Genomic DNA, 57671 nt, shown 5'->3' with positions numbered 1-57671 from the left:
CATTGGCCTTCCTTGCGCGAGTAATCAAGATAAAGCATGGACGCCACAGCATCCACGCGCAAGCCATCAATGTGTAATTCTTTAAGCCAGTAATAGGCATTACTGATCAGGAAGTTGCGAACCTCATTGCGGCCGTAGTTGAAAATATACGTGCCCCAGTCCTGATGTTCCCCCAGTCGTGGATCTTCATGCTCAAACAGCGCGGAGCCATCAAAACGTGCCAGCGCCCAGTCGTCCTTGGGAAAATGCCCAGGTACCCAGTCCAGAATTACACCAATGCCAGCCTGATGGCAGCGATCAACGAAGTAACGGAAATCATCGGGGCTGCCAAAACGGTTGGTGACGCCGAAATAACCTGTGGTCTGATAGCCCCAGGACTCATTGAGCGGGTGTTCGGAAACCGGCAAAAGCTCGATATGCGTATAGCCCATGTCCTGAACATAAGGGATTAACTGCTCAGCCAGCTGACGGTAACCGAGAAAGTGGCCATGCTCATCACGACGCCACGACCCCAGATGCACCTCATAACAGTTGAGTGGGGCATGCAGCCAATCCCGCTCCGCGCGTGCTTTCAGCCAGGCTTCGTCCTGCCATTGGTAGCCATCCAGTCTGGTGATCTTGCTGGCGGTGCCTGGAAGCTGTTCAAAGCTGAAGCCATAGGGGTCTGTTTTGATATGGATCTGGCCAGTATTGCGATTGCGGATCTCGAATTTATAGAGCTGATTTTCGGTGAGCTGAGGGATGAAGAGCTCCCATACGCCGCTGGAGCCATGGCAATGCATGGCATGTACGCGGCCGTCCCACTGGTTGAAATCCCCGATAACACTGACGCGCTCCGCTGTAGGCGCCCATACTGCAAAACGCACCCCGGCCACCCCTTGATGCGTGCATAGATGCGCCCCCAGTGTGCGATATGCCAGCTTGAGTTTGCCTTCGCCCAGCAGATACAACTCATCATTGCTTAGCATGAGGCTAAACGAATAGGGGTCCCAGGTTTCATGGGTTTTCCCATGCTGCGATATGCGAAGCTGGCAGGGCATTTCCGGCTGCTGGGTGCCTGACCACTCAAAAAAACCGTCAGAATCGCCACGTGGCATGGGCTGCCATGTCTGCCCTGATTTGAGCCATACCTCGTCGGCAAACGGCAAAAATGCGCGATAACTGTGCTGTCCCTCATGCACATGCCAACCAAGCACGCTATGCGGGTTGTAATGTTTCGCTTCAAGTATTAGCGATAATTCTTCGTTTTTATTGGGCTTTGGCAAAATGGCAATCGAAAAAAAATATCTGGATTAAGGAATTAAATCTACTGGATATCCGTCAATTATCGTGACTATAATGAGTCACAACGGCCTCTACACAGGCTGCGGAGTCCATAACGGCGGCCTTCACGCACTAATTACAACTATAATTCAGGAGTAGTAATAATGCACCAGGATTTGACCTCTACACGCTTCATTAGTGCCCTGACCAAAAATACGGTCGCTTTGATTCTTGCTGGCGGCAAAGGCAGCCGGCTAAAAGACCTGACCAATTGGCGCGCCAAGCCGGCGGTGCCATTCGGCGGCAAGTTCCGTATTATCGATTTCCCACTTTCCAATTGCATGAACTCCGGTGTGCGCCGTATCGGCGTTGTCACCCAGTACAAGTCTCATAGCCTGATGCAGCATATCCAGCGTGGCTGGGGGTTTCTGCGCGGTGAATTCAATGAGTTCGTCGAGCTCCTTCCCGCACAGCAGCGCATTCAGGAAGAGTGGTACAAAGGCACGGCGGATGCGGTTTTTCAGAATCTGGATATCTTGCGCAATACGGGTGCCGAGTATGTGTTGATTCTGGCAGGCGACCATATTTACAAGATGGATTATGGCCAGATGCTGGCTTCGCATGTCAAGAATAAAGCCGACATGACCGTGGCGTGTGTGAATGTTCCCGTGGAAGATGCCAAGGCGTTTGGCGTGATGGGGGTTGATGACGAAGACCGCGTCGTCGACTTCAGTGAGAAGCCAGACAACCCCAAGCCACTGCCAGATAATCCGGACCAGGTGCTGGCCAGCATGGGTATTTATGTTTTCAATGCATCATTTCTTTATGAGCAATTGATTCGTGACGCTGATGCTCCCCATTCGCAGCATGACTTTGGTCGCGACATCATCCCCTACATGATCAAGAAGTATCGTGTTTATGCCCATCGCTTTACGGAAAGTTGCGTCGGCGCCTCCGACGGCAACTACTACTGGCGCGATGTTGGTACGGTTGATGCTTATTGGGAAGCGAATATGGAGCTGACCAAAGTGATTCCCGAGCTCAACCTTTACGACCGTCACTGGCCGATCTGGACCTATCAGGAGCAACTGCCTCCCGCCAAGTTCGTGTTCGACAATGCGGATCGTTGTGGCATGGCAACCGACTCCCTGGTGTCCGGCGGATGCATTATCAGTGGCGCCAAAGTGAGTCGCTCGGTCCTGTTTTCGGATATTCGCGTCAATAGTTACTCGAATATCGAAGACTCGGTCATCCTGCCCAAAGTGGACATAGGCCGGTATGTCACGCTCAAGCGTGTGGTGGTCGACAAGGGCACCCGGATTCCCGATGGCATGGAAATCGGGGTTAACCCGGAGCAGGATCGCAAACGGTTTTATGTGTCAGAAAAAGGTATCACGCTGGTCACCCCCGATATGCTGGGGCAATCCATACATCAAGCAAGATAGGCGTTCCCGGGCTCTGGCCTGGGGACTTTCATTGTTCAGTACAGCAGTTATCTGCTGTCTTGAGAGGCCACATGACGGATAAACGCCCCAAGCTTTACCTTAATCTTTATTGGCACATGCATCAGCCCGACTATCGCGATACGCTGACCGGGCAATATGTGCTGCCCTGGACCTACCTGCATGCCATCAAGGATTACACCGACATGGCATGGCATCTGGAGGCCAACCCGCAGGCCCGGGTGACATTCAATTTCGTCCCAGTCCTGCTGGACCAGCTCGAAGACTATGCAGACCAGTTTGTCTCCGGCGACATTCGCGATCCTTTATTGGCCTTGCTGGCAGAGGAGGCGCTGGACAATATCAGCACCGAGCAGTGCAATCTCATTATAGATAGCTGTTTCAAGAGCCATCACGAAAAAATGCTGGCACCGTTTGCGCATTACCAGCGTCTGCACAATATCTACAAAGCCCTGCAAATCGAGGGCAGTGCCGCCTTTAATTATCTTTCTGCCCAATACAAGGCTGATCTGCTGGTCTGGTATCACCTGGCATGGACCGGGGAGAGCATCCGCCGCAACAATACCTTCGTTCAGCAGCTCATGGAGAAGGGCACGCAATTTACCCTGGAAGAACGCCGCGCCTTGTTTCGCCTGATCGGCGAGCTCATCAGCGGGCTGATTCCGCGCTATAAAGCCTTGCAGGATCAGGGACGCATCGAGCTCTCCACCACCCCGCATTACCATCCGATTGTGCCCTTGTTGCTGGATTTCAAATCCACGCGCGATGCCATGCCTTATGCACCCTTGCCACATTCTTCACGTTATCCAGGAGGGCTGGATCGCGCCTGCGCCCATATCCGTCAGGCGCAAATCTCGCATGCGGAGCGCTTTGGCAAGCCGGCAACCGGCATGTGGCCAGCAGAAGGCGCGGTATCGTATGCCACGCTGACGCTGATGGCGCAGCATGGACTCAAATGGGCAGCCACCGGCGAAGGCGTGTTGACGCACAGTCTTTACAAATCGTTTGAAGGGTTTGGCCTGGCCAAGCAGGATTACCTGTATCAGCCATACCGCATCACCGATGGGCATCACGACATTCTGTGCTTCTTTCGTGATGACGGGCTGTCAGACAAAATCGGCTTCGAATATTCCAAGCTCTACGCCAGCGAGGCGGTGAGCGATTTCATCCGCTCGCTGGAGCAGATTCAGTCCGCCAATACACGCACGCAGTGCCCGGTGGTCAGTGTGATTCTCGATGGCGAAAATGCCTGGGAATACTATCCCTACAATGCCTATTACTTTCTAAGCGAACTTTATGCTGCGCTGGTAGATCATCCCCATATCGAGATGGCAACATTCAGCGATATTCTTGCCCTTCCTGGCAACACCGTCGCCATGGAAACCTTGCCTGAAGTGGCGGCTGGGAGTTGGGTGTATGGCAGCTTTAGCACCTGGATAGGCTCCGCTGAAAAAAACCGAGGCTGGGATCTGCTGTGTGATGCCAAGGAGTGTTATGACCGCGTCATGCAGGATGGCCTGCTTACACCGGAAGAGGTCGCCGCCTGTGAACGGCAGCTGGCTATTTGCGAAGGATCTGACTGGTTCTGGTGGTTTGGTGATTACAACTCGGCCATGAGTGTGGACAGCTTTGATCGCCTTTACCGACGTAACCTGAGCAATCTCTACCATTTGCTCAAGCTGCCCGCGCCGGATGTGCTCAATAGCCCGATCAGTGTTGGCGCTGGGGACCCGGCCGTCGGTGGCACCATGCGGCGCGGGCAGGAGACCTAAGTCGATGACTCATACAATATTAACGATTGAAGCGACAGGAGCGTAATTTGGCCAAGACCGTTGCACTTTTGCTGGGAGTCCATGCGCACCAACCCGTGGGCAATTTCGAGAGCGTGCTCGACGATGCGCATGTGCGCTGCTATGGGCCTTTCTTGCGCGTCATGCATGAATATCCTGCATTCAAGTTTGCCATCCATATCAGCGGCTGGCTGCTGGAATACATGCTGAACAAATATCCCGAAGACATGGCGCTGCTGAAAGAAATGGTGGCGCGCGATCAGGCGGAGCTGGTCGGCGCGGGCTTTACCGAACCAGTACTGGCTTCCATTCCGGCCCGTGATCGCATCGGGCAGATTGGTATGCTATCCACCTGTCTCAAGAAAAAACTGGGGCAGACACCGCAGGGTGCCTGGCTGACCGAGCGCGTATGGGAGGCTACCGTGGTGCCGGCCTTGTCGGATTCCGGTATCCGCTACGTCATGGTCGATGACTATCATTTCATGTGCACCGGCCGGGGCGGTGATGCGCTCAAAGGCTATTACACCACTGAAGAAGATGGTCGCCAGATTGATCTTTTCCCCATTTCCGAATCGCTGCGCTACCGCCTGCCTTTTTCACCAGCCGACGAAGTCGTCGGTTACCTGGAAAGCCTGGCTGACAGCAGCAAGCAGGCCGCTGCCATTTATTTTGACGACATTGAAAAGTTTGGTATCTGGCCTGAAACCTATGAATGGGTGTATGAGCGCGGCTGGCTGCGTAACTTTATTGAAGGCGTACTGGCATCTTCGATCATCAAGCCCATGCGCTACATCGATTACCATGCCATGGCAAAAACCCGTGGCGTGGTCTATTTGCCGACGGCGTCGTATATCGAAATGAATGAATGGACCCTACCAGTTCCGGCAGCTCATCATTATGCTGATCTGGTCGGGCAGGAAAAATACAACAATCGTTATGAAATCACCAAACCTTATGTGCGGGGTGGTATCTGGCGTAACTTCTTCATGCGTTATCCGGAATCGAACTGGATGCACAAGCGCATGCTGGCGTTGTCCGAACGCTTCAATCAGCTGCCGGACAACAAGAAAACCAGCGACATGCGCCAGGCGTTATACGAATCGCAGGCAAACGATGCCTACTGGCATGGCTTGTTTGGCGGCTTATACCTGCCACATTTGCGCCGGGCGGTCTATAACGCCATGCTCAAGCTGGAAAGCCTGTTGGACAAGGTGTCCAGCCGGCCTGCCAAAGTCATGGAGGATATTGATCTGGATGGCCATGACGAGGTGTTCTTGCAAAGCGGAGAAGTGCAGGCAGTGATTCGTCAGGACGGGACAGCTTCCATCTGCGAATTTGACAGCTACCGCTTGCACCACAATTTTGGCGATACCTTGACCCGGCAAGAAGAACATTACCACCGCAAAGTACATGCCCAGCCGGAGCATGCGCATAGCGGGGAGGGAATCGCCAACCCGCATGAACGCTTAAGCCTCAAGCACGAGATCACGCAGGCTGACCTTGCCACCGATGCGTATCGCAAAGCGCTGTTTTGTGACTTCGTCATGCACGAGGCTGATAGTTTCAGCCCCCTGATCTACAAGCCTGCCGCAGGCATTAAAAATGCTCTGCACTACAAGTCTGACTACAAGGGACTGACGTTCCAGAAGAAAATCAGCGTGCAGGGTGAGTCTCTGGGAGTCATCTATGAAGTGACCTCCAGTGCCAATGGCGTTTTCAAGGTCGAGATCAATCTTGCCATGCCAAGTTGTGACGGTCCTGCGGGACGTTTTGTCATTGGTGATCATATCCCCGGTGGCTTTGGTCAGCCCTTGCAATGGCCAGAGCTAAGATGCCTGACGCTGGAAGATGCGGTGATGGGCGGCAGCCTGGAGCTTGAGGTCAATATTCCATGCCATCTGAATAGCTATCCTCATTTCAGCGTTTCGCAATCGGAAGCCGGATTTGAAAAGATCATGCAGGCGGTGACGCTCGAGCTGAGCTGGCCATTGAATCAGATGCATGGCCCGCTGACGATCAACCTCAATGTCAAGTAACCATTTGATGCTGTTGAGCATGTTGAACAGGGGATAGGAATTTGTTTCTAGGTGTTGATATCGGAGGCACCAACCTGCGGGTAGGGGTGGTGCAACACAATGCATTGATTCACGAGCAACGTGCACTGGCTGATTTTTCGGGCCTGTGTGCACGGCATAGCCCTGAAGAGGCATGGCGCCAGATTATTGCAACAACGGCAGCGACCTTGCGTGAATGTCTGACGCAGTTTCCGCAAGCCAAGGCAGTCGGCATCGGCTTTCCCGGTTTCATTGACCCGGTGCACGGTACGGTGGCGCAATCGCCCAACCTGCCTGGCTTGCGTAATGTGGATCTGGCGGGCGATCTATCGGCAGCTATTGGCCTGCCAGTCGTGGTGGAAAACGATGCGCTGGCCGCCGCTTATGGTGAATATGTGCTCTGTGATCCCAAGCCACACAGCCTGTTATATGCCGGTCTTGGTACCGGTGTGGGCGGCGGAATGATTTATGCAGGTCGCGCATTTACTGGCGAGCATGGTGTTGCCATGGAGATTGGCCATTTGATTGTGGTGCCGGATGGCCGCTTGTGTGGCTGCGGCAATCGTGGCTGCATGGAGCAATATGCCTCGGCCAGCGGTGTTGCTCTCAGTTATCAGGCCGCCACCGGGCAACGCGTGGAAGTGGATGTGATTGCGCAAGCGGCGAGGGCTGGCGGTCAGGCAGCCATTGATGCTTTTGCCGTGGCCGGCACTGCGCTGGCGCAGGCTTTGGCGCATGTGGTCAAGACCGTGGATGTCGGCCTTATCGTGATTGGTGGAGGCGTGAGCCAATCCTGGGATCTGATGGCATCGGCATTTTTTGCACGGATGGACCGGGATATGATCCCCGTGCTGAAGGACATGCTAAACGTACAGTGCTCCACCAGCGGCGATCGTGCCGGCATCATTGGGGCAGCAGCGCTGGCCGAAATGATCCTCACCGTATCTGCCTGAAAACTGTCAGACAGATACCGTAAATCTGCCACAAAACTGTCATGTACCGCTGTTAAGCTCGCCTCCGAAAAGGGGGCATCATGAGACAGGTTCATGTACAACAATCGCATTTGAATGGCTGGGGCGCCAGAGTGGTGTTACAGCCGGCAGTGGCTATCCGTGCTGCGGCTCAGGATGAAACAGCCATTTCATCCCTGGAATTGCACAAGATACTCAAGCATCGCCAACTGACGGCGGTCTTTCAGCCCATTGCGGATTTGCGTACGGCGAGCATTTTCGGGCACGAAGGGCTTATTCGCGGGCCAGTGGATACCCGGTTGCACATGCCGCTTGCCCTGTTTGATGAGGCGGAACAGCACCATCTCTTGCTTGAGGTGGAGCATCTCAGCCGGCAGGTGGTGCTGGAATCCTTTGCCCAGCAGGGGGCCAACGCCAAGCTTTTCCTCAACGTCAGTCCGGCGTCCCTGCTGCAACCTCACGTTGCGCGCGGCGCCACACTTTCCTACATACACCAGCTCGGGCTTGATCCGCACGATGTCATTATCGAACTGACGGAAAACTCGCCTACCTTTGATTACGATACCTTGCGGCATGCCGCCGAACACTACCGTAGCATGGGTTTCGAAATCGCGATGGATGACTTGGGGGAGGGCTTCTCCAGCCTGCGTTTATGGTCCGAATTGCGTCCCGATTACGTCAAGATAGACAAGCATTTCATTCGCAATATTGACCGTGATCAGGTAAAGCTAGACTTTGTGCGTTCCATCCAGCAGATTGCGCTCAACTCGGGCACCAAGGTGATAGCCGAGGGCATAGAAACCGAAGCCGAACTCATGATCGTGAAAGATCTGAAAATCCCGTATGGGCAGGGCTATCTGATCAATCGACCGCAGGCCTCCTTGCATACGGCTTTAAGCCCGGTAGCGGCCGAGCTGATGCAGCGCAATGCCGTGCATGTTTACCAGAGCGCTGCCGTGCCGGTGCAGGCCCGCTCCAATATCAGCAAGCTGATTCGTTATGTGTCTCCAGTCAGCCCGCAGACCAGCAATGACGATGTGTATCAGATATTTGAAAAGCAGCCCTCGCTGTACTCCCTGCCCGTGGTGGCACAGGGACGCCCGGTGGGGCTGATCAGCCGCTACAACATGATTGATCATCTGGCGCGGCCTTATACACGCGAGCTCTACGGCAAGCGCTACTGCAGCATTTTCATGGACAACCAGCCCCTGATCGTCGACAACAGCCTGAGTCTGCAAGCGCTGAGCGATCTCATCATCAATATGGAGCCACATCACTTATCCAATGGTTTCATTATCACCGAGTCGGGCAATTATCTGGGCATGGGCAGTGGTCATGATTTATTGCGCGAGATTACCCAGATGCAGATCAATGCCGCACGCTATGCCAATCCATTGACCATGCTGCCGGGCAATGTCCCGATCAACGAACATATGGATCGCCTGTTGCAGGCGGGCATTACCTTTCATGCCTGCTATTGTGATCTGGATTCGTTCAAGCCTTTTAATGATGTCTATGGCTTCAGGCGCGGTGATGAGCTGATCCAGTACACAGGCAAGCTCTTGAATGAGCAGATTGCCAATGAGCTGGATTTTGTCGGCCATATCGGTGGCGATGATTTCATCCTGATTTTCCAGAGCGAGGATTGGGAACAGCGCTGCCTGAATGTTTTGCATATCATGGCGCAGGCCATTCCAGCCTTCTATGATGAGGCAGACCGTCAGCGTGGGGGGATTGCCGCCGAAGACCGTCAGGGGAACCCTCTGTTTTATCCTTTCGTGAGCATGTCTGTCGGCAGCGTCAGGGCTGATCCTGTGGGCTTCAGGAGTCATCACGAAGTAGCGGCGGCAATGACCATTGCCAAGAAGCAGGCGAAAAAGATCAGTGGTAACAGCCTTTTTCTTGAGCGCCGTGGCAAATAGCCCATCGCCTGTTGGCGGCTGACGGTTCACAAAAGACCAACGTCCGGGAGATGCTCTTCCCGGGCGTTGGTTTATCCATATCTGTGTCTGCGCGGCTTACACCGTAGAGCAGGCGAGGGAATTAATAACGGGTGGTGGTCGTCACTACTGTACGGGTTGCACGGCAATTGCTACCGGCAATACCACCCAGTGTCGCAGCCACAGCACCGAGCAGAAAGGCCAGAAAGCCCCACAAGGTCAGGTGTGCACCTACGCGGGCAGTTTTGTCCGCGGCTACAGCAGCCTTGTCACCCGCTACTTCAGCAGTGTGGTTGATGGCAGCCTGGGCATCCTTGGCAGACTTTTCCCATGCATCCAGCTTTTGCGCAGCTTCTTCCTTGCTGATGCCGGTTTTTTCGGCAATCAGGTCAACCACGGCTTGACGGTCTTCCGGAGTGGCATTGCTGCCTTGATCAACCAGGGTTTTTACCTTGGCATAAATTTCGGCAGATTCACTTTGATTGGCGGCATCCTGATTGGCAGCGGCCTGACCACTTTGATTGGCAGCGTGCGCCAGCAGACCTTGCAGTTCACGCTCGGCAGTTTCCCAGGAGAAGTTGCTGTTTGCAACTTCTTGCTTGCCTTTGTTGATCAAATCAGGAGTTGCAGCTGCGGCTCCATGCGCTGCGCCGCTTACCGCTGAGCTGGCAAGATGACCAACCCCAGCCAGTGTGCCGCCTATCAGACTGCCTACCAGGTAAACGCCGAGCAGAGTGGCGGTTGCCCAAGTCACGATGCCATGCAATGCGCCATCCATTCTGGCAGGCAGGCCTGCCATTTCGCCCGCTACAATGCCGCCAATAACCAGGGAGAGAAAGAAGGACACTACCCACCATAAGCCAGCGCCCATGCCAAAGGCTTCTGCTGTTGGCGTACCATTGGCTTGCAAGGGATCAAGTGTGCTGAGGCCGATACCTGCGCCCAGCATGCTCAATAGAAACTGGACGGTCAGTGTCACCGCCACACCCGCAAAAATGGCGGACCAGGAAATAGTTTTAAAGGTAGGTGCGTAAGGGTAGGGGCCACTTCGTACCGTTGTGGTTTCATCATAGGTTTGTGTCGTTGCCATGGTATTCCTCCAGCTGAATATTGTTGATCTTGAAAAGCACGATCAGCATGGCATGCTGACACGTACCTCATGCAGTCCACGGATGACCCGGTGTGTGCAGTGGGATCATTCTATGAGCAGGGCCAAATAACGCCTGTCAGCGAGCTACCTAAATTCAGCTAGGGAATATGGAGCTTGGCTATAAGCTGATTCTGACAGGGACGTAGGTGAATATTGAGTCTGGAATGAAAATGCTCAGGCATGAAAAAAGGCCCCGAAGGGCCTTGAGGTGTTTAGTTTGCCTGGAGGGCTTCTGACGGCGGGGTTACCTTGTCTTTGCGATCAGGCATTTGCGCCAGAATCTGGCAGGCCACTGTGCTGAGGTAAGGCAGGGATTGCAGCGCCAGCATGGTGACCCATAACTGGGCATCCGCATTCTCGATGCCGCGCGAGTAAATCATGGCGGCAGCGGCGACCATAAGTGCCAGCAACAGCAGGATTTCTTCACGGATGGGGGTGATCAGGCTGCGTTTGCCTGTGCCCTTGCCTTTGGCGGTGGTCTTGAAAACACCACGTTTCTGCACCAGCCCCGCGATAATCCCGCGGGCAATGGCATGCGATAGACCCAGGCTGGCCAGTGAAGCGCCAAAGATATCCATCCACTTGCATTCTTTCATGGTCTTGCGATACAGCACTGGCCCCAAGGCGCCCTTGACCACCAGGAAGCACAAAATTGGCGTCAGCATGATAGGCACCGGCAGACTGAAGGATTTGGGGAAGGCCAGCATGGCCATGGTCCAGCCGATGGAACTCAGCGTGAATACCAGTTGCAATGCATCGCCCAGCCAGCCAAACCAGCCTGTCAGGAAGTGATAGCGCTGCCCAAAATTCAGGGTGGATGAACCCAGCAGCTTGGGCATGTGACGTTTCAGGATCTGCATGGCGCCAAACGCCCAGCGGAAACGCTGCGATTTCAGGGCATTAAAGTCAGAAGGCGTCAGGCCGCGACCAAAGGTTTCATCGATGTAGCGCAGCTCATATTGCTCTTCAAGCAGGCGCAGGCCGAGTTCGGTATCTTCGCAAATGCACCACTCGGACCAGCCGCCCACATCCACCAATGCCTGATGACGAACCAGTGTCATGGTGCCGTGTTGAATAAGGGCGTTACGTTCGTGGCGATGGTGCATGCCAATGCGGAAGAAGCCTTCGAATTCCCAGTTGCTCATGCGGCGGAAGAAATTGTTTTCCCATTCACGGTGGGCTTGAGGCGCTTGTACCACAGCGACTTTTTCCTCGCTGAAATGCGGCACCAGGGCACCCAGCCAATCGGGGGTGACGACGTAGTCAGCATCCACCACGCCAATAACTTCGGTGCGCGGGTCAGTCTGTTGCAGGGCAAAGTTCAGCGCGCCTGCCTTGAATCCAGGCCATTGCGGCAGATGGAAGAACTTGAAGTTGTCCGGCATGTTCGCCATGTAGGCTTCCACCGGCTTCCACTTGCTTTCATCCTTGGTGTTATTGTCGACGACGATGACTTCGAAATGGGTGTAATCAAGCTTGCCCAGGCTTTCAATGGTGGCAATTACCATCTCTGGAGGCTCGTTGTAGCAGGCGAGATGCACAGAGACGAATTTTTCCTGCTCGGCTGGTAGCGGCTTGGCACGCTTGAAAGCACGTTGCCAGCCACCCTTGAACATCACCTCGCTGAATTCCACACCATAGATCATCAAGACAGCTGAGGTCAGCGCCATACCGATGATGAGGCCGATCAACACAATAAAGTCTCGCAGGCTGTAGTAATAATCGCTCGGCAGGTTGTATGCGATCACCAGGGTGGTGATGCAAGCCTGCAGCAATATCGCCATCGACAGTCGCCCGCCGAGACCCCAATGCCGGAAACGATAGGCAATGAACAGAATGGGCAGGAAACCCAGGAACGTGGCCCAGCTGGCCTTGATTAGCCAGCGGGTGTCGGTGGGGACAGCACCTTGCAGCGAGTATTTCATCTGGCGCTTGCCATCAAACATGCCCCAATACGCACCCGCCCAGCCCTCAACCTTGACCTTCCATGGCTGGTCGATGGCTTCCATCAGATAATAGTCGTAGTTCTGGTAAGCCGTTTTTGCCAGGAATTCACGGACAAATTGCGCCTGATTAACCTTGGATGCGACGGCTGCGCCAATGGCAGGGCCTTCGCTAGGCCAGCCGATTTCGCCAATGACAATCTTTTTGCGCGGGTACTTCTCCATCAACTCTTGATAGCGCTGAAATGCATATTCCACCGCTTTATCTGCGGGCACGCCCTCGTGGTAGGGTAGCAAGTGCACCGTAATGAAATCGACATGACGCACCAGCTCGGGGTTTTTCAACCAGACGTGCCAGGGTTCTGCGGTGGATACCGGAACATTGACATTTTCACGCACCTCATCCAGATAGCCTATCATTTGCTCCACGGTGAGGTCGGCGCGCAGCATGGCTTCGTTACCGATGATCACACGCTCGATCTGCGGGTAGGTGGCAACTTGCGTTTCCAGGGCGGCAATTTCGCGGCGATTGGCCGCATCATCCCCTTGCAGCCAGGCGCCCGCCGTCACTTTCATGCCCAGGCGCGAAGCCAGTGCCGGGATTTCAGCCAGCTCCAGCGAACCATATGTACGGATACGATTGGTATAGTTGTGCAGCATGCGCAGATCGCGCATCAACTCGGCACTGCTGGGGTATTTTTTATCCAGCGGGCTCTGGTCGAGCTGATAGCCGCTGTAGGCAAAGCCGCGTACCAGCGGGGGGGCATCAATCAGCTCCAGCGTGCCATTGGTGGCGGCCCATAATCCGAAATGCGCAGCGGCGATGGCCGCTGCAAACAGCAGCGGGGTGACAAAACGTTTGGCAATAGTCATTAGGCGTTCAGCGTTTTAAGTTTGTGTAAAAGGGTAGTCCGGGGCCAGGTGGCATAGGTCGTCGCCAGCACCAGCAGCAACCAGGCGATGGCCTGACGGTTTTCTGTTTCAAAGGCAATGCAGGCCACCATGGCGGCCAGTGCCAGTAGGTTGAGTGCCTTGTAAGGCCGCCATGTATTGCTGCGGCTGATGTTCAATATGGTCAGGCCAATGGCCAGCTGGATAACCGGCAGCGCATACAGCGGCAGCGGGAAATCACGATAGCGACCATCAATCTCAAACAGCCAGCGCGTGGCAAAAGGATCGGTCAGCCCGAAAATATTCACGATCTGCAACGTCGGCAGGCTCAGCATGCAGCAGGTAAATACACCGATGGCAATCAGCCACATGCAAAGCTTGATCAGCTTGTTTCCACTGTCCGACTGGCGATTGAACTGTGTGGGTATCGCAATCAGCAGCAATATGCCCGCGATGGTGACGCCCCCGAGCAGGCTCCATTCCAGCGTGTTGCGGCAGGCTTCAATCAGGTATTGCCATTGCAACCTGGCACACAGCCCGGCAAGCGCACCCAGCAGGCCGGAACCGATCAGTGCAGGCAGACGACGTTCATCGGCCAGCAAGGTAAACAGAATCAGGGCCACTGCACCCACCGCCAGCCAGATGGCAAGCTCGGCTGGCTGGTCATGACGCTCGCTGACTGGGCCATTGAATGGGAACTTGGGCTCAAGATCGGTGGTGTAAAGCCCCCAGTAGCCTCCTACAGCGCCTTCCAGCTCACGCTTCCATGGTTGATCCATCGCTTCAATCACATTGTATTGCCAGCCATTGTGTTGCGCCGTGCTGACAAACGCCCGGATGTATTCAGCCTGGTTAAGCAGGCTAGGCTTCGAGCCATTGCGCTGACGGCCAACAGAGGGCCAACCGGTTTCGCCGATCAGCAACGGCTTGCTAAAGCTGGCTTGCAGGCGCTGCATCACGCCAGTGGCATGGCTGATGGCTCGCTCAATCGGTTGTGGATCATCTTCCCAGTAAGGCAATACATGCACGGTGACAAAATCCACTGAGCTTTCCAGCTCTTTGTGCTTTAACCAGAACTCCCAGACGTCAGCGTAGGTAATCGGCACATGCGTGGCGGCTTTGACCTGATCAAAGTACGCCTTGAGTTGCTCTGCCGTTTGCTCCTTGCGCAGCAGTACTTCATTGCCAATGACCATGGCGCGGATTGCTTGCGGATACTCATTGGCAAGCTTGATGGCCAGCGCAACCTCGCGATCATTCTCGATCTTGTCGGCCCCTATCCAGGCACCCATCAATACTTTAAGGCCTAAACGCGCCGCGGCTTCAGGAACATAGTCCAGGCCCTGGCTGACCGAATAGATGCGTACGCATTCAGAGCGCTTTGCCAGTAATTCGAGATCGCGGTCGATTTGTTGACGGCTGATCACGGTACCTTTGATGAAAGGCGTCTGGTCTTTGCCGTAATACGGGGCATAGGACACGCATTGCAGTTTGCCACTTTCCGGTAGCGTGGCTTCCGTCAGGTTCACCGGTTTGTTTTGAGACCAGAGCCATGCACCCAGTAGAACAAGCAGGCTTAAATTGAATATACTGTATATCCACAATCGTGGAGTGCTGACATTAGGCATAGGTTCCCGAGCGGTAAGATGTATAGACTCTTGGTAAAAACGGATATTGAAAGCAGATAGACGCCAAGGCGAGCAGATCCTTCCGAATAATAATGCAGGAGGCCGCCGATGACAAAATGAAACCTGTAAATACCTGCTGAATCGCGTGGCTTCGCGTTACAATAGCAAAGAATTGTAAATGACTGGTAGAGAAACAACCCAATGAAAAAAACCATTTTGGCCATCGCATTACTGGGCGTTGCCAGTATTGCGCAAGCAAAAATTCCTTTTTCCGGCAAAAATTATAGTGGAGTGTATGAATGCAAGGGTAATAATGATCAGGTAGGGGATTACACCGTTACCGCTACCTTGCGTCTCAATAACGTCAGCAGTGCTGGTACCTTTGGTGCATACCATTACGAAGTCGAAACTGAAAATTCAGTCACCTACCGCGGCCAGGTGGCCGCTGATGGCAATCGCCTTGCCATCAGCTTCAATTTTTCGGAAAAGAAAAACCTGGATCACAGCACTGGCGTGGCCTTGGTGAAAAAGAATGCCCAAGGTCACTGGACTTTCCGCCGTCTGTATTACGAAGGCGATGACAATGGCGGCGTTTACGGTAGTGAAAATTGCGTGCTGAAAGCACCGCTGGCAACTGCAGTAAAACCCAAGGACAAAAAGAAATAAGGCATGTACCAGCCAATAAAAAAGCCCGGAGATACCGGGCTTTTTTATTGGCTGTGGATGTTGAATCTATGCTGGCGGGTATGTGCTTCCGCGTACCGGCGTAATGGCAAACGCATTGAGCCGCGCCGCAAAATCAGGACTGGCCAGCGCGATAAACTCGGCACCACGGGCGAGGGCAATCGGATCGCTGGCGGGCGCTGCGCTATCCGGCAGGGCCGGATGACACATCAGCACAGGCATGCCATCGGTTTTTTGCGCTTGTTGCAGGCAGATACGCAGTCGCTCGATGTAAGGCATTGCGTTGTCATTAAAATCATATACGCCCAGCAAACGGCTGCTGCAGTGGAGACCTTGCTTGATAGCGTGCCGCTTAAGTGCCTGCGCCCCCAGGCTGCGGATGATATGGCCTTTCAGGCCATCGGCAGGGGGCGGGTTGGAAATTCTTATCCAGGGACCATGCTGGCCGTAGCGCTGTTTGAGGATGTCGAGCAGTGCCTGCCGAATTTGCGGAAGCTGATGCACGTGCTGATGACCGTCAATGTAGTCCGGTCTGGTACCAAGGGCTTCTTCAAATCGGGCAAGTTGCCCCTTGATGTTCTGCCGAATTGCCTCGGCCGACAGGCTATGCAAAAAGCTGCGAAGAATAAGTCTGGACAGAGGCTGGCACACCGGTTCGCCGAACTCGGTAAAGTCCAAGTGCAATCCAATGTCTGCTTTTTGCCGGATATCGCTGGTCAGTGCTTTGGCTGCCTCTGGCCAGCGTGGGCTCATCACCATGCACGAAGTCGCGGTGAGTCTGCCCTGACGAATCAGGCCCAGAATGCCATCATCGACTGCCTGATGGTAAGCATAATCATCGGCACTGATGACCAGGGGATGCATCACGGCTTACTCGCTTGTGCCTGCAGCTTCGCTCTCGGTGGGGGCCGACTGCGCTTTTTGTGGACTTGTCACCTCGGCCACGATGTAGGGCGGACGTCCTTTGACTTCATCGTAAATACGGGCGAGATACTCGCCCAGAATGCCGATGAACAGCAGTTGCACGCCTGAGAAGAACATGATGCTGGCAATGGTCGTCGGCCAGCCAGGGATGGATTCATGCAGGAATAGCTTGTCGACCACGACCGTCATGCCGTAAATGAATGCCAGCAATGCCAATATGCCGCCCACCGCGCTGGCGAGCCGCAAGGGAATGACCGAAAAACTGGTAATGCCTGTCCACGCCAGGCTCATCAGACGCAGGCGAGAAAAGGCACTTTCACCATGCAGGCGAGGCAAGGGGGTGTAAGGAATGCCTATCGACTTGTAACCGACCCAGGCATACATGCCTTTCATGAAACGATTGCGCTCGGGCAGCGCACGCAAGGCATCCACCACTTTGCGATCCATCAGGCGGAAGTCACCTGCATCGCGCGGGATATGAATCTGACCACCAAGACTGATGGCGCGATAAAACAGGCGTGATCCCCAGCGCTTGAAACGGGACTCCACGGCGCGGTCATTGCGTACTGCATAGACCATGTCGTAGCCCTGGCGCCATTGCGCCAGCATGTCGGACACCAGATCCGACGAATGTTGCCCATCTGCGTCCATGCAGACGACGATGTCGCCTGTGGCATATTCGAGCCCCGCGCTGATGGCGTATTCCTTGCCAAAATTCCGCGAAAAGCGGACCAGTGTTGTATTCAGGAAAGACGGCATATTGCGCACGATCTGCGCAGTACGATCGCGGCTGCCATCATCAATCACAACGATATCCCAATTGGGGCTAAGCTGGTTCAGCTGGTTGGCAATGTTTTCCAGGGTCAGGTGGATGGCCGCTTCCTCATTGAAGGCAGGCACAATCACCGTAATATGTGGGTTAGCGCAGGCGCGGTCTAATACCATAATTGTCGACTCATGAGTCCGGGTTAATGGGGGGCAGGGCGCGGGAAACGGTACTTGGGATGCAGGTTACGCCTGTCCTTCACCACTGCGAGAACGGCGCCCATGCGTTCCACCGTGCCAATAATCTTGCCTTGCAATACTTTATCGCAGTTCATATTGGTGCTGGAAATAAAAAAGTCCGCACTGACCCAGTCACTCGTGATCTGGAAGCGATGATCCAGATACGCATCGCCCTGTATGGATTCTGCGCAAACGGCCACCTTATAAGGTGCATGATTGAGACCATCGCCAGCCTGCTTGTCCACGGACTGCAGCTCGGGGAGCTTGTCTTCCAGTATCTCTGCGGCTTCACGCAGGCTGCTTGACCAATAATCCCCCTCCCAATGACTTTCGGCATAGGGCATCGAACCTGCCAAGCGGTTGTAGTAGATATATTCATAGGGGTGCAGCTGCACCATGGTGACGGTGGTAGCCACCGTGAGAGCGGTAACCACCCCGGCAGCCAGCCATCTCAGTTTGCTAAAGTTCGCCAGCGCATCCCAGCTCATGCTGAGGCCCAGCCCGGAGAGTATGGCGAGTGGTGGAATCAGGAAAGTGAAGTGTCGTACACCGTTATAAAGCGCTGGCTTGTCCAGCAAAATGAACATCAGTGGGAACAGCGCCGCAACGCACACCAGCAACCACGGCAGGAATTGCTTATGCTGCACCCGCCATTCGCGGATATGGCGTGCGCCTATGATGATCATCGCAAGCAGCCCAAGCAGGAAGACTTCAGGCAGACGCACCAACAAGTAAGAGGGCAGATACTCCCGTGGTACTTCGCCGATCTTCATTACTTCGCCATCCATCACGGTCAGCATGTTGAAGGCAAAGTGCGAGAAGGCCTCAGCCGCCTGCAGTGGATGTTCTGGCGACATGACGCCCCAGGGCCAAAACAGTGCCATCAGGGCAAAGGCGGTGATTCCTGCCGGCAAAAGGCGCCAGGCCGAGGTGAGCCAGTATTGCCATTTTTGCTGGAAGCCCGGGGCAGCGAGCCAGCCACCAATAAAGACCGCCAGCAGCAAATAAAACACTGAGAATACCCCGCCGATGCGTAAACCCAGGGCGCACCCCACGGCAATGCCGAGCTTGATGCACAAGCCCAGGCTGGGCTTTGGCAGCTGGCGCGATAAGCGCATGGAGTAATACAGTGCCCACACCATGCAGGTGGCAAACGGAACATCCTTGGTATGGGTAAACATGGCGCCTGTCCAGGCGCCCGTAATGGCAAGAAGCACCGCCACAATAAACCCGCTGCGCTCATTGCCGAGCAGGCGAGCAGCTTTATAGGAAGCAATGATGCCAGACAGGCCGAATGCGGCCGAAAGCAGATGGCGCAGATCCCAGATCCATATCGGAACGAATTTCTCCAGCACGGCTGCCACCAGATCAAAGAAGCCGCCATAGAGGTAGAGATTGCGATAGTGGAATGCGTCCTGATCGGCAAATCCGGAGGTGTAGAAATCCAGCAGCAAGCGCCCATAAATATGCTGCACCTCTTCATCATTACTGATGCCGTATTGTTCAAAGGTCAGCAGAATGAAAAGCCCAAGGGCTATCAGAAGAATAATCGTCAGGCGACGGAAAACCGATGGATTAAACAATTGAGTTTATGGCACTAGTTGAGGTGCGGCATTATAGCGCTGCCGCCGATAAATGTTCATGCTGTTTTAACGCCCAGCGCACATGCTCGTTGACCAGCGGGGAAGGGTGATCCAGCCGTTTCTTCAAGGCACGGACCACCTCCGGGCTGGACGGCGCATTGCCCAGGCCCACGGCAATATTGCGTAGCCATTGTTCGTGGCCAATACGGTAAATGGCACTGCCTGCCATGCGATCCTTGAACGTGGCCTCATCCCAGCCGAACAGCTCCATCAGGCTGGCATTGTCCAGGCCGTGGCGCACGTGAAAATCCTCCTGCGCGGTCAGCTGGCCAAACTTGTTCCATGGGCAAGCCAGTTGGCAGTCATCACAGCCATAGACACGATTGCCTATTAACGGCCGCAGGGCTTCCGGAATGCTGTCCTTGAGTTCAATGGTCAGATACGAAATGCAGCGGCGGGCATCCACTTCATAAGGTGCGACTATCGCCTGGGTCGGGCAGATATCCATGCAGGCGTGGCAAGTGCCGCAATGGTTTTGCCCGGGCGTATCCACCGGCAAGGGCAGGTTGGTATAAATCTCCCCCAGAAAAAACCAGGAACCAGCATCGCGCGATAGCAGCAGGGTGTGCTTGCCGCGCCAGCCCAGCCCGGCTTTTTGTGCCAACTCAACTTCGAGTACCGGCGCGCTATCGGTAAACACGCGGTAATCAAAACTGTCGCCGGTCAGCGGGGCAATGTGGGCAGCAATGCGATCGCACAGCTGTTGCAACCGACTGCGCAATACCTTGTGATAATCCCGACCCAGGGCATAACGCGAAATAAAGGCGCTTTCTCCATCGGCCATGACCTCCCAGCTGTCGCGCGTGGCTGGCGGCTGATAATTCATGCGGACTGACAAAATACGTAAGGTGCCCGGGACTAATTCCTGCGGGCGGGTACGTTTGCTGCCATGTTTTGCCATATAATCCATGGCACCATGAAATCCTTTTTCCAGCCAGGCCTGATGGGCAGGCTCAGCGGCGCTGAGGTCGGTATCGGTAATGCCAAGCTGGCTGAACCCAAGCTCTTGCGCCCAGCGCTTGATATCCCGCGCCAACGCTGGCAGATCAATGGGCAACACAGGGCTGTCTGAAGTAAATTGCATATGGCACATGATATTACATTTGACCTGGCCGATGAGGCTGCCACCCTGCATTTCGGGGCGCAACTGGCAAAGGCCGTCACCCCAGGCTTAACCGTTTACCTGCATGGTGACCTAGGGGCCGGCAAAACCACGCTGGTGCGTGGCCTGCTACATGCCCTGGGCCATATCGGCAAAGTCAAAAGCCCAACGTATACCCTGGTTGAACCTTATGTGCTGGATGCGCTAGCCGTATACCATTTTGACCTGTATCGTTTTGTTGATCCTGAGGAATGGGATGCGGCAGGCTTTCGCGATTACTTTAATCCGGCCACGATTTGCCTGGTGGAGTGGCCGGAAAAAGCTGGTGAGCTCATTCCACAGCCCGATCTTGATATTCATCTCAAACCCAACGCTGGCGGCCGCAAGATCACCGTCAGCGCCAATAGTCAAACAGGGGAAGCTGTCGTTGAATCTCTTGCGCACGCTTAAACTGGCATGTTCATTCCTGCTGGTATTTTTCAGTATCCAGGCGGTAGCCGCGACTACCGTGACGGCAACCCGCGTCTGGCCCGCCCCCGATTACACCCGCATCACCCTGGAGTCGAACAAGCCCATCAGCTATAACCTGTTGCGGCTGAAAGACCCGGAGCGTCTGGTGGTTGATCTTGAAGATGTGGATCTGGGCTCCAATCTCAAAAGCCTGAGCGATCGGGTACTGGCTTCTGATCCTTATATCCGCCAGATACGCGTTGGCAATTTCAAGCCCGGGGTCGTACGCATGGTGATCGACCTGAAAACCGACATCCGCCCAGAACTCGCCACACTGCTGCCTGCCGGTGAATACCAGCATCGCCTGGTGCTGGATATTTATCCTGCGCTTGATCCATTGATGGCCATGCTGGAGCAGCGTGAAACACCAGCCTCCAGTGCTGAGCAGGTAATGAAACCGGATGTTAAGGTGCTGGCGCAACCAGAAACGGCGGCTCCGCTGGATACCAGCAAGGCGCCAGAGATCAATCTGCCCGGCAAGCCTGAGCAGACCATGGCGCAGTCCATGCCCGAGACAGCCAAAGCGCCTGACAGCGGCAAGGCGGCTCCCGTACTCAAGGCCGAACCCAACAAGAGTCGAGAGGGTGGGCGCGTGATTACCATCGCCATTGATGCAGGGCATGGTGGCGAAGACCCCGGTGCCAAGGGCGCCAATGGTTCATACGAGAAAAACATCACGCTCGCCATTGCCAAAAAGCTCAAGCAGGCAGTGGATGCTGAGCCCAATATGCGTGGCGTGCTGACGCGCGATGGCGATTACTTTATTCCTTTGCATGGCCGCGTCGTCAAGGCGCGCAAGCTGCAAGCAGATCTGTTCGTATCGATTCATGCCGATGCGGCATTGAGCTCTCAAGCCAAGGGCTCATCGGTATTTGCCCTGTCAGAGCATGGCGCCACCAGTGCCATGGCGCGCTTGCTGGCGCAGCGCGAAAACGAGTCTGACCTGATCGGCGGCGTGAGCTTTGATGTGAAAGATCCCTATCTTGCCCGTACCTTGCTCGATCTTTCGCAAACAGCCACCATCAATGACAGTCTCAAGCTCGGTAAATCCGTGCTGGATAACGTAGGGAAAATCAACAACTTGCACAAGCATAGCGTGGAGCAGGCGGGATTCGCCGTGCTGAAATCTCCGGATATTCCCTCTATCCTGGTGGAAACGGCGTTTATTACCAATCCGGAAGAGGAGCGCAAGCTTAATGATGAAAATCATCAGGACAAGCTCGTGGCCTCTATTCTGACCGGCATCAAAAAATACTTCTCCAGCAATCCAGCCCTGGCCAAGCCTAAAATGGCTGAAAAATAAGCACTAAAACAGGCGATTCTGCTTATGAAAATCACTTTCCTCGGCGCCACTGGCACCGTGACCGGCTCAAAATACCTGATCACCTGTGGCAGCAAGCGTGTGCTGATCGATTGCGGTCTGTTTCAGGGCTTAAAGCAATTACGGCTTAAAAACTGGGCCAGGCTGCCGATAGACCCTGCCAGTATTGATGCTGTCGTGCTGACCCATGCGCACATCGACCATACCGGCTATCTGCCCTTGCTGGTGAAAAATGGTTTCAATGGTCGCGTCTATTGCAGCAGTGCCACGCGCGATTTGTGCGAAATCATGCTGCCGGACTCGGCACACCTGCAGGAAGAAGAAGCCCGCTATGCCAATAAGCGTGGCTTTTCCAAACATAACCCCGCCTTGCCTTTGTACACTCAGGAGGATGCCGCCCGTGCGGTGGCCTTGCTGACACCAGTGGAATTTGAAGAAACAGTAGAAGTCGTGCCTGGGGTGACCATCAAGCTGTCACCCGCAGGTCATATTCTGGGTGCAAGCTTGGTGCTGCTTAAGGATAGCGCGACCTCCATTCTGTTTTCGGGCGACCTTGGGCGCTTGCATGATCCGCTGATGCTGCCACCGACGCCGGTGGCTGAGGCAGATTATCTGGTGGTGGAGTCGACCTACGGGGATAGATTGCATGATCAATCCACACCCGATGAGCGTCTGGCCGAGATCATTAACCGTACGGCGCGCCGTCGTGGCGTGCTGCTTGTCCCAGTGTTTGCGGTGGGTCGCGCACAAGAGTTGCTGTATTACATCCACAAACTGAAAAAGCAGGGCCTGATACCGGATATTCCTGTTTATCTGAACAGCCCGATGGCCGTGGATGCCACGGACATCTTCATGCGGCATGCAGGCGAACACAAACTCAATGCCGCAGAGTGCCGCGAGATCATGCGGACCGCACGCATGGTCAACAGCGTGGAAGAGTCGCAGGCGCTGAATGAAATCAACCATCCAGTGATCATCCTGGCCGCAAGCGGCATGGCCTCCGGTGGGCGCGTGGTTCACCATATCAAGGCTTTCGGGCCAGACCCGCGCAACACCATTCTGTTTGCCGGTTATCAGGCCGCTGGTACGCGCGGTGCGGCGATGATCAATGGCGCAAGTAGCGTCAAGATTCATGGCGGCTATGTGCCCATTAATGCCGAGGTGGAATTCATTTCAAGCTTTTCTGCACACGCGGATTACAATGAGATATTGCACTGGCTGGATAATTTTACGGCACAGCCGAAGCGTACCTTCATCACGCACGGCGAACCAATTGCGGCCGATGCCCTCAGACTTCGCATTGAGGAACGGCTTGCATGGAATGTGACTGTGCCTGAATATCTTGAGTCCGTGGATTTGTGATCCATAGCCACGACCCAAGCATGATGTAGTTGTATCGTTTATTTGTAACACCTGACCAAGGATAGGAAATGAGTAAAACAGCGTTATATGTTCGCCTGGAGGCAAAACCGGAAAAGGCGAAAGAGGTAGAAGAGTTCCTGAAAAATGCACTGCCTCTGGTGTTGGCCGAGAGCGAAACCATTACCTGGTATGCACTCAAGTTCACCGATACCGCATTCGGTATATTTGACAGCTTCAGCAGCGAGGATGGCCGCAATAGCCACCTGAAAGGCAAAGTGGCAGATGCCTTGTTTGCTGTCGCCGATGATCTGCTGGCGGAACAGCCGGTCATCATCCCGGTGGATTTGCTGGCATCCAAGATCGGTGCTGAAAGCGAAGTGGCGGGTGCCCAGAGCGTAAACACCAAGAAATACGGCCTGCGCTTTATCGACGGTTTGTAAGCTCCAAGCTTTGTAAGCTGCTTGCCCGAATGCGCTTGGTCGCTGCATGGTGAGCAAACTTCCTTCTGACTTTTAGCCATCCAGGATGGCTAAAATCGCATAGGTAATCATGGCCGGCTGCGGTTAAAATAGGCTTTCCATGATTACCCGGCCCCGTTTGCGCCTATTCATCCATGTCCCTGATTAAACTTCTGCCAGACCAGCTCATCAGCCAGATTGCGGCTGGCGAGGTGGTAGAACGTCCCGCTTCCGCCTTGAAAGAGCTGATGGAAAACAGCCTGGACGCCGGCAGCGCGGATATCGCCGTGACACTGGGGCAGGGCGGTGTGAAATTGCTGCGCGTGACGGATGATGGTAATGGTATTCCCCATGGCGATCTCACCCTCGCGCTGACACGGCATGCCACCAGCAAAATTGCCTCGTTGGATGATCTTGAAAGCGTTGCTAGCCTAGGCTTCCGTGGCGAGGCGCTGGCCAGTATTGCCTCGATTTCGCGCACCTCCATTACCAGTCGCCACGCTGAAGCCAGCCACGCCTGGCGTATTGCCGCCGATGGCGGCCTGCTGGGCGATGCGTCACCCGCGGCATTGGATCGCGGCACCATCGTGGAAGTGCAGGATATTTATTTCAACACGCCAGCGCGGCGTAAATTCCTGAAAACCGAGCAAACCGAATTCGGGCATTGTGAAGAAGCATTCCGCCGCATTGCCCTGTCGCGCCCCGATGTCGGCTTCATGTTGCAGCATAATGGCCGCGCCTTGATGCGACTCGCGCCAGGCGCGGCCAAGCGCAGATTCACCGAAGTGCTGGGGCCGGATTTTTCCGCCGAAGCGTTTGAACTGGATGAGTCTGCCGGTGGCTTGCGTCTCTGGGGCATGGCCGCCAAACCGACGTTTTCACGCAGTGCGCGCGATACGCAATATGTGTATGTCAACGGCCGCTTTGTGCGTGACAAGCTGATCAGCCACGCCATACGTCAGGCCTATCAGGACGTATTGCATCATGATCGCCACCCGGCCTTCGCCTTGTTCCTGGAGCTGGACCCTACGCTGGTGGATGTGAATGTGCATCCCAGCAAAACCGAGGTGCGTTTCCGCGAAGGGCAGGCCGTGCACCGGTTCATTTTCCATGCGCTGCACAAGGCGCTGGCGACCCCTGTTGGCTTGCCAGCCAATGGGCTGGTACCACCGCCTGTTGCCGCACCTGCCATCAGCTATTCTTCCGGCATCCCGGCTGGTCAGCCTTATCCGCGCCAGCAGGGCAGCTTTGATCTGCGCGCCAATGAAGCGCCGGGGTTTTATCAGACCTTGTTCGGGGGACTGCCTCGCGAGGCGGTTGATACGTCATCGCCATTGGTGTCCAGTGGCATCAACCAGCCAGACATGCAGGCTACCTTGGCGCCACCGCAAGCCTCTTCCGGCCTGAGTCCGGAGCAAGCTACGCAGGAGTACCCCCTGGGGTTTGCACTGGCGCAGCTGCATGGGGTTTATGTGCTCGCACAAAACGCCCTGGGCCTGATTGTGGTGGATATGCATGCCGCCCATGAGCGCATCATGTACGAGCGCCTGAAAAACGCGCTGGATGGCGATAGCGTTCCCATGCAACCATTGTTGCTGCCCGTCAGCTTCAATGCTGACCGCTTTGAAGTCGCCACGGTACAAGAGCAGCTGTCGACGCCAGAAGGCCAGCAAACCCTGCATCAGCTCGGGTTCGAAATTGTGCAATTATCACCATCGACCCTCGCGGTACGCGCCATTCCGGCCATGTTGCAGGATGCGGATGCGGTCGCACTGGCCCGCGATGTATTGCGCGACCTGCGCGAATACGGAGGCAGCCGCGTATTGACTGAACGCCGCAACGAGTTGCTGGCGACCATGGCCTGCCATGCCGCCGTGCGTGCCAACCGTATCCTCAGCATCCAGGAAATGAACGCCTTGCTGCGCGACATGGAAGCGACCGAACGTTCCGGCCAGTGCAATCATGGGCGCCCCACCTGGTTTCAGGCGACGATGGCCGACCTCGATAAAATGTTCATGCGTGGCAAGTAGCCAAGCCATGGTTTTTCTCTTGCTGGCTTGCGTGTTCTTCTTCATAAATGACGGCCGTCGCGGCCTATGTGTAGCCTCACCCGGTAAAGATCATCCCTCATGTTGAAAACGCATTACACCTACCCCCGTATTCTCTCCATTGCCGGCTCTGACAGCGGTGGTGGGGCGGGCATACAGGCCGACCTCAAGACCTTCTCCGCGCTGGGTTGCTATGGTATGACGGCGATTACAGCCTTGACCGCGCAAAATACCTGTGGGGTGCGCGCGATTCATGGCGTGCCGCAGGATATCCTGCGCGCGCAAATTGATGCGGTGGTGGAGGATATAGGCGTGGATGCGGTGAAGATCGGCATGCTGCATGCACCTGAAGTCGTCATCACCGTGGCGCAGGCGCTGGATGAGCATGGCTTGTCGCAGATAGTGCTGGATCCGGTCATGGCGGCGGCGAATGGCGCCCGGCTGATCAGCGATGAAGCCGTGCAAACCCTGGTGCGTGAGTTGTTTCCACGCGCCAGCGTGGTGACGCCCAATCTGGACGAGGCCGCCATGCTGCTGGGACGACCATTGCTGACGCAGGATGACATGCTGCAGGCTGCCGCCGATCTTTTGCAGCTGGGTGCACGCGCGGTGCTGGTGAAAGGTGGCCATATGCCGGGGCACGACGTGGTGGATATTTTTCAGGAGGAAGGTGGCGAGCCGCTGGTCATGCGCTCGCCCCGTATCGTCACCTTGAATCTGCACGGCGCCGGTTGCACGTTGTCATCGGCAATTGCCGCCTTTCTGGGCTTGGGCGAGAGCTTGCCGCAAGCGGTGATCGCGGCCAGAGATTACGTGATGCAGGCGATTGCGGCAGGAGCTGCGGTCAAGATGGGGCAAGGTACAGGGCCCATGAATCACGGATTCTCTCCTGTTGAAATGAAAATAAAATTAAATAAATAACAAAAAGTTAAGAATATTTGTTCATGTTGATTGTAATTAATGATCTGCCCCAGATTCCTGGCCACTATGCTCATGCATGCATGGGTAGTTTGGCATGAGTGAGCCGCTGACGCTTCCGCCAGCCATCTTTCTGATGGGGCCTACGGCGAGCGGTAAAACCGGTCTGGCCGTCGCCCTTGCTCAACAACTGCCAGTGGAACTGATCAGTGTGGATTCCGCGTTGGTCTATCAGGATATGGATATTGGCAGTGCCAAGCCGGATGCCGCTACTTTAAAGCTGGCCCCACACCATCTCCTGAATGTCATTTCCCCTTTGCAATCGTATTCCGCGGCGCATTTTCGCCATGATGCCTTGCAATTGATGGCCGACATCACGGCGCGTGGCCGCATACCGCTGCTGGTGGGTGGCACCATGTTGTATTTCAAGGCCTTGCAGGACGGGCTTAATAACCTGCCGCAAGCGGATGCCGATCTGAGGCAACGCCTGGATGAGGAGGCCGCCGTGTTGGGCTGGCCGGCCATGCATGCCCGCTTGGCAACCTTGGATCCGGAAACCGCTGCTCGATTAAAACCCACGGATTCGCAGCGCATACAGCGTGCCCTGGAAGTCTGCGAATTGAGTGGCGGTCCGATGTCCGCCTTGTTTGTCGACGATAACGGCAGCTCGTTTCCCTATCGCTTGCTCAAGCTGGCGCTGGTGCCGTCGGATCGGAGCGTGCTGCATGCGCGTATCGCCGAGCGCTTTGACCTGATGCTGCAACAAGGCCTGATCGCAGAAGTCGAACATCTGCGCCAGAAGTATCCAGCCTTGCATCTCGGGCTGCCATCCATGCGTTGCGTGGGGTATCGGCAGGTGTGGGAATTTCTGGATCAGCAGATCGACCATGCCACCATGCGTGAAAAGGGGATTGTGGCTACCCGGCAACTGGCCAAGCGCCAGCTGACGTGGTTACGTGGCATGCAGGATACGGTCGAGATGGATTGCCTGGCTTCTGATATTGAAGTCAAGGTACTTTCTGCAATAAATCAGTTCCTTGCAGAGGGAACCTGATCCCGAATATACGGAATCAGGTGAGGTGCTTGGGTACTAGCTGAGCGATTGTATGCGCTTGGCTGCGTCCAGGCACTCTTGCAAAGAGGCCACCAGCGCCATGCGGATGAAGCCCTTGCCGGGGTTGATGCCATGCGCCTCGCGCGCCAGGAAGCTGCCAGGCAGCACCGTGATATTAAGGTCACGATACAAGCGAATCGCGAGGTCAGTATCACTGCCGTCCGTCTTTGCCCATAAATAAAACGCGGCGTCTGGCCGCGAAGTTTCCATCGAACCTTGCAGCAACGGGGTGACCTGATCAAACTTTTCGGCGTACAGGCGCCGGTTTTCCTGCACATGTACTTCGTCATTCCAGGCGGCAACGCTGGCGGCCTGCACCGCAGGGCTCATGGCGCAGCCATGGTAGGTGCGATACAGCAGGAATTTCTCCAGGATAGTGGCATCGCCCGCCACAAAGCCTGAACGCATGCCTGGCACGTTGGAGCGCTTGGACAATGAGCTGAAAATCACCAGTCGGCTGAAATCCCGTCCCAGTAGATGGGCGGCCTGCAATGCACCCAGCGGCGCTTCGCCTTCGGTGAAATAGATTTCCGAGTAGCATTCGTCGGCCGCAATGGTAAAGCCATAGCGATCCGAGAGCATGAATGCCAGCTTCCATTGCTCCAGCGACATCACCTTGCCCGTTGGGTTGCCCGGCGAGCACAAATACAAGAGCTGGGTGCGCAGCCACACGCTTTCCGGCACACTTTCCAGATCCATGGCAAAGTCGTTTTCCGGCAGTGTATTAAGGAAATACGGTTCAGCGCCGGCCAAAAAGGCGGCCCCTTCATAAATCTGGTAAAACGGATTAGGGCAGACCACCACCGGCGCTGGCCGGCTGTTATCGATGACCGCCTGGGCAAAGGCAAACAAGGCTTCGCGGCTGCCATTGACTGGCACAATTTCCGTTTCTGGATTCATCAACGGGATGCCATAGCGACGGCTTAACCAGGCCGCAATGGCTTCGCGCAGGGCGGGTATACCCAGAGTTGTGGGATAATTGGCCAGCCCCGCCAGATTATCCACCAAGGCTTGCTGAATCAGCGCAGGCGTCGCGTGCTTGGGCTCGCCGATAGAAAGATTGACGGGGCTATAGTCTGGGTTGGGCTTGATGCCGGCAAACAGGTCGCGCAGTCGCTGAAAAGGGTAGGGCTGTAATTTATTCAGGTTTGGATTCATTCGTATATTTTAACGCAAGTCCGCCGGGCTTGGGCTGCGCCAGCAGCCCGAATGGCGGGTTAACTTCAAGAAAAGACGTTCTGTGGTATCGCAAAAAACAACACAAACCATCGCCAGCGCAGGCCTGCTGTTTGGCGCCCTCTGCTGGGGCGTGGTCTGGTATCCCTACCGGCTGATGCAGGAGGCCGGTGTCTCCGGCGTCGCCTCCAGTTTTTATACTTATACCCTGACGGTGTTTCTGGCGGCGCTCTTGTTCGGACGGCACTGGCGCGGGCTTTTCAAGCAGCCCGCCAGCATATTCTGGTTATGCCTGGTCGCTGGCTGGACTAATCTCAGCTATGTGCTGGCGGTCATTGATGGCGAAGTGATGAGGGTGATGCTGCTGTTTTATCTTTCGCCCTTGTGGACGCTGATTCTGGCGCATTTCTGGTTAAAGGAGCGGGTGGATGCCAAGCGCCTGGCGGTGATAGCGGTCTCGCTGACCGGTGCATTCATCATGCTCTGGCAGCCGGGAGAGTGGCCGCTGCCGAGCAGTCGCGCCGATTGGCTGGGACTGTCTTCGGGCATTGGTTTTGCGCTGACTAATGTCATCACGCGCAAGTCGGCGCATTTGAGCATTGTCGCCAAGTCGATGGCGGTATGGGTGGGGGTGATCGGCATGTGTCTGGTGTTTCTGCCGTTTCAGCCGCTGGCATTCCCGGCACCCGCAACATTCAGTCTCACCAGCTGGCTGATCATGGGCCTGATTTCGCTGTTGCTGATGGCGGCGACCCTGTTTGTGCAATATGGCATCACCCATATACCCGTTACCCGTGCGTCTGTTCTTTTCCTGTTTGAATTGGTCGTGGCGGCGGTGGCTTCGTATTACTGGGCTGGTGAAACCATGCAGTGGAACGAGTGGCTGGGTGGCGGGCTGATTATCCTCGCTGCGGTGGCTGCAGCCCGGGCGGAGGCGACATAGGGCGGCCATCGGGGCCAGGTGGCATGCTGAATCCATCGGGAGCGCCGACCTTGTCATCACTCAGGTCTAGCGCCACCGATATCCGTGCATGATAGCCATCCGCCTTTTCTATCGGCGACAACAGTAGCTGACTCCCATCCTTGCCGTAATGCATGTCGCGTGCATTACGCGTGTCACGTGGCTCGGGCTTTTTGTAAGGGGGATGCATGAAAACAGCATCGCTCAGCCGGTCATCAAAAAACAGTTGCGAAGTAAATTCGTAGATTCCCCCCGTGTTGGTCTGGGTACGTATCTTGAAATGGATATGTACCGCTCGCCCAGGATACCAACCGGGATAGATGGTTTTGAAGGTCACTCTGCCAGCCTGGTCTGACACTTGATACCCACGTAAAAACTTCTTACCCAGCGTATTCATGTCACTCACCCCTGAGTACACGCCTTGTGCGTCGCAATGCCAAATATCGACGGTGGCCCCTGCTAGCGGCCCGCAGCTGTGCTTTGCCAGGTTCAGCAGATCAATGGTCAATATCAGCGGTAAGCCAGGGCTGAAGAGATGCGTGACAGGGTCAAGACGGATATCACGGCGATTCAGCTGGTGATCGACAAAGTAGGGGCCTTCCGTGCGTTCTGGCTTGGCCAGGCATGTCGTATTGCTATTGGCACCAGCCCACATGGCGCGACACATCAATGGGGCGGTCAGCAGCATTGTCAGCAGCTTTCGGCGAAAACCGGAAAATGAATGGGCAGAGGACATGCGTGAAAAAACCAGATGGACAGAGCGCACCACTATAGCGCGCCTTGCCTGTTCTGGCGGTTATCTCACTGGCAAAAAAATGTAAAACTGGTGCGTGAGGTCAAGGCGCTTCAGATTCCTCTGCAAAGCGGATGCGCAAGGACAAATCATTGCGGGAATCGGCATTTGCCAGGGCATTTTCCTCGGTAATCCTGTCGTTGCTGTATAAGCGGAACAGCGACTGATCGAAAGTACACATGCCGATATCGTTGTTGTCGGCCATCACTTCCTTGATTTCTTCGAGCTTGGATTTCTGAATCAGTTCGGCAATGTAAGGGGTGTTGATCAATACTTCGATGGCGGCTGCACGTTTGGTGAGTTTGCCCGGGATCAGACGCTGGGAGACGATAGCGACCAGATTCATGGCGAGCCCCAGCAGCAGACCGGCTTTGCCCTCCGGCGGGAAGAACGAAATAATGCGCTCAATGGCCTGATTGGCATTGTTGGCATGCAAGGTAGCCAGACAAAGATGTCCGGTTTCAGAGTAGGCCATGGCGTGTTTCATGGTTTCCATGTCGCGGATTTCCCCAATCAGTATCACATCCGGGGCCTGTCGCATGGCGTTTTTCAGCCCATTGTCAAACGACAGCGTATCAATACCGATCTCGCGCTGATCCACGATGGATTTTTTGTGCTTGTGGATGAATTCGATGGGGTCTTCCAGCGTCAGGATATGGCCGGTAGCATTCTCATTGCGATGATCAATCATGGAAGCGAGCGTGGTGGATTTGCCGGACCCGGTAGAACCCACGACCAATACCAGCCCGCGTGGCTTCATGATCAGCTCTTTCAGGATAGGCGGCAGCCCGAGCGCTTCAAATGTGGGAATGAGTGCCTTGATGCAGCGGATGACGATGGCGACATCGCCGCGCTGGCGAAAGATATTGACGCGGAAGCGTGCATCCTCGATTTCATCTACGCTATAGGCAAAGTTCATTTCCAGCGTGGCTTCAAATTCCTTGATTTGCTCAGGTGACATGAGCGCATAGGCGACTTCCTTTACCATGCCTGGCGCCATTACTTGCGTGTTCACCGGCAGGGTTTTTCCCTCGATTTCGATATGGATAGGCGTACCGGTGCTGAAGAAAAGGTCAGATCCGTTTTTATCGACCATAAAGCGCAATACCGGCGTGATATCAATGGCTGCCATAGTCCTCCCCTGAGCATGTGATCGGCCTACTTTACCATAAGCCGAAGCCGCCGAAATTCGAGATGACAAAATGCAGTTGCGCGATAATGGTGCGCTATACTTCGGCATGCACGCGATGCTGGCAGAAATGCTGTCATGAATACCCTGAAACGGCGATTAATCAGGTGCCGGGGATGGCACAAGGCTTGCATTAACCAACCGGGAATTGACAACGACCTCATCTATGAAGCTTTATCTCAACACACACTATCTAACCCTGAACACTACCGGTGGCAAAGCCATTGCGTCCTTTGAATGTGCGGACGAAGCTGCCTTGCTGGCGCAGCTGGAAGCCATTACCCATGAGTACCCCGCCTCGGCGTTGGACGAGGCCCTGGTTTACCTGGCAGAAAGCGATAGCCCGGCAAACCTGGAAGCTGCCCTGGCAGACATCATGCCATTTCGCACCTTTTATGCCCGCCGGCGTTATCCCTGGTTGCTGGGCGATCTTGAGCAGCACGTGCAGATGCACTTTCAGCCCATCGTCGACTTCAGTCAGAATGGCAAGATTTTCGGCTATGAAGCCCTGTGCCGGCTGCGTGATCCGGATGGTCACCTGCTGAATGGTGAAGAGGCCTTTCAGCTGGCACGGCAGGTGCGCCGCACCATGGAACTGGATATTGTCTGCCAGCGTCTGGCACTGGCCGGCAAGGCCAATTCGATTGCCAAAGGCATCCCGGTATTCGTGAATGTCCTTCCGCAAACCATCATGCGTGACGACTGGTTGCCACCTTTGCTGGAAAATCTGACACGGCTCGGCATTGAGCAGCGCGATGTGGTAGTGGAGATCGTGGAAAGCGAAGATGTCTCGCCCGAACTTCTTGCCAAGTATTGCGACATTATCCGCACCCATGGCCTGCGTATTGCGCTCGATGACATGGGCTCAGGCTTCAATGGCCTGCGTGCGCTGGCGGCCGTGCGTGCTGACTTCATCAAAATTGATCGTGCCATCGTGCACGAGGCGCAGGGCAGCCGTGTACGTACGGTCCTGCTGGAAGCGATCATTTCCATGGCCCAGCGTCTGGGCTGCACCGTGGTGGCCGAAGGCCTGGAGCGGGTGGAGGACATTACTTATTGTCAGGATCTGGGGCTCACCTATGCCCAGGGCTATTACTTCGCCAAGCCGCAGCAAAAACCCGTCAGCACGGTGAATTCGCTGCCCACGCGCGATGAGTCGCACCGCTCGCACATCCCGGATGAATTCCGCATTACCGAATATGTCACGCGCGGCATGACCATGGACGTCAACACCCCGATAGACCAGGCCCGCAGGACCTTTCTTGAGTTTCCGGATGTGGCCATGGCCGTGGTGCTGGATGGGCAACGCCCGATTGGCCTGCTGAAGCGCGGCAAAGCCTTCAGTTATCGCAACCTGGCGCTCAGCAATTACTGTGACCCGCTGCCACGCATGGTGACCAACCGCATGCCGACCAGCATGCTGGCCCGCGGCTTATATCTGGAACGCGGGGAAGTGGAACCCTGGGTGATGGTGCACGAAGACGGCACCTACATCGGCATTTTGCAGCCGCTGGAAATTCTCTCGCAACTGATCAGTCGCAAGACCAGCACCGGCAGCCTGCACCCATTGAGCCAGCTGACGACGGGCCCGACCCTGCGTCAGTCGCTGGATGTCAGCCTGCGTAACAATCCGACCACCGAGCTGGTCTATATCGACCTTGACCACTTCAAGGCCTACAACGACCGCTACGGCTTTATCCGTGGCGATGCCATGATCCGCCTGCTGTCCGAAATCGTGCGCCAGGAATTCCAGGGCCGGGTTGGCATGCTGGTCGGCCACATCGGTGGCGATGACTTTGTGCTGATTCTGGATCATTACGATCCTGACTTGCCACAAACGCTGCTGTCGGTCATCCATCATTTCCAGACCCTGGCGATACATCTTTACGACGAAAGCGACTTGCAGCGCGGCTTCTTCACGACCGAAGACGGCAAGGAGCATCCGGTGGCGAGCGTGTCGATTGCCGTGGTCAATGGCAAGCAGGGACGTTTGTCCAACAGTGTGGCTGCCGCCGAGCGCGCGGCGACGTTGAAGAAAATCGGCAAGTCCAACATCGGCAGCATCATTGTGGTGGAAGACGAGCCACCACAGCTGATACTGCCGGAAACCGAGGATTATTCCGACTGGCAGGGCCGGGCGCTGGAAGCCTTGCGTTCGCTATTGGCATGGCACCGTAGCGAAGATGCCCACTGCCTGGATAGCTGCTTCTCCGAATATCCGTTCTTTGAGGTGGTGTTTGAGCTGGATGACAAGGGCGTGCAGCGCTATCCGAACTGGATCAACCCCAATATGTACGGCAAGATCAAGGCCGGTGGCGCCGGGGTGGACAGAAGCCCGCAAGCCTATGCCAACGTCGTGCTGCAAAGCCTCAAGCCGTATATCTCCAGCATTTACCTGTCGACCGCCACCGAGGATTTCTGCCTGACGGTATCGTTGCCCATGCTGGATGACAATGGCCGTTTGACCGGCATCCTGGTCGCCGACATCAGCATTGCCGCCATGGCCATGCTGAGCAGTACCTAGTCGTTAAGTCATATCTGAATAAAAGCCGGGCGGGCTCTTATACAGAGTCCGCCCGGCTTTTTTGCATCGTGAGGAATCGCTAGCGTTGCGCGCGCCAAATGTCCTGATATACCGCTTCCAGTTTCCGGGCAAACTGGCGGGTATCAAACAGCGGCAGGTCTGCCGAGGCTTGCTGCAAGCGTTCGCGCAATCCTTCCAGGGTTTCAGTGTCATGCCTCAGGCTGATCGCCATGGCTTCATAGGTCGTCATATCCGGCGCAATCAGTTCGGGCAGGTTTACCGCATGCAAAAGACTGCCCGCCACGCGCGAGGCAAAGGTATCGCCACTACAGGTCAGCACTGGCAGACACATCCAGAGGGCATCACTGGCGGTGGTATGCGCGTTGTAGGGCAGGGTATCCAGGAACAAATCGGCCAGCGCGTGACGGGCCAGATGGTCGGCCATGGCAACGCGCGGGGCAAACACCAGCCGTGCCGGGTCTACGCCCGCGGCCTTGGCAGCCTGCTGCAGGTTGCCGGTAGCGGTCGCATTGCTCTCCAGCAGCCACAGCACGCTGTCAGGCACCTGCTGCAAGATGCGCATCCAGCAGGCGAATACTGCCGGGGTGATCTTGAAGCTCTGGTTAAAGCAGCAATAAACGAAGGCCTCTTCCGGCAAGCCATAGTCAACGCGGGCCGGGGTTTTGCCGATAGGGCGGTTTCTGTCATTGGGCTGGTAGCTGCCCGGCAGCAACAGCAAGTGCTCGGCATAGTCCGGCTGGCTGGCAGCTGGGGTGATGTAGGCATCACTCAGCACATAGTCAAACAGCGGCGTGCCGTGCAGGCTGCCCATGGTGCCGGGGAAGCCCAGCCAGTTGATGCTGATGGGCGCAGGACGCAAAGCGACAATGCCCGTGCGGCTGCTTTGGGTAAAGCCGGTGAGGTCGACCAGAATATCAATGCCATCGGCATGCATGCGTCTGGCAGCGTCGACCAGCGACAGCGCGCGGATATCGACAAAGTGATCGACCGCATGCTGCAGACGTTGCCGCTCGGGACTACTGTCATCCACGCCATACGAATAAGCAAATACCTCCAGCTGATCGCGATCATGCAATTCCAGTAGTTCGGTAATCAATGCTGCCAGCGGATGACGGCGAAAATCGGCCGACAGATAAGCTATGCGAAGCTGCCGGCTTTCATGGCGGACATGGGTAAACGCCAGTTCCCTGGCCTGTGCTGCCAGACTGGCATAGCGATTCTCCAGCCAGCGGTCAGCACACAGGCGCTGCTCGGCGGCAGTGGTGCCGGGCATGGCCAGAAACGCAAACGGCGAAATCTGCGCAGTGGGCGCACTATGCAACCAACCCCGCACTTCGTCTATCTGCTGCTCCAGCCCTCGCCAGTCGGCCGCATGCTGCTGCTGGTGTATCAGGTGCACCCGGGCATGGTAGAGATCAGGCTTTAGCGCCAGCGCGCGCTGGTAGCAGGCCATCGCCTCTGGCAGCTGGCCCAGCTCGCGCAAGGCGTTACCCAGATTGTTATGGGCATCAGCATCGTCAGGAGACAGCGCGCTGGCTCGCTGGTAGCTGGCGGCGGCCTGCGCGGTTTTGCCCAGCTCGCGCCTGGCATTGCCCAGGTTGAAATGCAGGGCAGCATCGTTGGGCGCCAGCGTCAGCGCTTCTTCGTAACAGCGCTCGGCCTCGGCATAGCGTCCGGCATCCTGACAGGCATTGCCCCAAGCCAGCAGGCTATGGCCGAGGGCATCACGCACCTCGGCTTCAGCCGGATGCACGCGCAATACGCGGCGATAACAGGCGGCGGCATCTTCAAACTGCCCCAGTTCCTGATACAGGTTGCCCAAGTTGTTTTGCAGCACCAGATCCTTGGGCGTCAGCAACATGGCGCGCTCATAGCTTTTCAGGGCCTCTTGCCGTTTGCCAGCCGCCCGCAGGGTCAAGCCATGATTAATGAGCATATCGGCATTGCGTGGCTCCAGTGCAACTGCTTGAGCGATCAGCTCAGCCGCCTCGGCGGCGCGCTCGGTCTGGTAGCACAGGATGCCCAGCATATGCAGGCCATCGGCATGGCGCGGCGCATGTTGCAGCAATTGACGGTAGAGAAGCTCAGCCTGCTGAAAGCGGCCTTCACGATGGGCGCCGCTGGCCTGTTGGTAAAGTTGCGTGGGTGACATAAACCGATTTTACGAGGGATAGGCAGCGAGGCCAAGCACCAGGCGCTTAAGCCCCATGCTGCGCAGAAGAAAACGGTTGGGGTCCAGTGCCGCGAGGAGTTTGCTGTCGACCGGTGCAGGCTCGCCCGCAATCGCACTCGCCAGCATCTCGGCACACAGCGGGGCATTGATCAGCCCTTTGGAGCCATGGCCGGTATTGACATACAAGCCCGGCAGCCATGGCAAGTCCGCCGGGTTGGCCGTGTGGCGCGGTGGCTGGGCTTGCAAGGCTGCCGCATCGAGTACCGGGCCCGCCATGGGCAGGTAGTCCGGTGTGGCGGCACGAAACGCGGTGCGCCCCTCAAGTGCGTTGAGATCCAGTGATGGCAGGCTGGCATGCATGGCGGGCAGGGTGTGCGCCAGCATGGCAAGGTTGCTGGCATGGTCCTGCGCCTTGACGCCGGTATCGGCATCGTCAGCATCAAAGGTGGCACCCAGGCAGTGGCGACCTTGCACGGCGGGACTGATGTAGCCATCGCTACAGACGATAGTATTCAAGGGCAGCTCAGTTGCCGCGGCTGGTAACAAGGTAATCTGCCCACGTACGTTTTGCAGGGGAAGATGCGCGGTCAGACTGAAGTTCGCGCTATCAGTGGCAGCTGCAATCACTAGCACCGGAGCCTTCTCCAGCAAGCCATCCACGCCGATGACCTGCCATTCGTCGCCCTGGCGCTGGATGTTGAGCGCCTGGGTGGACAGGCGCTGATGGATGTTGGCATGGTTCACCAATGCGCGGCAGAAGGCCGGAGGATGCACCCAGCCGCCAGCGGGAAAATACAGGGCATCCTGCGCTACCGCCTGTCCGGCAAGCGCACTGGCTTCAGCACTGGAAAGCCAGTGCACGAGATCCGGCGGCAAATCACGCGCGGCTATCGCCAGACAGCGTTCGCGTTCGCGGGCGTCGTACGCCAGCTGCAGCAAACCGCAGCACGCATGGTCAGCTGCGCTCAGTTGCAATTGCTGTAACAGGCGCAAGCTATGTAAAAACCCATGCTGGGCCAGACGGCTCAGGAGGATGTCTTGCCCGGCCAGGCGCGGGTAAAGCACACCCAGTGGATTGCCGGAAGCGGCCTCGGCAATCTGCGGGTGACGTTCGATCAGCGTGACGTGCCAGCCGCGTTGAGCCAGGGCATGGCTAGTCGCACATCCCGCAATGCCGCCGCCAATGACAATCGCCTTGCCTGGTGCAGGTCGGGTGGGGCGTGCGGTCGCTGCATGATGTAGTTTGGCGGTGGCATGCTGCATCGTTGGTGCACTTGGGGAATTGCCAGCGCTTGGCTCGAGCGGCGTACCACCAAACTGCCCGGTAAGCATCTCGCGTTTACGGCCATGGCCGGGCACCTTGCGCACCACAAAGCCTGCTGCCTGCAAACCGCGTTTGACGATGCCTGCGCTGGTAAAGGTGGCAAAGGTGGTCCCGGCATGCGAGAGACGGGCCATCTGCGTAAACAGAGGCACCTGCCACATCTCCGGATTGCGCGACGGCGCAAAGCCATCAAGAAACCAGGCATCGACACAGGCTTGCAGGCTGTGCAATGTTTCTGCCACATCGCCAATCAGCACGGTCAGTATCACGCGGCCATTTGCCAGTGAAAGCCTGTGCATGCCAGGGGCCAGCCATTGATATTGGGCTAACAGCTCCGCGCTGTAGCGTGAAAACTCGGGCCAGCTGGCCCAGGCTTGCTCCATATCGCTGAGACTGAGCGGGTGTTTTTCGGTGCTGATGAAATGCAGACGGGCATCATGCGGGGCGGTTTCTTCCCATAGCTGCCAGGCGCACAGCAGATTGAGCCCGGTGCCAAAACCAGTCTCGGCGATGGTGAAATGGCGCGCCTGATATCCCTCATTTCCCTGCCCTGGCTGACCATGCATGGCCAGCCAGCGTTCACGCAACTGGTTGTGTTGCAGAAAGACATGGCGCGTTTCATCCGGCCCGCTCTCCCGCGAGAAATATACGTCCTGGTAAACCGTGGAGTAGGGCTCGCCATCGCGCCATTCAATCATGGGCGTTCCTGCGCGTAGAGTATCTGGCTTGGGCTTGCATGCTGAGGTGTGAAGTCTGGGTGGCTGTCTTGAAAGCTGTCTTTAAATACAGCGCTGTATAATACGATATATGCGCACCCTGTACATCCCCATTCTCCCCGTCACGCTTGCCAGATGACGCCGCTACCGACCAATGAAGCCTCTGCCTGGCTGCGCCAGCATCTCACCGGAATGCCAGCGGGTGCTCATGTGCTGGATGTGGCGGCGGGATATGGCCGCAATACGCGCTGGCTGGCAGCCCAGGGCTTTCGGGTAGAGGCCGTGGATATTGATGCCACGGCCTGCATAGGTCTCAGCAAGCTTGCCAATGTCGAGGCGCTATGTGCTGACCTGGAGTCTGATCCGTGGCCTTATGGCGTACATCTGTTTGATGCCGTGGTGGTATGCCGTTATCTGCACCGGCCATTGTTTCCTTCGCTGTTATCCAGCATCAAGCCCGGCGGTCTCTTGATCTACGAGACCTTTATGCGTGGGCAGGAACTCTTGGGGCGACCGCAGAATCCGGACTTTCTGCTGGAGCCGGATGAGCTGCGGCAAGTGGTCACGCCAGGGTTTGAGGTGCTTGCCTTTGAGCAGGGCTTGTTCAAGCAGCAGAGCCCCGCCATGATGCAGCGCATTTGCGCCCGCAAGCAGGCCGGCTGATCCAGGCTTAAGCCGCAGCCACCGGCGCCCGGCGGTTTTCCGGCTTGACCAGCAGCATGTGCACATCGCCCAGCGCGCGCTCGGCAAAACCACCCTCGCAATAGCAAAGATAAAACTCCCACATCCGAATAAACTCATCCGGGTAACCCAGCGCTCGGATGGCGGCTTCATTGCGGAAGAAGTTGTGGCGCCACTCGGCCAGGGTGCGGGCGTAATGCGGGCCTATGTCTTCCAGGTCAAACAGGCGCATATCGCTCGCCCGGGTAATGCTTTGCAGCATGGCGGTAACGGAGGGGATGCAACTGCCGGGGAATATATAGCGCTGAATGAAATCCACCGAACGCCGCGCTGCATCGTAGCGCTGGTCGGCGATGGTAATGGCTTGCAGCAGCATCATGCCTTCCGGTTTCAACAGACGGGCGCACTGCGCGAAGTAGGTATCGTAAAACTGATAGCCCACGGCCTCGATCATCTCGATCGATACCAGCTTGTCGTATTGGCCTTCAAGTTCACGATAATCCGTCAGCAGAATGCTGATCTTGTCGCTGAGTCCGGCAGCCGCCACGCGCTGTTGCGCCAGATCATACTGCGCTTGCGAGATGGTGGTGGTGGTCACCTTGCAGCCATAGTGGCTAGCGGCATAGATGGCAAAGCCGCCCCAGCCGGTACCGACTTCGACCACATGATCCGCCGGACTGAGCTGCAGCTTCTGGCAGATACGCTCCAGCTTGTGCAGCGAGGCTTGTTCCAGCGTCATGTCATCGCGCGCGAAGATGGCGGAGGAATACATCATGGTCGGATCCAGAAACAGCTGGAACATGTCGTTGCCCAAATCATAATGCGCGGCAATATTCTTGCGGCTACCTTGCTCGGTATTGCGGTTCAGCCAGTGCAAGCCTTTCAGCAAGGGCTTGAACAGGCTGGCAAAGCCACCTTCCAGCGTATCCATTAACGACTGGTTGATCGCCATGAGACGAATCAGTCCGGTGAGGTCATCGCACTGCCAGTAGCCTTGCATGTAAGCCTCGCCTGCGCCTATGGAGCCGGCAAAAGCAATGTCCGCATAGAAACGGGCATCCAGCACAGTGAGATGCACGCGCAAACCCGAACCCGCTTTACCAAAATGCAGCGTTTCCTGCTGCTCGCTCACGATCAGCTCGCCCCGGCTCAGGCGGGCCAGGCGTTGCAGCACCAGCTTTCTGGCAAGCGATTGCAACCAGCCAGCTTTTTGCGGCAAACGGGTGATCGGGCTAACGGTGGGCAGGGCAGGCTTGGATGTCATGGGTTTCAGGCTCATGTATGGGTTAGTTAGCGAGAGTTAGGGTTGTCGGGAATCGGCGGGTTGCGGATGACTGAAAAAGGGCACGCGCTTCAGCCACAGACATAGCGCTTGCCAGTAGATGGCACGAATCACGTTCAGCGTCATCAATGGGTACTGCAACAACAGCAGGTTAAGACGAACGCCACTCAGCGGTTGTCGCTGCAATTGCAGGGTGGCATCAAACATCTTGCCGTCGGCATGCAGATTGCGCATGTGCACATTCAACTCAGCGCCTGGCGCCGAAAAAAACCAGTCGTAGTCGATATCCATGGGCATGAACGGCGACACATGAAAATCCTTGCGCATGGCAAAGCGAAAGCCGCCTTTTTGCGGCTTATCGCAGTTCAATACATAGGCATGGCGCTCGCCCCAGGGCGTGTTGGTGATGTCGGCGACGATGGCGCGCAATGTGATGCCATCCGCATCAAAGCAATAGTAAAAACTGACCGGGTTGAAGCAATACCCAAAGTAGCGCATATGCGTGAGCAGCCGGATAGGGCCAGTCAGCACAATGCCGGTTTTTTCATGCACCAATTGCTGCACCGCCGTCTTGAGCGGCACAGCGGGGTCGCCCAGATAGTCCTGGCGGTTAAACCATGCAAGATTACGGCGTGCGAATGACCAAAGCCAGCGTTGCCTGAACAGCGTAGGCAGCTCGTCAAGATCGAGATACATCATGAACAGCCGGTAGCGGAAGGCATGCAGCACAGGCATGAAGCGGCGATGCCGCACCTCGCCGCTGTAGATCGCGCTCTTTGGCGTCTTCAGGCTGTTGCAGGTGTCAGAATGACGCGGATCAGGCATGTTTGAAATGCTCCAGCGCGCGCAGGGCGCTGACCACGCCATCTTCATGAAAACCATTGCGCCAGTAGGCGCCTGCATAGGCGGTGCGATTCACACCGCTGATTTCCGCATGGCGCAGCTGCGCTGCCGCCCCGGCAGTGGTGTATACCGGGTGATGGTAGGTGAGCCGCTTGATAATCTTGTCTTCGGCAATACCCGCAGTGTGATTCAACGTGACCAGCAATGGCTCGCGGGACTGCAAGCCCTGCAGGATGTTCATGTTGTAGGTGACCGCCACCCGGTCTGTCGGCGTCGGTGTCACGTGGTAATTCCAGGCCGCCCATGCCAGCTTGCGCTTGGGCAGCAGGCGCCTGTCACTATGCAGCACAATGCTGTTTTCTTGATAGGGAATCGCCCCCAGCACTTCGCGCTCAGCGGGTGTTGCATCAGCTAACAAACGCAGCGCCTGATCACTGTGGCAGGCAAAAAACACCCAGTCGTAGAGTTCTTCTGTGCCACCCGCCGGGGTAATGGCGACTGCGTTTTCCAGGCGACGTACCTGGCTCACCGGCGTGTTGAGGCGTATGCGATCTGCAAAACCGGCGGTCAGCGCCTCGGCATAGCGCGCCGAACCGCCACGTATCACGCGCCATTGAGGCCTGTCATTAACCGTGAGCATGCCGTGGTGATGGAAAAATCGTACAAAAAATCGGGCCGGGAACGCCAGCATCTGGCGCGGTTCGGTTGACCAGATGGCCGAGCCCATGGGGATGATGTAGTAATCGATAAAATCCTGGCGGTAGCCGTGGCGCGCCAGATAGTCCCCCAGTGGGATTTCTTCGCCGTCTTCCAGCAGTTCCAGCGACTCGCGGTTGAAGCGCAGGATGTCATTGATCATGCGGTAGAACGCGGGCCGCAGCAGATTGCGGCGCTGGGCAAACAGCGAGTTGAGCGTGGTGCCGTTGTACTCCAGCCCGGTTTTTTCACAGCGCACGCTGAAGCTCATGTCGCTGTTCTGCCAGCCCACGCCGATCTCATTCAGCAGCTGGATGAAATTGGGGTAGGTGCGGTCATTGAACACGATAAAGCCGGTATCCACCGCATAAGACTTGCCTTCGTGCTGGATGTCATGGGTATGCGTATGGCCGCCAATGTAGCTGCCAGCCTCAAAGACGGTGATGTTGTGTTCGCGCTGCAAATGGTAAGCCAGGGTGTTGCCGGCGATACCGGCGCCGATAATGGCGATTTTCATAAGGTGTTCTCGTTGCTATTTACGCGCCGGGCATTGCGTATTTCTGCGGGAATGCTGCGCAACTCGCGAATCAAGCCTAGCGCCTGCAGGGCTTTCAGCCCATACCAGGTAATGTCGATTTCCCACCAGTAAAAGCCTTGGCGCGCGGCCCCGGGATAATGGTGATGATTGTTGTGCCAGCCTTCGCCCAGGGTAAACAGGGCAATCAGCGCATTGTTGCGGCTCTGGTCGGCGGTCTGGTAGCGACGGCTGCCCCAGTGGTGGGCCAGTGAATTGACGCTGAAGGTGGCGTGGTAAAGCAGTACGGTGGAGATGACAAAGCCCCACACCAGCATCTGCCAGCCATTGGTGCCCCACTCGGGCCGTATGCTCTCCAGCCAGGCGCCCAGCGCATAAATGCCAGCAGCCAGCAGCAAGGGCACCACGATGTCAAAACGATCCAGAAAACGGAGTTCGGGAAAAGCGGCCAGCTCCTTCACACGCTCGGTGCGGGTGGCAAAATGCGCATCCGATAAAAACCAGCCCACATGGCTCCAGAAAAAGCCATGATGGACAGGGGAATGGGCATCTTCCACCCGGTCTGAATTGGCGTGGTGATGGCGGTGCATCGAGGCCCACCACAACGGCCCGCGCTGCACAGCCGTTGCCCCCAGCAAGGCAAATACAAATTGCATGAAACGGCTGGTCTTGAAGGCGCGATGCGAAAAATAGCGATGGTAAAACCCGGTAATGGCAAACATGCGCACCAGGTACAGCAGGCCCGCCACCACCACGGCAACCGGGCTCCAGCCCACCCAGATCACCGCCAGGCAAGCGAGGTGCAAGGCCACAAAGGGCAGGGCGCGCAGCCAGTCCACTTGATTGCTGGCATGGGCATCCACGTTTGCAGGCGCAATAGAGCTGTCCAGCCAGCGCAGCAGCCGTTGCTGTATGGGTCTTGCCTGCGGCATCAATCCGCCCCCTTGGCTGGGGTCGGCAGGGCTTGCTGCGGCACCTTGCGCAAGGCCCGGCTATCGTAGCCCAGTGCAATCACCTCGGCGACCAGCTTCTGGTAAGTGTCTTCGTTAATCTGCGGCTGCCGCGCCATGATCCACACATAATCGCGGGCATTGCGGGCAATGATAGTGTGCTGATAGTCGCTATCCAGATAGGCAATCAGGTATTCCGCCTTGATCGGCCAGATAAACTGCATGCCCCATACCGCGTTATGCGTGCCTTCGCGGACAAAACCGCGTGGGTTATAGGTTTTGAGCGGGCCATCAAACGCCCCCTTATTGAAGGTGAAGGTCGTGGCGATGGTGCCATCCTTGTCCAGTTGATATGACTCCACGGCGTTATAGGCTTCGGTTTCAATCGCGGTGGGAATCACGGCGATGACATACCAAGGCCCCATGAAACGGGCGAGATCAACCTCGGGTACCGGCGTGATGGGTGGCAGCTGTTGTGTCGCACAGCCGCCAAGCAGGCTGGCGACAAATGCGGCAACACACGCCAGGCTGCGGGATTTGAAACGGGAGTTTTGCATGATTAGCGTAGCCTGTAGTTGATGATGTAGCCTTCCGGTGTGGTAGAGCGCAGCGCCATCCATTGCTGATCACTGGAATACCACAGATCTATCTTGAGTTTGGGCGCCTCCAGCCGGTAATGCTCGGCATCGGTGGGTTGGCCTTTGACGGTGATGCTTTCCTTGCCCAGCGCGGTAATTCGGGTGTCCAGGTACTCACCCGTCTGCGGATTCAGCAAGCGCGCCTGCTTCAACATGGCCGGATTCCAGTAGGCAAAGGTCATGACGCAATCGCCCAGCGTTTTGGGCTTGGGCGATTGCAGTACAAAGGCGGCTTTATCCGTACTTTTGTCCAGAGCGCCTTTGACGATGGTGGTCTCGCGGTTTTCTTCCGTACGGGCCTCAATCGCACTCAGACAATTGCCATTCCACTGCTCTTTGGCCGTGTGGCGATAGCGATAGGCATTAACGAATAAAAACTTCACATCAAAGCTGGCTTCGCTGGTGAGGGTGCGCTGAGCGCCGTTTTCTTCCAGCGCAAAGCGATGCTGGCCTATGGGTTTTTCATCCAGGAAGACATTAAATTGCCACTCCTGCGCATGCGCACTATGGCAAACAAAGGCCAAAGCCATCCCGCTGACGTGCCAGAGTTTCATCTTATTTCTCCTTGGGCAGGCGAGGTTTGGGAAACCAGGGAAAGAACGCCGAGGTGGTTTTTACATAGTTGGCGTAAGCAGGGCGACGGTCGCCTATATCTTTTTCCAGCAGCGCTACACCACTGACCTTGAGCAGCAGCAGTGTCATCAGCAGCGGCCCGGGCAATGCCCACCAGGCGCCTGCTGACAGTGCCAGTAAATAGAACCCCCACCAGATGCTGAACTCGCCAAAGTAATTCGGATGACGGCTGTATCGCCATACACCGCGATCCATCACGGCACCAGCGGGTGCACTGGCCTTGAAGCGGGCGAGCTGCCAGTCCGCCAGGCTTTCCCATGCCAGCCCGTTCAACCAGAGCGCGACGCCCAGCACATCGAGCCAGCCGAGCGGAGCGCTTGATAGCAGACTGCCCAGCAAGGGCAGGGAAACCAGCCAGGCCAGCACCGCCTGCAACCCAAAAATGATGTAGAGGCTTTTCAGCCAGAAATGCGGCTCGTTGTTGCGCCGTATCGCCTGATAGCGATGGTCTTCATGCGGGCCGCGATTGCGCCAGCTGAGGTAGATGGTCAAACGCAGCGCCCAGATCGTGACCAGGCCGAGAATCAGCCAGGTACGTGGCTCCACGCCGCCCAGCCAGGCATAAACAGACGCCGCCAACAGAAAGAACAGGCTCCACATGCTGTCGACAATGGTGACGTTGTGCCGATAGACGCTGATACCCCAGCCCGCCAGACCAAACAGCGCCATCGCGGCCAGCCCCTGCAGATAAATGTTGCCATCAAACATGCGACCACCCCTGTTGGTGATGGGATGCAGGCACATAGCCATCAAAGCGTGCAGCCAGCCACAACAGCAATGGCGTCAGACAGGCCCAGCTGATGGCGAGCACCAGCCAGGTAACATGGCCGGGCGAAATGGTGATGGCGCCGAGCCGACTAGCCGCCAGATAGGCCAATGGGCCACCGATCAAGCCAAATACGGCTGCTAGTGGCATGGAGCCGCGCAGCCAGCGCAGGCTGACATTCAGCGTGGATGCAAACAGCAACCACAGGCATAGCATCCACGCTGGCAGCAAATCACCTGGCCATGCGCTTTCCGGATAACTCACCAGATTGAATGTCAGCATGGCCTGATCACACAGGCCACCGATGATCACGGCGAGCGCGAGCAGCCTGATCTCTTGCCCGGGAAGCAGTGCCTGACGAAGATGCCAGTAGAGGATGGGCACCGTGCATGCCACGCCCAGCCATGGCAGTGCATGAGCGCCGCCCCATACGCACGCCATCCAGCCCAGCTGAAACAGCACAAAATTGATCAGTTTTAACGACATGGGGGCGACCTCAAGCCGCAGGACGCTCAAACTGGTAGTGGGTGACCCACCACTCCTGGCCCTGGTTGTAGCCGAACAGTTCCGCGCAGGACATGAAGAAAATGCGCCAGCGATTGCGCCACATTTCAACATGGTGTTCACCATACGTGGCGGCCAGAATGGGCTCGACAGCGTCAGTATGCTCATCCATGTTTTCCAGCCAGGCATTGGCGGTCTTTTCGTAATGTGTGCCATCCCAACGCCACATCTGACGAAGTTGCAGGTGCTGTTGAAAGCGCATCGGAAGATCGTCACTGGGCATCATGCCGCCGGAGAAGAAAAAGCGGCTCATCCAGTCATCATCCCCGGCCACTTCAAAGGCATACGGCGTCATGCGATGCACAAAAATATGCATGAAGAAGCGTCCACCTGGCACCAGCCAGTCATGCACCTGCTTGAACATGATCTGGTAGTTACGCATGTGCTCAAACATTTCCACCGAGACTATCCGGTCAAACTGTATTTCGGTATTGAAGTTATTCATGTCGCAGGTAATGACCTGGATATTGGGCAGGCCACGACGCATGGCTTCAGACACGATGTACTCACGTTGCGACTTGGAGTTGGAAACGGCGGTGATCCGGCTATTCGGGTAATGCTTGGCCATCCACAAGGTCAATGAACCCCAGCCACACCCCAGCTCGAGTATGGATTGTCCATCCTGCAGATCGGCATGCTCACAGCTCAGCTGCAAGGCCAAGGCTTCTGCTTCGTCCAGCGTGCGCGTATTTTCATCCCAGTAGCATGAGCTGTATTTGCGATGTTTGCCCAGGCAGTGCTGGAAAAACTGGGCCGGCACTTCGTAATGCTGGGCATTGGCAAGTTCGGGCACCAGGGCAATGGGCGCCTGCCGCATGCTGGTGATAAAGGTGGTTTCAATATCTGCGGCAGCGGCGCAATCGGATGCGGCGATGTCTTTCAGTCGCACTTCCAGCAGGCGTCTGATACCTGCGCGTATCGCATAATCAGGTACCAGTCCGCGTTCAGACCAGTCAATCGCCAGTTTTGTCACTCGCATGAAAAATCCTTAATGTAGATGCTATTGCTTAAACGCTCGCCACATTCAGGCTTTGCGCGAACTTGTTCTTGAATGACTCGGCAATCCGTTTGAAACTCTGCTCGATATCCATGCCCAGCGGCACTGCGCCGGCATCCTTGATGGCATCATGCAGGGTGACGGAGGATTGACCACCCACAAACACGGGCACATTGGTCGCATTCACCAGATGCGTCAGCTGACGTTTCATCAATGAAGCGTCAGTCATGAATGAGGCGGACAGCACAATGCCGCGCGATTTTGATTGCACGACGGCGGCTGGCAGCTCTTCCATCGGCATGTCGGTACCGAGCAGAATGCAACGGTAGCCATGATCATAGGCACTCAGCGCAAACAGCAGAATGCCGGCTTCGTGACGTTCGCCTGGCATGCAAGCCGTCAGCAGGGCAGGGCCGTAATCGCGACGCTTGCGGTGATGAAAGCGGGCTCCCAGCTTGTTGCGCAGATACACGCCGAAGAAGTGTTCCTCGGCGACGGTACCGTCACCTTTTTCCCAGCGCTCTCCGAGGCGGATCAGCATCGGCATCAGCAGCATGTCTGTCACGATTTCAATGGAATAGAGCGACAGCGCTTCGTTATAGGTGCTCTCAAGCACCACTTCATCAAAATTGGCAACAGCCGCCGTCATGCGGGTGATCAGACGGTTCCAGAACTCTTCTTCCTGATTGCTGTAGGTATTGGCTTCGCCGGAAATCAGCGAAAAATTAATGCGACTGATGGGAATGCCCTTATCCAGCAGATCCACCACCCTGTGCAAAATGGCAATCTGGTCTTTGGTATACAGCCGATGCCCTTTGGGTGTGCGCACGGGTTCGATGAGGCGATAGCGGCGTTCCCAGGTCCGCAGCGTGACAGGATTGATCCCGGTTAATGCCGAGACGGTACGTATTGGGTAAGCGTCTACATCTGGATTAGGCATGTTAAAGACTCCTAAGAAGAAAATATTGTTGTTTTATTTTTGCCTACATGAGCATTTCTTATATTTCGATTCAAAACCTATGCAAAAGTTTAATTTATTTATACATCAATAACTTATTCAAAAAATACTTATTCAATACTTATTCAACAAAGGCTTATTCAATCCAGGGAAGTGGCATGAGGCCGCTATGTGGTCCTCTATGTCGCAGCCTGAAAGCAAGGGCATTGAATCCAGCGCAGAGTGGACAGACATCGGCTCGCAAGAGTGCCATGGGCATGGACTGCATAAACTCTTGGTGCACAAGGCAGTAAGCCGAAAACTGGGAGCCAAGACTCATTTGCCCGGTGCAAGGGAGCCCATCTCACGTTAAAAACCAGGCGAGCTCGCCTTGATAAAGGACCGGGGGCGGAAAGCATCGTAGCGTTTGCTAAAGGCGTGCCGGCCGCCTTGCAAAGTCTTGGCTGGCAACAGGGGAGGTTCGTTGGGAAGTAACAGGGGAATGGCCATTATGCTTATTGATCTTATGGTTGGTGGTATGGCATTTGATAAGTCTTTATACTCCGCCTCATGCTAGAAACAGTCCCGGGTTTAATCAAGAGGCGCTTATGACAACAAGAGGCAAAAGCCTTGCTGCACAATTAGTTTCAGTGTTTTTTCTATGCATGCAGCTTGCTGCGGCTTCTGCGCAGGCCGACAGTACTGACACGCATATTCAGCAGGCGCTGAAGAGCGAATGGCCAAGCTTTGGTCGCGACTACACTAATCAGCGTTTTGCGCCGTCAACCATCATCAATCGCCAGAATGTGAATCAACTTGGCGAAGCATGGAAGTTCAAGTCTGGCGTGGTGGGCAGCTTCCAAACAACGCCCATCGTAGCGGATGGTGTGATGTATCTTTCCCTGCCATATAACCATGTGGTGGCATTAGATGCGCGCACGGGCAAGGAGCTCTGGCGCTATGAACACCAGCGCCGCCCCGAATGGAAAATGTGCTGTGGTCCGGCTAATCGCGGCGTGGCTGTTGGCTACGGCAAGGTGTTCATGGGCACAGTCGATGCACGCCTGATCGCGCTGGATGCCAAGACCGGCAAACTGGTCTGGGATATTGATGCGGTCGACCAGGCGGTGGAAACCGAGGGGCAGGCATCCCTGGACAGCAAGGACCCCAACAGCCATGCCAAGGTGTCCGGTGGCACTGGCATCGGCATTGCCATGGCACCTATCGTTTACAAGGGCAAGGTGTTGGTGGGCATCACCGGGGTCGGTTACGGCTTGCACATTGATAATCCACGTGAGGATGCACCTCTGGGCGCTGTCATTGGCTTGGCCGGGCGCTATGGCAGGCCGGGGTTTATTGCGGCATTTGATGCCGAGAGCGGCAAGCGTGTATGGCAGTTTGATACGATTTCGCCCGAACACTGGCTTGGCCAGTTTACCGTCAAGACTGCCGATGGCATTACGCTGGATCGCGATGTGGCTGCCGAAAAAGCCCAGGCCAAGCAGCATCCGGACGCCTGGCGTTACGGCGGTGGCTCGGCATGGAGCACGCCAGCGCTGGATCCGGCCCTGGGCCTGCTTTATTTTGACACAGGCAATCCATCTCCACAGATGAATGATATTGAACGGCCTGGTGATAACCTCTATACCGTGTCCCTGGTGGCGCTGGATATTGAGACAGGCAAGCTGCGTTGGCATTACCAGCAGGTGCCGCATGACCTCTGGGGATACGATCTTGCCAGTCCGCCTGTGCTGTTTGATTGGCAACAGAATGGCAACATCATTCCGGCGGTGGGCCAGGCCAGCAAGACGGGCTGGTTTTATGCACATGACCGCGTTAGCGGGCGTCTGCTTTTCAAGTCTGAAGCGTTCGTACCGCAAAAAAACCTGTTTCAAAAAGCCACCAAAGAAGGCACCACGCTTTACCCTGGCATTTTAGGGGGCGCCAACTGGTCCCCCGTGGCAGTAGACGCGGCAGCCGGGCAGGTATACATCGCCGCCATTCACGCACCGATCAGGTATACCCTGCATGAGTCGGTAGATCCAGATGGCAAGCAATTGCGCTACACCTCCTCAGAACCTGCTGAAGAGCCACGCTGGGGTCTGCTGTCGGCCGTCAACCTTGCCAGTGGAAAAATCACCTGGCAACACAAAACAGTCCAGCCCTTGGTAGGAGGCGTGCTGGCAACCGCGGGCGGATTGGTGTTTACCGGTGAGGGCAATGGAAACTTTGCCGCGTATGACTCCTCCAACGGTAAGCTGCTATGGCAGGCGAAGGCGGATGCAGGCGTGAATGCACCCGCCATCAGTTATGAAATCGATGGTGTTCAATACATTGCGGTAGCCGCTGGTGGCAACGCGATTTTCGGGTACAAACAAGGCGACAGTGTGCTGGTATATGCATTAGGCAAATAACGCCTGATTGCCAGGCCTCCTTGTGACTGCCGCTCAACAATGACAACAAGAAAGGCCTGCATGACAACATTACCTTACCCGCTGGCGCTAGCCTTGGCGCTGGCATTCAGCACGCCAGCGTTTGCAGAGGATACCTGGATACTCGCTAGTCAAGGGGAGTCATTGACCACTGGCCAGAGCCTGACACTGGATGTGGTGAAGCCCGACAGTCTGGCAGACTGGCCGCAGACCTTGCAGTTGAAATTGTCAGGAAGCGGTGTCAGCGAAACCGTTGACCTTGCGCTGCAACCTGCCACGAGCAGCACCAGTACCCGGCGCCAATACACGGGGCTGGTGCGCTCGGCATATAAAGGCGTCGTGCGTGCCGACATTGCCAATGGGACTTCCAATCGCATTCTGCTGGTGGCGGCGGATGGCGACAGCAGTCCACCCATGCAGGTGGTCAGCCCATCTCAGGTTGCCGAGCCTGTATCTTCGGATGCGCCACCCAAGCTGGTGATTGCCAAGCCGGGGGAAGAGCCTGCGCTGACGGCCAATGATCCCATTTATTTTCTTCTCGGCTCCAACGATGAGCGGGGCAAGGATGCACGCTTCCAGATCAGCTTCAAATATCGCCCCTTTGCCCCGGATGGCAAGGTGGCAGATATTGCTCCCTTCCTGACCAATCTGTATTTTGGATACACCCAGACCACCATCTGGGATATTGGCGAGAAGTCCAGCCCATTCCGCGATACATCTTATCGCCCCAGTCTTTTTTATGAGTGGGGAGGGAGTGGCATAGGCTTGATGCCGGATGAGTGGCGAGGTGGCGTCGAGCACGAGTCAAACGGGCAGGGCGGCGTCGACTCCCGCTCCATCAATATCGCTTTTGTACGCCCGGCCTGGCACTGGTCCATGCCAAGTGGCCGCAGTCTGAGTTTCATGCCCAAAATCTATCAGTACCTCGACAAGGAAGACGGCAACTCGGACATACAACGCTATCGCGGTTATGTGGACTGGCAGTTGCGCTATGGCCGTGAGGATGGCTTGATGCTGAATGGCCTCTATCGTCAGGGCACCGCTGGATACAGCACGGGGCAAGTCGATGTGACTTATCCAATTAGCGACAAGATATTCAACCGGACAGGCGCTTTCATCCATTTGCAGGTGTTTTCCGGTTACGGAGAAACCTTGCTTGGATATAACCGTAATAACGACACGCAAATACGCCTGGGCTTGTCGCTGACACGTTAATCAGTAGTGTTGAGCAATGGAACACCTGTAGCGATTCGGTACAGATATCATGTGGTGCCACATGGCAGGATTGGATATGAGGTGAATCGCAAGCCATTGATCTTGTTATGTAATTAATTTTTATCGTGATATGGCATGGGTCTTTCGCTATCCCCAAAAGGCGTCCGTCCGGACACCGGTCGAGGGGAGAGCTCACATGCTGTTAAATTTCAAATCCATACAAACAAAAATAGCCGTTGTTGCTGGTATTTCATTGCTGGCAAGTGCCGCCATCCTGGTGACCTTCGGCTTCATTTCTTCAAAAAACAATCAGCAAGTCGTGTCAGAGCAAGTGTCGGGTCTGGTTGACCAGAATACCCGGGAAAGCCTGAAAAACCTGGCGGGAGCCGAAGCCGGCAAAATCCAGGCCAAATTTGATGTGGCCCTGGATGCGGCACGCACTATGGCGCATACCTTTGTGCTATCCAAAGACACGGCCGAAAACCTGCCGCTGGGCCGCGATCAAATCAATGCCATCCTGCTGAGTGTGTTGAAAAACAACCCTGACTTTAACGGCACCTACTCCTGCTGGGAGCCCGATGCCCTGGACGGGCAGGATGCCCAGCACCGCACCGGAAAAAATGGCAACAATGCGATCACCGGTCGCTTTACGCCATATTGGAATCGTGATGCCAAAGGCAATATCGCCGTGCAGCCACTGGTGGAATACGACACGCTGGACAAGCATCCGAATGGCGTCATGAAAGGTGGCTGGTATATCGGCCCGCATGACACAGGCACTGAAAGCGTGCTCGATCCTTTCCCTTACATCGTGCAGGGCAAGCAGGTATGGCTGACCACGCTTTCTGTGCCCATCAGCCTGCGCGGCAAGTTTTACGGGGTTGCCGGTACCGATTACAACCTGGCATTTGTGCAGAAACTGGCTGAAGAGGCTGACAAACAGTTGTTTGAAGGCAAGGGCGAGATCGCGATTATCAGCAACATGGGCCTGATCGTCGGCGATAGCGAAAACCCCGGTATGATCGGCCAGGCGTTCAACACGCTAGTAGGCGATGGTGCCGCGGAGCAGTTATCGAATATCCAGTCTGGCGCAGCCAATGTCAGCGTCAACGACAAGACCGGCCAGATGCTGGCATTCGCCCCCATTAACCTGGGACGCACCGGTAAACCGTGGGCAGTGATGATAAAGGTGCCGACGGCAGTGGTCATGGCCAAGGCGCATGCGCTTGATCAGGAGCTTTCCTCGCGCGCGACCCATAGCACGATACTCCAGGTGGCGGCCGGCGTGGGTGTGGCATTGGCTGGTATTCTTTTCCTGTGGTTCGCGGCGGGCACCATCTCCCGGCCCATCCGCCAGGCTGCAGATGTTGCACGCAAGTTATCCCAAGGTGACACCTCAGCCGTAATGTCGGTAAAAACCCGTGATGAGACTGGTCAGCTGATGACCGCCATGCAAGGGATGTCCGATTCCATCAAGCGATTGATCAGTGACACTACCATGCTGTCGCAGGCAGCCATCGCAGGAGAGCTGGCAACCCGCGCGGATGGTCAGCAGCATCAAGGGGATTTCCGCAAGGTGGTGGAAGGCGTCAATGCGACGCTGGATGCCGTGATTATCCCTTTGAATGTGGCCGCCAATTATGTGGACCGCATTTCGCATGGGGATATCCCGCCGCTTATCACAGACAGTTACAACGGAGATTTCAACAAGATCAAGCACAACCTCAATACCTGTATCGAGGCCATCCAGAATCTGGTGAGCGAAGCTGGCCATCTGGAACGTGCGGCCGTCGCCGGGCAACTGTCGGTTCGCGGCGACCTTGAGCGTTACCAAGGGGAATTCCGTCGTGTGGTAGAGGGCTTCAATGCCACACTGGATGCGGTGATTACGCCCCTCAATGTCGCTGCGACGTATGTCGATCATCTGGCAAAAGGGCAGTTCCCCCCCAAGATTACCGATGCCTATGAAGGCGATTTCAATATCATTAAAAACAACTTGAATGACTGTATTGATGCCGTGAAGGGACTGGTGCGAGATGCCAGCATGCTGGCAAACGCTGCTGCTGATGGCAAACTTTCAGCCCGCGCCGATGCCAGCCAGCACCAAGGCGATTACCGCAAGGTCATCGAAGGCATCAATGTCACACTGGATAACGTGATTGGCCCTTTGAATGTCGCCGCGGATTATGTGGCCCGTATTGCGCAAGGAAACATTCCTCCAGTGATTATTGAGCCATACGCCGGCGATTTTGCTGTACTGAAGGAGAACATCAATACCTGCGTCCTCGCTATTAACAACCTGGTCAAGGATGCCGACATGCTGGCGGATGCGGCGCGCCAGGGCCAGGTGACCGTGCGGGCGGATGCCAATCAGCACTCCGGGGATTTCCGTAAAATTGTGCAGGGCGTGAATGCCACACTGGAAATGATAGTGACGCCGATCATTACGGTAAAAGAGGCCACCGAAGCCATCAATACCGCTGCGCAGGAAATTGCCCAGGGTAACGTCGACTTGTCCCAACGCACCGAAGAGCAGGCTGCCTCTCTGGAGGAAACTGCATCCAGTATGGAGCAGCTGGCGTCTACCGTGAAGCAGAACGCCGATAACGCCATGCATGCCAATACATTGGCAACGGCCGCGTCCGGCGTCGCGGTCAAAGGTGGCGCGGTGGTAGCCGATGTCGTCAAGACCATGGCATCGATCAATGAAAGCGCACATAAGATTGAGGCGATCATTACCGTGATTGATGGCATTGCATTCCAGACCAACATCCTTGCACTCAATGCCGCTGTGGAAGCAGCACGTGCAGGCGAGCAGGGCAGAGGCTTTGCCGTGGTTGCTGGCGAAGTCCGTACGTTGGCACAGCGCTCTGCATCAGCGGCCAAGGAAATCAAGGAGCTGATTACGGATTCGGTGGACAAAACCATGGCCGGCACCCAGCTGGTGGAGCATGCTGGTACCACCATGAGCGAGCTGGTCAGCTCGGTAAAGCGGGTCAGCGATATCATGAGCGAAATTGCCGCGGCGTCTTCAGAGCAGAGCGAGGGCATCGCCCAAGTCAACAAAGCGGTGACGCAAATGGACGAAGTCACCCAGCAAAACGCAGCCTTGGTTGAAGAGGCTGCGGCTGCTGCTGAGTCACTCATGATGCAGGCGGACGAGCTGAAGTCTGCTGTCAGCGTATTCAAGCTGGATCCATCAGCATCTGGCAGTGCAGTTCGTCTGGCCGTCGTGAGCAAGTCGAATATGGCGCGCGCGCAACCAGTGCGAGCATTGGTAAACCGCAAACCGGTACTGGCTGCCACCAATACGGATGGCGATGATTGGCAGACGTTCTAAAGATGCATTGGCGTTAGAAAAAAGGATATTGATACGATGTCCGGAAAACAAAAAGCCCCGCAAGTGCGGGGCTTTTTGCTGTACCAACCAGTTAAACGTAGTAACGACGTCTTGTCGCCATGAAACCAATGAGGCCGAGACCTGCAAACAGCATCATGTAACTTTGTGGCTCGGGAACGGCCGACACTGGAATGGTGATATCAGCACCCGTGAAATAATGGTTGGCGTTGATCTGAATATTGGAATTCCAGGCATTTACGATCACGTTGCCGTTAATCTGGCCACCACCACCTTGCACCGTTGCATATGGCGCCAGGATGGAGCCATATACGCCGACATTGTTGAAATTCAATGTCGTGGCTTCATAAAAGTTGAACAACACATTGTAGTTGCTGAAGCCATTGGGTGTGCCGCCCTGAAAACCAGCCACGTCACCGCTGACATTGACGATAATGGTCTGGTTGGATGAGAGCTGGGCAAAATTGGAATAGTTCACGGAATACAGATCGGCACCGCTCACATTAAATACTTGCACAGCGCTGGTGCCATCACCAGTAAAGGTGACGCCGCCATATTGATAAGTTGCCGTGCCATTGGCGCTCAACTGAGAAAGGGAGGCTGACAAGGCAATCAACTCGGTCTTTTCATCCGAGAATGAAAAAGGAGCCGTACCGCCACTGATTGTTGCCCCGCCACCCAGGCTGGAGGTTGTGCTGGTGCCAGCCACATAGGCATTGCCATTATTAATGGAGCCATTGGTGTAGTCGAGGTTGCCACCAACCACCAAGGCATAGCCGTTATATGGCTTGTTGTTGGCGTTAACACTGTAACCGGTGACGGTTGTGTTTCCGCCCACTGCAACAGCGCCTTCAGTGTCACTGTACTGGCTGTTGAAATTGGAAAATACGAATGCGTTGAATTTTCCCGCAACCCCCAAATCAACTGCTGCATGAGCGGATGCAGTCAGCGTCATGAATGCGAGTGCCAGAGCGGCAGACTTTGTTTTCGTAAACATGATATTTCCCCGTTATTATTTAAGTATTGTATTGTGCGTGCAGTTTACTTGCCGAGAAAAATGGCGAATATTGTACCGAAGTACAGGTAAGCACTTTTTGAATGGATTTAAAGATGAAATGAGTGCGAATGTATCAAGTCGCGAGCCCCATTCAGCGTCAAAGAAAAAGCCCCAAGCTTTTCAACTTGAGGCTCTGTCTTTTTTGAATCTACCGGCCAACTTATTCAGCTAACCAGTGGACGCTTTATTGGCGTCCCCACGGGGATTCGAACCCCGGTCGCCTCCGTGAAAGGGAGGTGTCCTAGGCCTCTAGACGATGGGGACAAGAGAGGCAGTATTCTACACTACTTTTGCATTAATTCAAACTTCTAAATTAAGCATTTTTTTACTTTTCGTAACCCGGTCAATGAAGACTGGTGGAGGTAAGCGGGATCGAACCGCTGACCTCTTGCATGCCATGCAAGCGCTCTCCCAGCTGAGCTATACCCCCGAAAAAGTTGCGCCATATTAATGACCGAAGCCGCGCCTGTCAACGACTTTTAGCGAAATGACCTAAAAAACTTCGGTATACCGAGATGCTGATCAAGCAAAACAAAAGCTAAGCCAATGATGAAAAACATGAATACCGGCCGCACTGGGATTTATCTCAATTTTTCCGATTCCAACCATGTTTCCAACTGCGCAAATCAGCGGGCATCAACGAAAAAAAAGCCCGACAAGAATGCTCGGGCCTAAGGGATTGAAGTTTGCAGTTTTTGCACTGCTCCTCACCATAGTCCGGCGTATGGCAAAGTGTAAAGCCTGAGTGCGCTTGCATAAGTAGTTGAGGGTTTATTTGAATTGCTCTTCGCCAAGGAGATTCAGCCAGGCAAAGCAAGAATGGCACGTAGCCTGCAGGCGGTGAGACTCGACAAGTATTAAAGATGCGCGTCACTAAGGTAATTCTTACATGGTTTTGCTGGTTTATCTTATAGCCGATCCAGATGGAGGCGGGGAAACTGAGCGTTCATCCATTAATTAAAAACAAGGAGTTACGCTATGGATAATAAAGAAGTGATTTCCACACTGAATGATCTCATCGAAATCTC

Annotated in this window: 44 protein-coding genes and 2 tRNA genes (2 of these 46 cut by a window edge); 20 read left to right on the top strand and 26 right to left on the bottom strand. The window is 55.7% G+C overall.

From position 1 onward, the window contains the following. Positions 1-1265, bottom strand: the 5' portion of a protein-coding gene (glgB, locus tag LG203_RS04230; RefSeq protein ID WP_230344631.1) for a 1,4-alpha-glucan branching protein GlgB. 916 nt of this gene lie to the left of the window's left edge; the window shows 1265 of its 2181 coding nt (coding positions 1-1265); its start codon is at positions 1263-1265; the stop codon falls past the left edge of the window. Positions 1266-1427: 162 nt separating this feature from the next. On the opposite strand from glgB, the gene glgC reads away from it, so the two are divergent. From glgC to LG203_RS04205, 5 genes are all read left to right on the top strand, one after another. After that, on the top strand, positions 1428-2708 hold the full coding sequence (gene glgC / locus LG203_RS04225) for a glucose-1-phosphate adenylyltransferase (protein WP_230344630.1): 1281 nt from the start codon (positions 1428-1430) through the stop codon (positions 2706-2708). Positions 2709-2779: 71 nt separating this feature from the next. Continuing rightward, positions 2780-4498, top strand: a complete 1719-nt coding sequence (locus LG203_RS04220) for a glycoside hydrolase family 57 protein (RefSeq protein ID WP_230344629.1) — start codon at positions 2780-2782, stop codon at positions 4496-4498. Between the two features lie 47 nt (positions 4499-4545). Beyond that, positions 4546-6552: an alpha-amylase/4-alpha-glucanotransferase domain-containing protein gene (locus LG203_RS04215; RefSeq protein ID WP_230344628.1), complete on the top strand. Its 2007-nt coding sequence runs from the start codon at positions 4546-4548 to the stop codon at positions 6550-6552. A gap of 41 nt (positions 6553-6593) precedes the next feature. Further along, the gene (locus LG203_RS04210; RefSeq protein ID WP_230344627.1) at positions 6594-7523 is read left to right on the top strand and encodes an ROK family protein; all 930 of its coding nucleotides are present in this window, start codon (positions 6594-6596) and stop codon (positions 7521-7523) included. Between the two features lie 80 nt (positions 7524-7603). Then, positions 7604-9463 carry a GGDEF domain-containing protein gene (locus LG203_RS04205; protein ID WP_230344626.1) on the top strand — a complete coding sequence of 620 codons (1860 nt, stop codon included), beginning with the start codon at positions 7604-7606 and terminating at the stop codon, positions 9461-9463. Between the two features lie 121 nt (positions 9464-9584). Here LG203_RS04205 and LG203_RS04200 read toward each other — a convergent pair whose 3' ends face one another. From LG203_RS04200 to LG203_RS04190, 3 genes are all read right to left on the bottom strand, one after another. Then, a complete protein-coding gene (locus tag LG203_RS04200) occupies positions 9585-10571 on the bottom strand; it encodes a hypothetical protein (RefSeq protein WP_230344625.1) in 987 nt (328 codons plus the stop codon). A gap of 272 nt (positions 10572-10843) precedes the next feature. Beyond that, positions 10844-13447: a glycosyltransferase gene (locus tag LG203_RS04195; protein WP_230344624.1), complete on the bottom strand. Its 2604-nt coding sequence runs from the start codon at positions 13445-13447 to the stop codon at positions 10844-10846. Further along, positions 13447-15093 (bottom strand): glycoside hydrolase family 17 protein, encoded by a 1647-nt coding sequence (locus LG203_RS04190; protein ID WP_230344623.1) that lies wholly within the window; start codon positions 15091-15093, stop codon positions 13447-13449. The genes LG203_RS04195 and LG203_RS04190 overlap by 1 nt, the downstream gene beginning before the upstream one ends. A gap of 201 nt (positions 15094-15294) precedes the next feature. On the opposite strand from LG203_RS04190, the gene LG203_RS04185 reads away from it, so the two are divergent. Continuing rightward, complete coding sequence (locus LG203_RS04185; RefSeq protein WP_230344622.1) at positions 15295-15759, top strand: hypothetical protein; 465 nt, start codon at positions 15295-15297, stop codon at positions 15757-15759. Between the two features lie 66 nt (positions 15760-15825). On the opposite strand, the gene LG203_RS04180 is transcribed toward LG203_RS04185, so the two are convergent. Genes LG203_RS04180 through queG form a run of 4 tightly spaced genes read right to left on the bottom strand, consistent with a single transcriptional unit; the run spans position 15826 to position 20433 of the window. Further along, positions 15826-16641, bottom strand: coding sequence for a ChbG/HpnK family deacetylase (locus LG203_RS04180; RefSeq protein ID WP_230345029.1), 816 nt, complete (start codon positions 16639-16641; stop codon positions 15826-15828). 6 nt (positions 16642-16647) lie between these two features. Next, on the bottom strand, positions 16648-17646 hold the full coding sequence (locus tag LG203_RS04175) for a glycosyltransferase family 2 protein (protein ID WP_230344621.1): 999 nt from the start codon (positions 17644-17646) through the stop codon (positions 16648-16650). Positions 17647-17669: 23 nt separating this feature from the next. Beyond that, entirely contained in the window at positions 17670-19289 is a 1620-nt protein-coding gene (locus tag LG203_RS04170) for an ArnT family glycosyltransferase (protein ID WP_230344620.1), read from the bottom strand. A 31-nt stretch (positions 19290-19320) separates the two neighbouring features. Then, a complete protein-coding gene (gene queG, locus LG203_RS04165) occupies positions 19321-20433 on the bottom strand; it encodes a tRNA epoxyqueuosine(34) reductase QueG (RefSeq protein ID WP_230345028.1) in 1113 nt (370 codons plus the stop codon). On the opposite strand from queG, the gene tsaE reads away from it, so the two are divergent. The 7 genes from tsaE to miaA all read left to right on the top strand — a co-directional run bounded on the left by tsaE (position 20434) and on the right by miaA (position 28122). After that, the gene (gene tsaE / locus LG203_RS04160) at positions 20434-20901 is read left to right on the top strand and encodes a tRNA (adenosine(37)-N6)-threonylcarbamoyltransferase complex ATPase subunit type 1 TsaE (RefSeq protein WP_230344619.1); all 468 of its coding nucleotides are present in this window, start codon (positions 20434-20436) and stop codon (positions 20899-20901) included. Further along, the gene (locus LG203_RS04155) at positions 20879-22264 is read left to right on the top strand and encodes an N-acetylmuramoyl-L-alanine amidase (protein WP_230344618.1); all 1386 of its coding nucleotides are present in this window, start codon (positions 20879-20881) and stop codon (positions 22262-22264) included. The genes tsaE and LG203_RS04155 overlap by 23 nt, the downstream gene beginning before the upstream one ends. A gap of 24 nt (positions 22265-22288) precedes the next feature. After that, positions 22289-23644 carry an MBL fold metallo-hydrolase gene (locus tag LG203_RS04150; protein ID WP_230344617.1) on the top strand — a complete coding sequence of 452 codons (1356 nt, stop codon included), beginning with the start codon at positions 22289-22291 and terminating at the stop codon, positions 23642-23644. 68 nt (positions 23645-23712) lie between these two features. Further along, positions 23713-24084, top strand: coding sequence for a putative quinol monooxygenase (locus LG203_RS04145; protein ID WP_013442147.1), 372 nt, complete (start codon positions 23713-23715; stop codon positions 24082-24084). 173 nt (positions 24085-24257) lie between these two features. After that, a complete protein-coding gene (gene mutL, locus LG203_RS04140) occupies positions 24258-26132 on the top strand; it encodes a DNA mismatch repair endonuclease MutL (RefSeq protein WP_230344616.1) in 1875 nt (624 codons plus the stop codon). A gap of 99 nt (positions 26133-26231) precedes the next feature. After that, a complete protein-coding gene (gene thiD / locus LG203_RS04135) occupies positions 26232-27071 on the top strand; it encodes a bifunctional hydroxymethylpyrimidine kinase/phosphomethylpyrimidine kinase (RefSeq protein ID WP_230344615.1) in 840 nt (279 codons plus the stop codon). A 94-nt stretch (positions 27072-27165) separates the two neighbouring features. Then, positions 27166-28122, top strand: a complete 957-nt coding sequence (gene miaA, locus LG203_RS04130) for a tRNA (adenosine(37)-N6)-dimethylallyltransferase MiaA (RefSeq protein ID WP_230344614.1) — start codon at positions 27166-27168, stop codon at positions 28120-28122. Between the two features lie 36 nt (positions 28123-28158). On the opposite strand, the gene dapC is transcribed toward miaA, so the two are convergent. Next, the gene (dapC, locus tag LG203_RS04125) at positions 28159-29340 is read right to left on the bottom strand and encodes a succinyldiaminopimelate transaminase (RefSeq protein ID WP_230344613.1); all 1182 of its coding nucleotides are present in this window, start codon (positions 29338-29340) and stop codon (positions 28159-28161) included. 82 nt (positions 29341-29422) lie between these two features. Between dapC and LG203_RS04120 the strand changes: the two genes are divergently transcribed. Then, positions 29423-30301 carry a DMT family transporter gene (locus LG203_RS04120; protein WP_230344612.1) on the top strand — a complete coding sequence of 293 codons (879 nt, stop codon included), beginning with the start codon at positions 29423-29425 and terminating at the stop codon, positions 30299-30301. Here the strand turns inward: LG203_RS04120 and LG203_RS04115 are convergent. Both LG203_RS04115 and LG203_RS04110 read right to left on the bottom strand, forming a co-directional pair. After that, complete coding sequence (locus LG203_RS04115; protein ID WP_230344611.1) at positions 30258-31007, bottom strand: intradiol ring-cleavage dioxygenase; 750 nt, start codon at positions 31005-31007, stop codon at positions 30258-30260. The genes LG203_RS04120 and LG203_RS04115 overlap by 44 nt on opposite strands. A 148-nt stretch (positions 31008-31155) precedes the next feature. After that, positions 31156-32244, bottom strand: a complete 1089-nt coding sequence (locus LG203_RS04110; protein WP_230344610.1) for a PilT/PilU family type 4a pilus ATPase — start codon at positions 32242-32244, stop codon at positions 31156-31158. Between the two features lie 223 nt (positions 32245-32467). On the opposite strand from LG203_RS04110, the gene LG203_RS04105 reads away from it, so the two are divergent. Further along, positions 32468-34825, top strand: a complete 2358-nt coding sequence (locus LG203_RS04105; RefSeq protein ID WP_230344609.1) for an EAL domain-containing protein — start codon at positions 32468-32470, stop codon at positions 34823-34825. Positions 34826-34904: 79 nt separating this feature from the next. On the opposite strand, the gene LG203_RS04100 is transcribed toward LG203_RS04105, so the two are convergent. Both LG203_RS04100 and mnmC read right to left on the bottom strand, forming a co-directional pair. Further along, a complete protein-coding gene (locus LG203_RS04100) occupies positions 34905-36998 on the bottom strand; it encodes an O-linked N-acetylglucosamine transferase, SPINDLY family protein (protein WP_230344608.1) in 2094 nt (697 codons plus the stop codon). 9 nt (positions 36999-37007) lie between these two features. After that, positions 37008-39041, bottom strand: a complete 2034-nt coding sequence (gene mnmC / locus LG203_RS04095; RefSeq protein ID WP_230344607.1) for a bifunctional tRNA (5-methylaminomethyl-2-thiouridine)(34)-methyltransferase MnmD/FAD-dependent 5-carboxymethylaminomethyl-2-thiouridine(34) oxidoreductase MnmC — start codon at positions 39039-39041, stop codon at positions 37008-37010. A 153-nt stretch (positions 39042-39194) separates the two neighbouring features. Here mnmC and LG203_RS04090 point away from each other — a divergent pair, with 153 nt between their 5' ends. After that, complete coding sequence (locus LG203_RS04090; RefSeq protein WP_230344606.1) at positions 39195-39722, top strand: class I SAM-dependent methyltransferase; 528 nt, start codon at positions 39195-39197, stop codon at positions 39720-39722. A gap of 7 nt (positions 39723-39729) precedes the next feature. On the opposite strand, the gene LG203_RS04085 is transcribed toward LG203_RS04090, so the two are convergent. The 10 genes from LG203_RS04085 to LG203_RS04040 are packed head-to-tail and all read right to left on the bottom strand — an operon-like array spanning position 39730 to position 48584. After that, a complete protein-coding gene (locus tag LG203_RS04085) occupies positions 39730-41004 on the bottom strand; it encodes an SAM-dependent methyltransferase (RefSeq protein WP_230344605.1) in 1275 nt (424 codons plus the stop codon). Positions 41005-41040: 36 nt separating this feature from the next. After that, a complete protein-coding gene (locus tag LG203_RS04080) occupies positions 41041-41847 on the bottom strand; it encodes a DUF1365 domain-containing protein (RefSeq protein WP_230344604.1) in 807 nt (268 codons plus the stop codon). Further along, positions 41840-43078, bottom strand: a complete 1239-nt coding sequence (locus tag LG203_RS04075) for an NAD(P)/FAD-dependent oxidoreductase (RefSeq protein WP_230344603.1) — start codon at positions 43076-43078, stop codon at positions 41840-41842. The genes LG203_RS04080 and LG203_RS04075 overlap by 8 nt, the downstream gene beginning before the upstream one ends. Further along, a complete protein-coding gene (locus tag LG203_RS04070; protein ID WP_230344602.1) occupies positions 43075-44028 on the bottom strand; it encodes an acyl-CoA desaturase in 954 nt (317 codons plus the stop codon). The genes LG203_RS04075 and LG203_RS04070 overlap by 4 nt, the downstream gene beginning before the upstream one ends. After that, a complete protein-coding gene (locus tag LG203_RS04065) occupies positions 44028-44603 on the bottom strand; it encodes a lipocalin family protein (protein WP_230344601.1) in 576 nt (191 codons plus the stop codon). The genes LG203_RS04070 and LG203_RS04065 overlap by 1 nt, the downstream gene beginning before the upstream one ends. A 2-nt stretch (positions 44604-44605) precedes the next feature. Then, positions 44606-45238: a DUF6134 family protein gene (locus tag LG203_RS04060; RefSeq protein WP_230344600.1), complete on the bottom strand. Its 633-nt coding sequence runs from the start codon at positions 45236-45238 to the stop codon at positions 44606-44608. 1 nt (position 45239) lies between these two features. Then, entirely contained in the window at positions 45240-46025 is a 786-nt protein-coding gene (locus LG203_RS04055; RefSeq protein WP_230344599.1) for a DUF1295 domain-containing protein, read from the bottom strand. Next, on the bottom strand, positions 46018-46569 hold the full coding sequence (locus LG203_RS04050; RefSeq protein ID WP_230344598.1) for a DUF2878 domain-containing protein: 552 nt from the start codon (positions 46567-46569) through the stop codon (positions 46018-46020). The genes LG203_RS04055 and LG203_RS04050 overlap by 8 nt, the downstream gene beginning before the upstream one ends. A 10-nt stretch (positions 46570-46579) precedes the next feature. Next, complete coding sequence (locus tag LG203_RS04045) at positions 46580-47626, bottom strand: SAM-dependent methyltransferase (protein ID WP_230344597.1); 1047 nt, start codon at positions 47624-47626, stop codon at positions 46580-46582. A gap of 28 nt (positions 47627-47654) precedes the next feature. Beyond that, the gene (locus tag LG203_RS04040) at positions 47655-48584 is read right to left on the bottom strand and encodes a MerR family transcriptional regulator (protein ID WP_230344596.1); all 930 of its coding nucleotides are present in this window, start codon (positions 48582-48584) and stop codon (positions 47655-47657) included. Between the two features lie 605 nt (positions 48585-49189). Here LG203_RS04040 and LG203_RS04035 point away from each other — a divergent pair. The 3 genes from LG203_RS04035 (at position 49190) to LG203_RS14405 (ending at position 55568) form a co-directional block, all read left to right on the top strand. Further along, the gene (locus LG203_RS04035; protein WP_230344595.1) at positions 49190-50995 is read left to right on the top strand and encodes a pyrroloquinoline quinone-dependent dehydrogenase; all 1806 of its coding nucleotides are present in this window, start codon (positions 49190-49192) and stop codon (positions 50993-50995) included. A gap of 60 nt (positions 50996-51055) precedes the next feature. After that, the gene (locus tag LG203_RS04030) at positions 51056-52228 is read left to right on the top strand and encodes a phospholipase A (protein ID WP_230344594.1); all 1173 of its coding nucleotides are present in this window, start codon (positions 51056-51058) and stop codon (positions 52226-52228) included. A gap of 196 nt (positions 52229-52424) precedes the next feature. Continuing rightward, on the top strand, positions 52425-55568 hold the full coding sequence (locus tag LG203_RS14405; RefSeq protein WP_328486463.1) for a methyl-accepting chemotaxis protein: 3144 nt from the start codon (positions 52425-52427) through the stop codon (positions 55566-55568). Positions 55569-55659: 91 nt separating this feature from the next. Here LG203_RS14405 and LG203_RS04015 read toward each other — a convergent pair whose 3' ends face one another. From LG203_RS04015 to LG203_RS04005, 3 genes are all read right to left on the bottom strand, one after another. Then, on the bottom strand, positions 55660-56583 hold the full coding sequence (locus LG203_RS04015) for a choice-of-anchor A family protein (protein ID WP_230344593.1): 924 nt from the start codon (positions 56581-56583) through the stop codon (positions 55660-55662). Between the two features lie 248 nt (positions 56584-56831). Continuing rightward, positions 56832-56907: transfer RNA gene (locus LG203_RS04010), tRNA-Glu, on the bottom strand. 90 nt (positions 56908-56997) lie between these two features. Further along, positions 56998-57073, bottom strand: a tRNA-Ala gene (locus LG203_RS04005). A gap of 548 nt (positions 57074-57621) precedes the next feature. On the opposite strand from LG203_RS04005, the gene LG203_RS04000 reads away from it, so the two are divergent. Then, positions 57622-57671, top strand: partial view of a PA2169 family four-helix-bundle protein gene (locus LG203_RS04000; RefSeq protein WP_230344592.1) — the 5' end (the start) only. Its footprint extends 406 nt past the window's final position; 50 of the gene's 456 nt are visible here — the first part of the coding sequence; it begins with the start codon at positions 57622-57624; its stop codon lies off the right edge, out of view.

Origin of the sequence: Methylovorus mays (assembly GCF_020531915.1) — a bacterium.
GTDB lineage: Bacteria > Pseudomonadota > Gammaproteobacteria > Burkholderiales > Methylophilaceae > Methylovorus > Methylovorus mays.
Note: the sequence above shows the minus strand (reverse complement) of the source record. Positions and strands in the feature narration are given on the sequence as shown.

Excerpts from the sequence above, each read along its gene's own strand:
- LG203_RS04090 (WP_230344606.1), top strand. The coding sequence starts at position 39,195 with ATGACGCCGCTACCGACCAATGAAGCCTCTGCCTGGCTGCGCCAGCAT.
- LG203_RS04195 (WP_230344624.1), bottom strand. The coding sequence starts at position 13,447 with ATGACTATTGCCAAACGTTTTGTCACCCCGCTGCTGTTTGCAGCGGCC.
- glgC (WP_230344630.1), top strand. The coding sequence starts at position 1,428 with ATGCACCAGGATTTGACCTCTACACGCTTCATTAGTGCCCTGACCAAA.
- LG203_RS04080 (WP_230344604.1), bottom strand. The coding sequence starts at position 41,847 with ATGCCTGATCCGCGTCATTCTGACACCTGCAACAGCCTGAAGACGCCA.
- LG203_RS04205 (WP_230344626.1), top strand. The coding sequence starts at position 7,604 with ATGAGACAGGTTCATGTACAACAATCGCATTTGAATGGCTGGGGCGCC.
- thiD (WP_230344615.1), top strand. The coding sequence starts at position 26,232 with ATGTTGAAAACGCATTACACCTACCCCCGTATTCTCTCCATTGCCGGC.
- LG203_RS04050 (WP_230344598.1), bottom strand. The coding sequence starts at position 46,569 with ATGTCGTTAAAACTGATCAATTTTGTGCTGTTTCAGCTGGGCTGGATG.
- LG203_RS04220 (WP_230344629.1), top strand. The coding sequence starts at position 2,780 with ATGACGGATAAACGCCCCAAGCTTTACCTTAATCTTTATTGGCACATG.
- LG203_RS04045 (WP_230344597.1), bottom strand. The coding sequence starts at position 47,626 with ATGCGAGTGACAAAACTGGCGATTGACTGGTCTGAACGCGGACTGGTA.
- dapC (WP_230344613.1), bottom strand. The coding sequence starts at position 29,340 with ATGAATCCAAACCTGAATAAATTACAGCCCTACCCTTTTCAGCGACTG.
- LG203_RS04180 (WP_230345029.1), bottom strand. The coding sequence starts at position 16,641 with ATGCATCCCCTGGTCATCAGTGCCGATGATTATGCTTACCATCAGGCA.
- LG203_RS04175 (WP_230344621.1), bottom strand. The coding sequence starts at position 17,646 with ATGGTATTAGACCGCGCCTGCGCTAACCCACATATTACGGTGATTGTG.
- LG203_RS04110 (WP_230344610.1), bottom strand. The coding sequence starts at position 32,244 with ATGGCAGCCATTGATATCACGCCGGTATTGCGCTTTATGGTCGATAAA.
- LG203_RS04145 (WP_013442147.1), top strand. The coding sequence starts at position 23,713 with ATGAGTAAAACAGCGTTATATGTTCGCCTGGAGGCAAAACCGGAAAAG.
- LG203_RS04185 (WP_230344622.1), top strand. The coding sequence starts at position 15,295 with ATGAAAAAAACCATTTTGGCCATCGCATTACTGGGCGTTGCCAGTATT.
- queG (WP_230345028.1), bottom strand. The coding sequence starts at position 20,433 with ATGCAATTTACTTCAGACAGCCCTGTGTTGCCCATTGATCTGCCAGCG.
- tsaE (WP_230344619.1), top strand. The coding sequence starts at position 20,434 with ATGGCACATGATATTACATTTGACCTGGCCGATGAGGCTGCCACCCTG.
- miaA (WP_230344614.1), top strand. The coding sequence starts at position 27,166 with ATGAGTGAGCCGCTGACGCTTCCGCCAGCCATCTTTCTGATGGGGCCT.
- LG203_RS04200 (WP_230344625.1), bottom strand. The coding sequence starts at position 10,571 with ATGGCAACGACACAAACCTATGATGAAACCACAACGGTACGAAGTGGC.
- mutL (WP_230344616.1), top strand. The coding sequence starts at position 24,258 with ATGTCCCTGATTAAACTTCTGCCAGACCAGCTCATCAGCCAGATTGCG.
- LG203_RS04030 (WP_230344594.1), top strand. The coding sequence starts at position 51,056 with ATGACAACATTACCTTACCCGCTGGCGCTAGCCTTGGCGCTGGCATTC.
- LG203_RS04115 (WP_230344611.1), bottom strand. The coding sequence starts at position 31,007 with ATGCTGCTGACCGCCCCATTGATGTGTCGCGCCATGTGGGCTGGTGCC.
- mnmC (WP_230344607.1), bottom strand. The coding sequence starts at position 39,041 with ATGATTGAATGGCGCGATGGCGAGCCCTACTCCACGGTTTACCAGGAC.
- LG203_RS04040 (WP_230344596.1), bottom strand. The coding sequence starts at position 48,584 with ATGCCTAATCCAGATGTAGACGCTTACCCAATACGTACCGTCTCGGCA.
- LG203_RS04035 (WP_230344595.1), top strand. The coding sequence starts at position 49,190 with ATGACAACAAGAGGCAAAAGCCTTGCTGCACAATTAGTTTCAGTGTTT.
- LG203_RS04075 (WP_230344603.1), bottom strand. The coding sequence starts at position 43,078 with ATGAAAATCGCCATTATCGGCGCCGGTATCGCCGGCAACACCCTGGCT.
- LG203_RS04100 (WP_230344608.1), bottom strand. The coding sequence starts at position 36,998 with ATGTCACCCACGCAACTTTACCAACAGGCCAGCGGCGCCCATCGTGAA.
- LG203_RS04190 (WP_230344623.1), bottom strand. The coding sequence starts at position 15,093 with ATGCCTAATGTCAGCACTCCACGATTGTGGATATACAGTATATTCAAT.
- LG203_RS04055 (WP_230344599.1), bottom strand. The coding sequence starts at position 46,025 with ATGTTTGATGGCAACATTTATCTGCAGGGGCTGGCCGCGATGGCGCTG.
- LG203_RS04105 (WP_230344609.1), top strand. The coding sequence starts at position 32,468 with ATGAAGCTTTATCTCAACACACACTATCTAACCCTGAACACTACCGGT.
- LG203_RS04150 (WP_230344617.1), top strand. The coding sequence starts at position 22,289 with ATGAAAATCACTTTCCTCGGCGCCACTGGCACCGTGACCGGCTCAAAA.
- LG203_RS14405 (WP_328486463.1), top strand. The coding sequence starts at position 52,425 with ATGCTGTTAAATTTCAAATCCATACAAACAAAAATAGCCGTTGTTGCT.
- LG203_RS04060 (WP_230344600.1), bottom strand. The coding sequence starts at position 45,238 with ATGAAACTCTGGCACGTCAGCGGGATGGCTTTGGCCTTTGTTTGCCAT.
- LG203_RS04015 (WP_230344593.1), bottom strand. The coding sequence starts at position 56,583 with ATGTTTACGAAAACAAAGTCTGCCGCTCTGGCACTCGCATTCATGACG.
- LG203_RS04065 (WP_230344601.1), bottom strand. The coding sequence starts at position 44,603 with ATGCAAAACTCCCGTTTCAAATCCCGCAGCCTGGCGTGTGTTGCCGCA.
- LG203_RS04085 (WP_230344605.1), bottom strand. The coding sequence starts at position 41,004 with ATGACATCCAAGCCTGCCCTGCCCACCGTTAGCCCGATCACCCGTTTG.
- LG203_RS04070 (WP_230344602.1), bottom strand. The coding sequence starts at position 44,028 with ATGCCGCAGGCAAGACCCATACAGCAACGGCTGCTGCGCTGGCTGGAC.